The 57,318-nt window shown below is 68.0% G+C and carries 48 protein-coding genes (2 of these 48 only partly in view); 36 read left to right on the top strand and 12 right to left on the bottom strand.

What is annotated here, in order from left to right; all coding sequences use genetic code 11:
• The 3 genes in view from aroE to J7U46_RS06110 are tightly spaced (at most 19 nt apart) and all read right to left on the bottom strand, a layout consistent with a single transcriptional unit that may run on beyond the window.
• Positions 1-212, bottom strand: partial view of a shikimate dehydrogenase gene (gene aroE, locus J7U46_RS06120; RefSeq protein ID WP_282823930.1) — the 5' end (the start) only. It extends 619 nt beyond the left edge of the window; 212 of the gene's 831 nt are visible here — the first part of the coding sequence; it begins with the start codon at positions 210-212; the stop codon falls past the left edge of the window.
• Positions 213-231: 19 nt separating this feature from the next.
• Entirely contained in the window at positions 232-1,089 is an 858-nt protein-coding gene (locus J7U46_RS06115; RefSeq protein WP_282823929.1) for a TonB family protein, read from the bottom strand.
• Between the two features lie 2 nt (positions 1,090-1,091).
• Positions 1,092-3,119 (bottom strand): RNB domain-containing ribonuclease, encoded by a 2,028-nt coding sequence (locus tag J7U46_RS06110; protein ID WP_282824999.1) that lies wholly within the window; start codon positions 3,117-3,119, stop codon positions 1,092-1,094.
• A gap of 186 nt (positions 3,120-3,305) precedes the next feature.
• Between J7U46_RS06110 and J7U46_RS06105 the strand changes: the two genes are divergently transcribed.
• A complete protein-coding gene (locus tag J7U46_RS06105) occupies positions 3,306-4,952 on the top strand; it encodes a phosphoethanolamine transferase (protein WP_282823928.1) in 1,647 nt (548 codons plus the stop codon).
• On the opposite strand, the gene fabG is transcribed toward J7U46_RS06105, so the two are convergent.
• The gene (fabG, locus tag J7U46_RS06100; RefSeq protein WP_282823927.1) at positions 4,909-5,649 is read right to left on the bottom strand and encodes a 3-oxoacyl-ACP reductase FabG; all 741 of its coding nucleotides are present in this window, start codon (positions 5,647-5,649) and stop codon (positions 4,909-4,911) included. The two genes, J7U46_RS06105 and fabG, sit on opposite strands and share 44 nt — an antisense overlap.
• Positions 5,646-6,227 (bottom strand): YqiA/YcfP family alpha/beta fold hydrolase, encoded by a 582-nt coding sequence (locus J7U46_RS06095; RefSeq protein WP_282823926.1) that lies wholly within the window; start codon positions 6,225-6,227, stop codon positions 5,646-5,648. Before J7U46_RS06095 ends, fabG begins: the two co-directional genes overlap by 4 nt.
• A 136-nt stretch (positions 6,228-6,363) precedes the next feature.
• On the opposite strand from J7U46_RS06095, the gene J7U46_RS06090 reads away from it, so the two are divergent.
• Complete coding sequence (locus tag J7U46_RS06090) at positions 6,364-9,084, top strand: zinc-dependent metalloprotease (RefSeq protein WP_282823925.1); 2,721 nt, start codon at positions 6,364-6,366, stop codon at positions 9,082-9,084.
• 186 nt (positions 9,085-9,270) lie between these two features.
• On the opposite strand, the gene J7U46_RS06085 is transcribed toward J7U46_RS06090, so the two are convergent.
• The 4 genes from J7U46_RS06085 to J7U46_RS06070 are packed head-to-tail and all read right to left on the bottom strand — an operon-like array spanning position 9,271 to position 13,511.
• The gene (locus J7U46_RS06085; protein WP_282823924.1) at positions 9,271-9,819 is read right to left on the bottom strand and encodes a GNAT family protein; all 549 of its coding nucleotides are present in this window, start codon (positions 9,817-9,819) and stop codon (positions 9,271-9,273) included.
• Between the two features lie 5 nt (positions 9,820-9,824).
• Positions 9,825-11,198, bottom strand: a complete 1,374-nt coding sequence (gene mpl, locus J7U46_RS06080; protein ID WP_282823923.1) for a UDP-N-acetylmuramate:L-alanyl-gamma-D-glutamyl-meso-diaminopimelate ligase — start codon at positions 11,196-11,198, stop codon at positions 9,825-9,827.
• A 15-nt stretch (positions 11,199-11,213) separates the two neighbouring features.
• Positions 11,214-12,497, bottom strand: coding sequence for a glutamate-1-semialdehyde 2,1-aminomutase (hemL, locus tag J7U46_RS06075; RefSeq protein WP_282823922.1), 1,284 nt, complete (start codon positions 12,495-12,497; stop codon positions 11,214-11,216).
• 30 nt (positions 12,498-12,527) lie between these two features.
• A complete protein-coding gene (locus J7U46_RS06070) occupies positions 12,528-13,511 on the bottom strand; it encodes a bifunctional hydroxymethylpyrimidine kinase/phosphomethylpyrimidine kinase (protein ID WP_349239483.1) in 984 nt (327 codons plus the stop codon).
• Between the two features lie 208 nt (positions 13,512-13,719).
• On the opposite strand from J7U46_RS06070, the gene J7U46_RS06065 reads away from it, so the two are divergent.
• From J7U46_RS06065 to J7U46_RS05995, 15 genes are all read left to right on the top strand, one after another.
• Positions 13,720-13,872, top strand: coding sequence for a rubredoxin (locus J7U46_RS06065; protein WP_133604594.1), 153 nt, complete (start codon positions 13,720-13,722; stop codon positions 13,870-13,872).
• A gap of 63 nt (positions 13,873-13,935) precedes the next feature.
• Positions 13,936-14,340: a response regulator gene (locus J7U46_RS06060; RefSeq protein ID WP_282823921.1), complete on the top strand. Its 405-nt coding sequence runs from the start codon at positions 13,936-13,938 to the stop codon at positions 14,338-14,340.
• Positions 14,341-14,365: 25 nt separating this feature from the next.
• Positions 14,366-14,731, top strand: coding sequence for a response regulator (locus J7U46_RS06055; protein WP_282823920.1), 366 nt, complete (start codon positions 14,366-14,368; stop codon positions 14,729-14,731).
• A gap of 4 nt (positions 14,732-14,735) precedes the next feature.
• Positions 14,736-15,257 (top strand): chemotaxis protein CheW, encoded by a 522-nt coding sequence (locus J7U46_RS06050; protein ID WP_282823919.1) that lies wholly within the window; start codon positions 14,736-14,738, stop codon positions 15,255-15,257.
• A gap of 36 nt (positions 15,258-15,293) precedes the next feature.
• On the top strand, positions 15,294-17,579 hold the full coding sequence (locus J7U46_RS06045; RefSeq protein WP_282823918.1) for a methyl-accepting chemotaxis protein: 2,286 nt from the start codon (positions 15,294-15,296) through the stop codon (positions 17,577-17,579).
• Between the two features lie 34 nt (positions 17,580-17,613).
• Complete coding sequence (locus J7U46_RS06040; protein WP_282823917.1) at positions 17,614-23,754, top strand: Hpt domain-containing protein; 6,141 nt, start codon at positions 17,614-17,616, stop codon at positions 23,752-23,754.
• 155 nt (positions 23,755-23,909) lie between these two features.
• Entirely contained in the window at positions 23,910-24,947 is a 1,038-nt protein-coding gene (locus J7U46_RS06035; protein WP_282823916.1) for a GGDEF domain-containing protein, read from the top strand.
• A 74-nt stretch (positions 24,948-25,021) separates the two neighbouring features.
• The gene (locus J7U46_RS06030; RefSeq protein ID WP_282823915.1) at positions 25,022-25,702 is read left to right on the top strand and encodes a CerR family C-terminal domain-containing protein; all 681 of its coding nucleotides are present in this window, start codon (positions 25,022-25,024) and stop codon (positions 25,700-25,702) included.
• Positions 25,699-27,096, top strand: a complete 1,398-nt coding sequence (locus J7U46_RS06025; protein WP_282823914.1) for an efflux transporter outer membrane subunit — start codon at positions 25,699-25,701, stop codon at positions 27,094-27,096. Before J7U46_RS06030 ends, J7U46_RS06025 begins: the two co-directional genes overlap by 4 nt.
• 38 nt (positions 27,097-27,134) lie before the next feature.
• The gene (locus J7U46_RS06020) at positions 27,135-28,268 is read left to right on the top strand and encodes an efflux RND transporter periplasmic adaptor subunit (protein ID WP_282823913.1); all 1,134 of its coding nucleotides are present in this window, start codon (positions 27,135-27,137) and stop codon (positions 28,266-28,268) included.
• A gap of 15 nt (positions 28,269-28,283) precedes the next feature.
• On the top strand, positions 28,284-31,373 hold the full coding sequence (locus J7U46_RS06015) for an efflux RND transporter permease subunit (RefSeq protein WP_282823912.1): 3,090 nt from the start codon (positions 28,284-28,286) through the stop codon (positions 31,371-31,373).
• A 4-nt stretch (positions 31,374-31,377) separates the two neighbouring features.
• Positions 31,378-32,376 (top strand): alpha/beta hydrolase, encoded by a 999-nt coding sequence (locus J7U46_RS06010; RefSeq protein ID WP_282823911.1) that lies wholly within the window; start codon positions 31,378-31,380, stop codon positions 32,374-32,376.
• 242 nt (positions 32,377-32,618) lie between these two features.
• Complete coding sequence (locus J7U46_RS06005; protein ID WP_282823910.1) at positions 32,619-33,986, top strand: CHASE3 domain-containing protein; 1,368 nt, start codon at positions 32,619-32,621, stop codon at positions 33,984-33,986.
• Entirely contained in the window at positions 33,983-34,618 is a 636-nt protein-coding gene (locus J7U46_RS06000) for a response regulator transcription factor (protein ID WP_282823909.1), read from the top strand. The genes J7U46_RS06005 and J7U46_RS06000 overlap by 4 nt, the downstream gene beginning before the upstream one ends.
• A gap of 109 nt (positions 34,619-34,727) precedes the next feature.
• Positions 34,728-35,591 carry a response regulator gene (locus J7U46_RS05995; RefSeq protein WP_282823908.1) on the top strand — a complete coding sequence of 288 codons (864 nt, stop codon included), beginning with the start codon at positions 34,728-34,730 and terminating at the stop codon, positions 35,589-35,591.
• A gap of 1 nt (position 35,592) precedes the next feature.
• Here J7U46_RS05995 and J7U46_RS05990 read toward each other — a convergent pair whose 3' ends face one another.
• Positions 35,593-37,062 (bottom strand): deoxyribodipyrimidine photo-lyase, encoded by a 1,470-nt coding sequence (locus J7U46_RS05990; RefSeq protein WP_282823907.1) that lies wholly within the window; start codon positions 37,060-37,062, stop codon positions 35,593-35,595.
• 28 nt (positions 37,063-37,090) lie between these two features.
• On the opposite strand from J7U46_RS05990, the gene J7U46_RS05985 reads away from it, so the two are divergent.
• The 9 genes from J7U46_RS05985 (at position 37,091) to J7U46_RS05945 (ending at position 47,373) form a co-directional block, all read left to right on the top strand.
• Entirely contained in the window at positions 37,091-37,678 is a 588-nt protein-coding gene (locus J7U46_RS05985) for a YqgE/AlgH family protein (RefSeq protein WP_282823906.1), read from the top strand.
• The gene (gene ruvX / locus J7U46_RS05980; protein ID WP_282823905.1) at positions 37,675-38,085 is read left to right on the top strand and encodes a Holliday junction resolvase RuvX; all 411 of its coding nucleotides are present in this window, start codon (positions 37,675-37,677) and stop codon (positions 38,083-38,085) included. The genes J7U46_RS05985 and ruvX overlap by 4 nt, the downstream gene beginning before the upstream one ends.
• Positions 38,082-38,594 (top strand): bifunctional pyr operon transcriptional regulator/uracil phosphoribosyltransferase PyrR, encoded by a 513-nt coding sequence (pyrR, locus tag J7U46_RS05975; protein ID WP_282823904.1) that lies wholly within the window; start codon positions 38,082-38,084, stop codon positions 38,592-38,594. The genes ruvX and pyrR overlap by 4 nt, the downstream gene beginning before the upstream one ends.
• Positions 38,584-39,546, top strand: a complete 963-nt coding sequence (locus tag J7U46_RS05970; RefSeq protein ID WP_282823903.1) for an aspartate carbamoyltransferase catalytic subunit — start codon at positions 38,584-38,586, stop codon at positions 39,544-39,546. The genes pyrR and J7U46_RS05970 overlap by 11 nt, the downstream gene beginning before the upstream one ends.
• Positions 39,543-40,856 carry a dihydroorotase gene (locus J7U46_RS05965; protein WP_282823902.1) on the top strand — a complete coding sequence of 438 codons (1,314 nt, stop codon included), beginning with the start codon at positions 39,543-39,545 and terminating at the stop codon, positions 40,854-40,856. The genes J7U46_RS05970 and J7U46_RS05965 overlap by 4 nt, the downstream gene beginning before the upstream one ends.
• Entirely contained in the window at positions 40,856-41,587 is a 732-nt protein-coding gene (locus tag J7U46_RS05960; RefSeq protein ID WP_282823901.1) for a lysophospholipid acyltransferase family protein, read from the top strand. The genes J7U46_RS05965 and J7U46_RS05960 overlap by 1 nt, the downstream gene beginning before the upstream one ends.
• Positions 41,584-43,146: a thymidine phosphorylase family protein gene (locus tag J7U46_RS05955; protein ID WP_282823900.1), complete on the top strand. Its 1,563-nt coding sequence runs from the start codon at positions 41,584-41,586 to the stop codon at positions 43,144-43,146. The genes J7U46_RS05960 and J7U46_RS05955 overlap by 4 nt, the downstream gene beginning before the upstream one ends.
• Positions 43,147-43,149: 3 nt before the next feature.
• Entirely contained in the window at positions 43,150-44,034 is an 885-nt protein-coding gene (locus tag J7U46_RS05950) for a ribose-phosphate diphosphokinase (protein ID WP_282823899.1), read from the top strand.
• 237 nt (positions 44,035-44,271) lie between these two features.
• Positions 44,272-47,373 (top strand): TonB-dependent receptor, encoded by a 3,102-nt coding sequence (locus tag J7U46_RS05945; RefSeq protein ID WP_282823898.1) that lies wholly within the window; start codon positions 44,272-44,274, stop codon positions 47,371-47,373.
• A gap of 50 nt (positions 47,374-47,423) precedes the next feature.
• On the opposite strand, the gene otnI is transcribed toward J7U46_RS05945, so the two are convergent.
• Positions 47,424-48,221: a 2-oxo-tetronate isomerase gene (otnI, locus tag J7U46_RS05940; protein ID WP_282823897.1), complete on the bottom strand. Its 798-nt coding sequence runs from the start codon at positions 48,219-48,221 to the stop codon at positions 47,424-47,426.
• A 169-nt stretch (positions 48,222-48,390) separates the two neighbouring features.
• Here otnI and J7U46_RS05935 point away from each other — a divergent pair, with 169 nt between their 5' ends.
• The 3 genes from J7U46_RS05935 (at position 48,391) to J7U46_RS05925 (ending at position 51,193) form a co-directional block, all read left to right on the top strand.
• Complete coding sequence (locus J7U46_RS05935; RefSeq protein WP_282823896.1) at positions 48,391-49,938, top strand: ATP-binding protein; 1,548 nt, start codon at positions 48,391-48,393, stop codon at positions 49,936-49,938.
• The gene (locus tag J7U46_RS05930; protein ID WP_282823895.1) at positions 49,919-50,602 is read left to right on the top strand and encodes a response regulator transcription factor; all 684 of its coding nucleotides are present in this window, start codon (positions 49,919-49,921) and stop codon (positions 50,600-50,602) included. Before J7U46_RS05935 ends, J7U46_RS05930 begins: the two co-directional genes overlap by 20 nt.
• Positions 50,603-50,740: 138 nt before the next feature.
• Entirely contained in the window at positions 50,741-51,193 is a 453-nt protein-coding gene (locus J7U46_RS05925; protein WP_282823894.1) for an SgcJ/EcaC family oxidoreductase, read from the top strand.
• A 126-nt stretch (positions 51,194-51,319) separates the two neighbouring features.
• On the opposite strand, the gene gpmA is transcribed toward J7U46_RS05925, so the two are convergent.
• On the bottom strand, positions 51,320-52,063 hold the full coding sequence (gene gpmA / locus J7U46_RS05920; RefSeq protein WP_282823893.1) for a 2,3-diphosphoglycerate-dependent phosphoglycerate mutase: 744 nt from the start codon (positions 52,061-52,063) through the stop codon (positions 51,320-51,322).
• A gap of 229 nt (positions 52,064-52,292) precedes the next feature.
• On the opposite strand from gpmA, the gene J7U46_RS05915 reads away from it, so the two are divergent.
• The 7 genes from J7U46_RS05915 to J7U46_RS05885 form a co-directional block, all read left to right on the top strand.
• Positions 52,293-53,507, top strand: coding sequence for a porin (locus J7U46_RS05915; RefSeq protein WP_282823892.1), 1,215 nt, complete (start codon positions 52,293-52,295; stop codon positions 53,505-53,507).
• A gap of 16 nt (positions 53,508-53,523) precedes the next feature.
• Positions 53,524-53,949 carry a hypothetical protein gene (locus J7U46_RS05910; protein ID WP_282823891.1) on the top strand — a complete coding sequence of 142 codons (426 nt, stop codon included), beginning with the start codon at positions 53,524-53,526 and terminating at the stop codon, positions 53,947-53,949.
• Between the two features lie 87 nt (positions 53,950-54,036).
• Positions 54,037-55,551: a methyl-accepting chemotaxis protein gene (locus J7U46_RS05905; protein ID WP_282823890.1), complete on the top strand. Its 1,515-nt coding sequence runs from the start codon at positions 54,037-54,039 to the stop codon at positions 55,549-55,551.
• A gap of 77 nt (positions 55,552-55,628) precedes the next feature.
• Positions 55,629-56,036, top strand: a complete 408-nt coding sequence (locus tag J7U46_RS05900) for a rhodanese-like domain-containing protein (protein WP_282823889.1) — start codon at positions 55,629-55,631, stop codon at positions 56,034-56,036.
• Positions 56,037-56,080: 44 nt separating this feature from the next.
• Positions 56,081-56,341, top strand: a complete 261-nt coding sequence (gene grxC / locus J7U46_RS05895) for a glutaredoxin 3 (protein ID WP_282823888.1) — start codon at positions 56,081-56,083, stop codon at positions 56,339-56,341.
• 143 nt (positions 56,342-56,484) lie between these two features.
• Positions 56,485-56,958, top strand: coding sequence for a protein-export chaperone SecB (gene secB / locus J7U46_RS05890; RefSeq protein WP_282823887.1), 474 nt, complete (start codon positions 56,485-56,487; stop codon positions 56,956-56,958).
• Positions 56,959-57,037: 79 nt separating this feature from the next.
• Positions 57,038-57,318: the start of an NAD(P)H-dependent glycerol-3-phosphate dehydrogenase gene (locus J7U46_RS05885; RefSeq protein WP_282823886.1), read on the top strand. It continues 730 nt past the right edge of the window; 281 of the gene's 1,011 nt are visible here — the first part of the coding sequence; the start codon lies at positions 57,038-57,040; its stop codon lies beyond the right edge, outside the window.

Genomic DNA, 57,318 nt, shown 5'->3' with positions numbered 1-57,318 from the left:
AGCTCGAAGGCTTCGAACTTGAAGGGCACGGTCACGCTGCAGCCCCGGCCGCCTTCGGCCGCGAACTGCTTCAGCGTTGGCGCAAAACCATCCAGCGGGCACAGCAACCGGCCGTAGTCCAGCTGCTGGCCGGTCTGCGCGGCGAAGGCCGCGTGGATCCAGGGCGACTGGCTGTGTTCGACCGGGTTGCCGGCCACGGCGTAGCGATCCATTGTTCTCTCTCTATTCCTGTCAGCGCCCGCTCAGCGTGGTCTCGAGACCCTCGTCGCGGGTGAACTTGAAGCGCGAGGTGATCACCAGCACCTCGGCGCCGCGCTTCATGGCATTCGTGAAATTGCCAAAGGGCGCGGCCGCGCTGACGATGGCCTCGGCCCGGCGGTCCAGGTTGGCATTGCCGGAGGACGCGACGATGTCGGTCTCGATCACGCGACCGCGCTGGTCCACATGGATGTTCATGGTCAGCTCGCCATACAGCTTCTGGCCTCGGAACTCGGGGAAGTTGCGCGTGCCGCGCTCCTCGATACGGCGGCGCAGCGCGTCGTAGTACTGGGCGTAGACCACCTCGCGGGTGGCCGGGCTGATGTAGCGCTTGCGCGGGCGGGCGTTCTCTTCGTTGACCCGCTTCTCGATGGTCGCCAGGATCTGCACCAGCTGGCGGCGCCGCTCGGCCTGCTCGCGCGCTTCCTGCGAGCCCTTTTCACGCTGCGGGTCGGGCGGGGGCAGCAAGGCGATGTCGCGGCGCAGTTGCGCGAGCAACTGCTGCTGCTGCTGGCGCAGATCGTCGATGCGCGCATGCTGGACCTCGCTGGCCTCGCCGATCTCCAGCACCTTGGACGGCGGCAGCGGCGAGGTGGCGCGGCCGACCTCGGTGTTGCCGCCGCCGGCCAGATTGGCCTGTGCCAGCACCTGCGGTTTTTCCGAGGCTTCGTTGGCCTTGGTGTTGACCAGCACCACCTCCAGCGGCGTGTCCTGGAAGATGCGGTTGAAGCTCTCGGGATCGACGATGCGAAGCGTCAAGAGGCCCGCGTGGGCCCCCAGGGACACCAGCAAGGCGAGATGCAGGGTCGAGAGCTTCGTCTTGGCCGTCATCGTCAGGCGGTGCTGCCCTCGGCGGGTGCCTCGTCGGCGTTGACGTCGATGGCCAAGGTCAGCGGGCCGCTGGCCTCGACCTCGTCATCCTCGGCTTCTTCCTCAGTGGCTGCCGCTGGTGCCTCATCCAGGCGTTCAATCAGCGTGGCATGCACGTCCAGCGTCATCTCGTCGAGGCCGGTGATGCGCACCTTGACATGGCTGCCGCGTGGCAATGGTTCGCAACCCAGGGCCTTGAACACGAGGGGCAGCTCGTCGGCGCGAACCAGGCCGTCCTTCATCACGGCGGCCGTCAGTTCGGTGATGCCGTTCTGCGCCAGGTGGCGCAGCGTCCAGTAACGCTCGATGCCGGACTGGAAGCCGTTGTAGGCGCTGTAGGCGGCGTCGAAACCCGAGATGATCGAGAACAGCGCCGCATCCTTGGGCTTGAACGGCGCCACCAGGGCGGCCGTGCGGCCATGGCGGGCGCAGGCAATGATCTGCCACTGGTTGACCAGGTCCACATAGCGGCGCAGCGGCGAGGTCGCCCAGGTGTATTGCGCCACGCCCATGCCGGCGTGGGGCAGGGCCTTGGTGCCCATGCGCACCTTGATGCCGGGCGCGAGGCTGGCCTGGCTGCGGTAGATGCCGGGCAGGCCCAGCTCGTTGAGCCAGCCGCCCCAGGTGGAATTGGCCAGGATCATGGCCTCGGCCACGATCAGGTCCAGCGCCGTGCCGCGGGCGCGGGTGCTGATGCTGACCTCTTCCGTGCCATCGGGCTCGCGCTCACCGCCCGAGCTCAGGCGGAAGTTGTAGTCCGGCCGGTTGAAGGTCTCGGGCTTGCCGCGCACCACCTCGCGCTGCGCTTTCAGATGCTTGGCCAGGCGGAAGGCAAAGGCCAGCTCCGGCGCGAATTCGTAAGTGGCCGGCTCGGCGCCGCTGAGCGTGGCCTCGGTGATCACGTTGTCCAGCTTGTCGTGGCGCAGATTGCTCTTGATCGGCACGCGCTCGAGCTTGGTCTCGCTGCCCTTCACGGCCAGCGTGGCCTCGTCCATGGTCACGTAGAGCGACACAGCCGGGCAGTCGCGGCCTTCGGTCAGCGTGTAGACCTGCACCACCTCGTCCGGCAGCATGGTCAGCTTCCAGCCGGGCATGTAGACGGTGGAATACCGGTCGCGCGCGACCTTGTCGACGGCCGAGTCGGGCTGGATCGCCAAGCCCGGCGCGGCAATGTGCACGCCGAAGATCACGGTGCCCGTGCCGAGGCCCTGCACCGACAGCGCATCGTCGATCTCGGTCGTGGCCGAGTCGTCGATCGAGAAGGCGGCTACGGGCGCGAGCGGCAGCTCGTCCTTGATTTCTGGCGCGGTGAGCGCGGGGAAGCCCGTGCCCTTGGGGAAGTTCTCGAACAGGAAGCGCTTCCAGTGGAACTGGTAGGCGCTGGTGATGGCGCCGGCGTCCTTCAAGAGGTCCAGCGGCGCCTTGTGCGCCAGCTTGGTCGCCTCGACCACGGCCTTGTACTCGGGGCCGTTCTTGTCGGGCTTGAACAGGATCTTGTAGATCTGGTCCTTGATGGCTGCCGGACAGGTGCCGGCGGCCAGCTCGGCGGCCCAGGCCTCGATCTGCAAGGCCTGCTGCTTCTTGCGCTCGATGCCGAGCAGGGCGGCCTTGACGATGTCTTCCGGTGCCTTCTTGAACTGGCCCTTGCCGGCGCGGCGGAAGTAATGCGGCGCCTCGAACAGGCGGAACAGCGCGGCGGCCTGGTGCGTGATGCCGGCCTTGGCGTCGAAATAGTCGCGTGCCAGTTCGGCAAAGCCGAACTCGGTGTCGGGGGCGAATTCCCAGGCCAGGTCCAGGTCGATCTCCTGGGCCAGGCGCTGGCCCTCGGCGATCAGCTCGGCGGGGGCGGGCTTGTCGAACTTGAGCAGCACATTGGCTGCCTTCACTTTGACGCGCTTGCCCGAGTCCAGCTCCACCTGCATGGAACTGTCGGCTTCGGACATCACGCGGCCGGCGAGGAATTTTCCGGCTTCATCGAACAGGGCGAACATATGGCCGGCATTGTCGCCGAACATGGCGCGCGCTCAGACGGGCGCCGGTTGCCAACAGGGTTGGCTTTTCAGCTTGCCGCCGCCCTCCATCAAAGCGCTTGCAACGGCAGGCGCTGAGTATCATGCGGCCCCCACCACTGCGGGCCCTCGGGTGCACGGCGTTGCGCTGCTGTGCCGGCCGTTCCAATGCGCGCTGTCGATCGTCTCAAGTTCGTGCTGCTGGGTCTGCTGCTCTGGTTGCCGGGCCTGGCGACGCCGGCCCTGGTGCAGGGGCTGGAGTCTGGTGAGTTGCTGGCCGTCGTGCTGCTCACGTTGTTTGTGCTTGCGCTGCCGCTTTGCGTGATCCGCAGCCTGCGCTGCTATTTCCTGCTGTGGGCGCCCGTGGTGCCGCTGATTCCGGTCTATGTCTTCCTGTGCGCCTACTACCGCAGCGTGCCGGGCGACGTGCTGATCTCGGCGGCGCTGCATACCGATTGGCGCGATTCGCTCACCATGGTCGCGGCCTTTGGCTGGAAGCTGTTGTGGGTCCCCGTCGTGACACTGGCCTATCTTGGCCTGAGCTGGAGTCTGGGGGCCTCTGCACGCTGGCCCTGGCGCAAGCCCACGCTGGCCCTGGTGCTGCTGTACGCCATGGTGGGCCTGCTGGGCCGGCAGGACCTGGCCCAGCACGTCAAGCTGCCGCCGCTGTTTGATGCGCAAACGGCCAACCTCGTGTTTCCGGTCAATGTGCTGCTGTCACTGCAGCGCAGCCTGGCGCGTGACGGCCAGCAGAGGCTGACCGCCAGCGTGCAGGGCCGCAGCCAGGACCAGCAGGCCTTGCTGGTGGTTCTCGTGATCGGCGAAAGCGTGCGGCGCGATCACCTCAGCCTCAACGGCTATGCGCGCCCGACCACGCCCTGGATGGACCGGCATCGAGACGAGCTGATCTCCTTCCGCGACGTGGCCTCGACGGCGCAGTGGACCGCGGCTGCCGTGCCGCGCATCGTGACCCGCCAGGTCGCGGGCGGCCACGCCTCCCTGATCCAGACCTTCAAGGAAGCGGGGTTCAAGACCGCCTGGCTGTCGAACCAGGAAGTCACCGATCTGAGCCGCGCGGCGGACGTGTTGGATCATTCGACCGACAGCCAGGACTTCCACTTCCGCAAGGACACCAGCCTGCTGCTGCCGTTCCAGTCGTTCGTCCGGCAGGGCGGTCCCCGGCAGTTGGCGGTGCTGCACATGATGGGCAGCCATTTCCCCTACGAGGAGCGCTACACGAACGAGGCTCGCGTGTTTCGCCCGACGCTGAGTGACAGCGGCGTGCCCGGACACCCTGAGGCGAGGCACAAGCGGGAGGCAATCAACTCCTATGACAACACGGTGGTGGCGCTGGACCAGTTCATGGCGCGCCTGACCGGTACGCTGCGGGCCGAGCAACGGCCGGTGCTGATGCTCTACACCTCGGACCATGGCGAAAGCCTGTTCGACGACCAGGACCAGCTCTTCATGCATGCGCGGCCCACGCCCAGCTGCCAGGACCTGGAGGTGCCCCTGCTGGTCTGGGCCAACGAGGCCTATCGCCGCGACCGTGGCCGGCAGATGGCTGCCTTGCAGGCCAACCTGGACCGCAAGATCAGCCATCGCGATGTCTTCCCCACGGTGCTGGACCTGGCGGGCATTGCCTGGCTCGGCCAGACGGAGGCCGACAGCTTTGCTTCGCCGGTCTTTGTGGAAAAGCCGAGACCGCTGACCGACCTTTACGGCCGCCCCTCCAAGACCTACGACGAGCTGTGCCGCGCCGAAGCGCCGCTCAGACCGTCATCCCGCCCGACACCTCCAGCACCGCGCCATTGACATAGCTGGCCTCGTCGCTGGCCAGGAAGGCGTAGACATTGGCGATCTCCTCGGGCTTGCCGAGGCGACGCAGCGGCACATGGGCCTGCATCTCGTCGATGACCTTCTGCGGGATGGTGCCGAGGATGGGGGTCTCGATGAAGCCCGGCGCCACGGCATTGACGCGCACGCCCTTGGGGCCCAGTTCGCGGCTCCAGGTCTTGGTAAAGCCGATCACGCCGAACTTGGTGGCCGCGTAGTTGGTCTGGCCGAAGTTGCCGTAGATGCCCACCACCGAGCTGGCGTTCAGGATCACGCCGCCGCCTTGGGCCACCATGGTGTCGGCCACGGCTTGGGCGCAGTGGAAGACGCCGCGCAGGTTGACGTCGATCACCGCATCGAACTGCGCCAGCGTCATCTTCTGCAGCCGTGCGTCCTTGGTGATGCCGGCGTTGTTGACCAGCACGTCGATGCGGCCATGCCGGGCCAGCACGGCGGCCACCATCAGGTCCACCGAGACGCGGTCGGTCACGTCCACCGTGTGGCCCTCCGCCGCGGCGCCCAGCTTCTGGCAGGCCTCGACCGCGGCTTCCACGCCCTCGGGCTTGAGGTCGCAGACGACCACGGTTGCGCCCTCGCGGGCGAACTTCAAAGCGGTGGCGAGGCCGATGCCCTGGGCGGCGCCGGTGATGATGCAGATCTTGTTGGCGAGTCTCATAGCAGCAGGAAGTCCGTCAGTTCTTGGAGGTAGTCGTCGAAGTCGGCGAGGCCATGGTCGCTGCCTTCCAGCAGCTTGATGCGGCAGGGCGCGTAGCGGGCGTGCATCTCGCGCCAGTCCAGCACCTCGTCGCCTTTGGCGATGACGGCCAGCAGGCGCTCAGGATGCGCCAGCTCGCCAACGGCCAGCTGACGCAGCTCGTCGACGAATTCGGCGCGGAAGAAGAAATGCTCGTCCGGGTTCTGCCAGCAGCTCTGCTCGCCGATGTAGGCGGCCAGGTCGCGGGCCGGGTCGACGGCGGGGTTCAGGAGCACGGCGCGGCAGCCGCGCTGCTGGGCCACATGGGTGGCATAGAAACCGCCGAGCGAGCTGCCCATCACGGCCATGCTCTCGGCCGGCCAGTCACCGGTCAGCTGCTGCACCAGGGCCATGGCCTCGCGCGGCGAGGGCGGCAGTTGCGGGCAGGCGAACTGCAGGTCGGGGCGCTGCTTGGCCACCCATTGCGCCATGCGCCGCGCCTTGGCCGAGGCCGGCGACGAACGGAAGCCATGCAGGTAGAGCAGGTGGGTGGCGCGCATGGCGGGCAAGTCTATGCGACGAAGCGTGGATTTCCGGGGCCGGGCCACGTTGGCCTCGATTGACGCCGGCGCTCGTCGCAGCGAGAGTTGCGCCTTCGCCCTGGCGACCTGTCCTGAACAAAGAAGGAATGACCGAATGAAGCTTTCGTCTGCCTCGCCCCTGAGCCTGTCGGCCATCGCCGCCGCCGTGGCCCTCTTGAGCGCCTGTGCCACCACGGCACCGACCACCGCGCCCACTGCCGCCGCCACGCCGGCTGCCGCTCCGGTTGCTGCTGCCGCTGCCGCATCGGCCGCCTCGGGCGCCGCCCCCACCGCCGCCGCTGCACCGCGCCCGCCGGCCGACCCGACCGCGCCCAAGCCTTTTGCCGACGTGATCAAGGACGCCAAGCAGCAGGACGGCCTCATCCCGATCTGGCGCAAGGACGAGAAGGTCTGGCTCGAAGTGCCCAAGGCCCTGCTCGGCAAGCCGCTGCTGTTCACCGTCAATGTGGCCAATGCCGTCGGTGAGCGCGGCCTCTACGCCAGCCAGATGTCGGGCGACTGGATGATCGAGTTCCGCCGCGTCGGCAACCAGATCCAGCTGATCGCGCCCAACACCAAGTTCCGTGCCGTGTCCGACCAGGGCTCGGCCCGCGCCATCGAGCAGGCCTTCTCGCCGAGCCTGATCGCCTCGGCAGCGGTCGCGAGCGCCGAGCATCCGACCCGCAAGTCGGTGCTGATCGATGCTGGCTTCCTGTTCAGCGACATTGCCGGCTATTCCACCAACCTGGAAATGGCCTACCGCCTGCCGTTCGCGCTGGACCGCGCCAACTCCTCGTTCGAAAGCACCCGCGCCGAGAAGGAGCTCTCGACGCTGACCACGCGCATGCACTTCGCCACGGCGCGCATCCCGGCACCGCCGCTGATGCCGTCGCCGATCCCGACGCCCACGCCGCCGCGCGCCACGCCGGATCCGCGCAGCCTGTTCGTCAGCTTCGTCTACAGCTTCGCGGCCCTGCCCGAGCAGCTGATGGCCACGCGCGCGGCCGACCCGCGCCTCGGCCATTTCGCCGAGAGCTTCACCGACCTGGGCGGCGACATGAAGGCCGCCAACCGCGTGCACTACATCCACCGCTGGCGTCTGGAGAAGAAGGATCCGGCGGCGGCGCTGTCCGAGCCGGTCAAGCCCATCGTCTACTGGATGGACAAGAACATCCCGGTTCGCTATCGCGCCTCGGTCGAGGCTGGCATCACCGAGTGGAACAAGGCCTTCGAGAAGATCGGCTTCAAGAATGCCGTCGTGGCCAAGCAGCAGCCCGACGACGCCGACTGGGACAACATGGACGCCGGCCATGCCTCGATCCGCTGGTTCGTCGGCGCTGACGTGGGCTTCGCCATCGGCCCGAGCAACACCGACCCGCGCACCGGTGAAATCCTCGATGCCGACATTGGCATGAGCGACGTGTTCTCGCGCGGCTCGCGCCGCCTGATCGTCGAAGACATCGGCAAGAGCGCCGACCTGCCACTGGGCCGCCTGGGCCACAGCCACGACGAGGCCGCGTTCTGCAACTACGCCCATGAGGCCGCCGCCGACATGAGCTTTGCGCTCGACGTGCTGGAAGCCCGTGGCGAGATCGCGCCCGACAGCCCCGAGGCCGAGGCCTATGTGCAGTCGGTGATCAAGGACACGATCATGCATGAGGTGGGCCATACGCTGGGCCTGAAGCACAACTTCAAGGCCTCGACCACGGTCACGCAGGCGCAGCTGAAGGACAAGGCCTGGACCGACAAGAACCCGATCTCGGGTTCGGTGATGGACTACAACGCCGTCAACCTGGCACTCAAGGGCGAGGCACAGGCGGCCTACAACCCGCACACCCTCGGCCCCTACGACTACTGGGCCATCGAGTACGCCTACAAGCCGATTGCCAAGGATCAGGAAGCGGCCGAGCTGGCCAAGATCGCCGGCCGCAGCACCGAGCCGCAGCTGGCCTATGCAGACGACCAGGACGCCGGCGGCTTCGGCGCCTACGACGGCATGGACCCGCTGGCCAACCGCTTCGACCTCGGCGACGACCCGCTGGCCTATTACAAGAAGCGCTTCAAGCTCTCGCAAGAGCTGTGGGCGCGTGTGCAGGACCGCAAGCCGCAGGTTGGCGACGACCCGCTGCGCCAGCGCCGTTCGCTGATGGCGGGCTTCTCGCAGCTGGCCCGTGCAGCCGAGCTGGTGGGCAAGTACGTGGGCGGCATGCACGCCGTGCGCGACCTGCCGGGCAGCACCGGCCGCGCCAGCTTCACGCCGGTCGATCCGGCCAAGCAGCGCGAGGCTCTGCAGTTCCTGTCGACCGGCCTGTTCAGTGTGGACTCGTTCAAGTTCCGCCCCGAGTTCCTGGCCTCGCTGACGCTGGACTACAACGAGGGTGATCGCGGCGTGCCGCTGAACATCCCGGCCGCTGTGGCCCGCATCCAGACCGGTGCCATGGACCGCCTGCTCGCGACGAACACGGCCACGCGCCTGCTGGACATGCCGAGCTACGTGCCCGAAGCCAAGCGCCGTGGCCTGATCTCGCTCAGCGAGGTCTACCTGACGCTGCAGAACTCGGTGTGGTCCGAGCTGAAGAGCGGCGCCGAGATCGACCGCCTGCGCCGCAACCTGCAGCGCGAGCACCTGAAGCGCGTGCAAGCCCTGCTGACGCGCGGCTCGGCCACGCTGCCGCCGGATGCGCTCAGCCTGATGCGCCTGCATGCCACGCAGCTGCAGAGCGAGTTGCGTGCGGCTTCGGCCAAGGGTGGCTTGTCGGTGGAAAGCCGCGCCCACCTGGCGGAGAGCCTGAACAGCCTGAGCGAGGCGCTGCGGGCGACGATGAGCCGCAGCTGATTGGTTTGGTAGTGCTCAGGAAGGCCCGCTTCGGCGGGCCTTTTTGTTTGCGACGATTGCTCGGGGACTGGCCTCAACCACCAAGGTGGCGTGCGCCTGCTACTTCCGCTGTGCATTTCGGATCGCTCAGCCTTGCCACAGCTGAAGCCGGCACGGCCTTCGCAGACTACCTCCAGCGCCCAGCGTTCAGCGCGCCCTGGCTTCCCACTCCGGCCTGATCAGCCCGAAGGTATTCGCATCCACCGGCTGCCCGCCCACATAGAGCAGGCCGCGCGCCAGTGCTTCATGCTGGAAGCCGATCTTCTCGGCCACGCCGCGTGAGGCGCCGTTGTGGACCGAGACCGTGCACTCCAGCCGGTAGACCTGCTGGAAGTTCTCGAACAGGTAGTCGACCAGCAGGCGCGCGGCCTCGCCGGCATAGCCCTGGCCGCGCAGCGTGGGGTCGAAGATGGTCCAGCCGATTTCGCGGGCCGTGGTGTAGCGGCTGCGGGCGCGGAAGTGGACGACGTTGCCGATCACGCGCTGCTGCGGGTCGCGGCGGTCGCAGATCAGCAGCATCTCGTACTCGTCCGACGAGAACCCGTTCTCGCCGAACTGCTTGGCGAGTTCGCCCGGAGCGCGCATGCGCTTGGGCAGGAAGTCGCCGCGCGCACCGGGGTCGGCAGCCATCTTGATCAGCAGCGGCAGATCGGCTTCGGTGGCATGGCGCAGGCCGATTCGTTCGCTGAGGATCATTGCGGTCAGGCCTTCTTTGAGAGCGCGTCCAGCAGCTTCTGGTGGATGCCACCAAAGCCGCCATTGCTCATGCACAGGATGTGGTCGCCGGGCTTGGCAGCCTTCACGACCAGGGCCACCAGCGCGTCCGCATTGGCACCGACCAGGCCTTGCGCGCCCAGCGGCAGCAGGGCCTCGGCGGCGTCCCAGGACAGGCCGTCCTGGTTGCAGAAGCTCAGGTCGGCCTCTTCCAGCGCCCAGGGCAGTTGGGCCTTCATCGTGCCCAGCTTCATGGTGTTGGAGCGGGGTTCGAACACGGCCAGGATGCGCTCGGCCGGGGCGATGCGGCGGCGCAGGCCGTTGACCGTGGTGCGGATGGCGGTGGGGTGGTGGGCGAAATCGTCATAGACCTTCACGCCCCCAGCCTCGCCGCGCAGCTCCATGCGGCGCTTGACGTTCTTGAACTCGCGCAGCGCGGCGGCCGACTGCTCGGGCGTGACGCCCAGGTGCTCGGCGGCGGCGATGGCGGCGAGCGCGTTCAGCTGGTTGTGTTCGCCGGAGAGTTCCCACTCGACACGGGCCACCTTGAGGCTGCCGCGCAGCACGTCGAAGGCCTGCGGCTCGCCGCGTGCACGCAAGAGGCCCGGCTCTTCCTTGCGGCCGCCAAAGCGTTGGACCTCGCTCCAGCAGCCTCGGGTCAGCACACGTTGCAGCGCTTCCTCGCGGGCATTGACAACGAGGCGGCCCGATGCCGGCACGGTGCGCACCAGGTGGTGAAACTGGGTCTCGATGGCGGCCAGGTCGGCAAAGATGTCGGCGTGGTCGAACTCGAGGTTGTTCAGGATGGCGGTGCGCGGGTGGTAGTGGACGAACTTGCTGCGCTTGTCGAAGAAGGCGGTGTCGTACTCGTCGGCTTCAATCACGAAGGGCGCGCCGCTGCCCAATCGGGCGGAGACGCCAAAGTTCTCCGGCACGCCGCCCACCAGGAAGCCCGGCTTGAGGCCGGCATGCTCGAGGATCCAGGCCAGCATCGAGGTGGTCGTGGTCTTGCCATGCGTGCCGGCCACGGCCAGCACATGGCGGCCTTGCAGCACATGCTCGGCCAGCCATTGCGGCCCGCTCGTGTAGGGCAGGCCGGCGTCGAGGATGGCTTCCATCAAGGGGAAGCGGCCTTCGCTGGAGCGCGTCACCACATTGCCGATCACGAACAGGTCGGGCTCGAGTTCGAGCTGTTCGGCACCGAAGCCGCTGATCAGCTCGATGCCCAGTTGCTCCAGCTGGGTGGACATCGGCGGATAGACGTTGGCATCGCAGCCGGTGACCTTGTGGCCGGCTTCACGCGCGAGTGCCGCCAGGCCGCCCATGAAGGTGCCGCAGATGCCGAGGATGTGGATGTGCATGGCCTGGCCCCGCGATCAGCGCAGCGCGGCGCGCGCGGCCGCCAGCGTGGCGTCCAGGTCGGCCTGGCTGTGCGCGGCGGACACGAAGCCGGCCTCGTACAGCGCCGGCGCGAGATAGACGCCGGCCTCCAGCATGCCGTGGAAGAAGCGGTTGAAGCGCTCCTTGTCCGTGGTCATCACGGTCTGGTAGTTCTGCGGCAGTTCGTTCATCAGAAAGAAGCCGAACATGCCACCTTGCGAGTCGACGCTGAAGGGCACGCCGTTCTCGTCCGCCACCTTCTTGAGGCCATTGACCAGATACTGGGTCTTGGTCGACAAGGCCTCGAAGAAGCCCGGTTTCTGGATCTCGCGCAGCGTGGCCAGGCCGCAGGCGGTGGCCACCGGGTTGCCGGAAAGCGTGCCGGCCTGGTAGACGCCGCCCAGCGGCGCCAGGTGGGCCATGATCTCGCGACTCGCGCCGAAAGCGGCCAGCGGCATGCCGCCGCCGATGACCTTGCCGAACACCGACACGTCGGGCTTGAAGCCCGGCAGCAGCGAGGCGTAATGGCCTTGCGCCGAGTGCAGGCCGACGCGGAAGCCGGTCATCACCTCGTCGAACACCAGCAGGGCGCCGTACTCGGTGCACAGCTCGCGCAGGCGCTTCACGAAAGGCAGGGCGGCACGCACGAAGTTCATGTTGCCGGCGATCGGCTCGATGATCACGCAGGCCAGTTCCTTGCCGTGGAGCTGGAAGGCTTCTTCCAGCTGCTCGACGTTGTTGTACTCGAGCACCAGCGTGTGCTGGGCCACCTCGGCCGGCACGCCGGCGCTGGTCGGGTGGCCGAAGGTCGCCAGGCCCGAGCCGGCCTTGACCAGCAGGGAGTCGGTGTGACCGTGGTAGCAGCCCTCGAACTTGATGAACTTGCTGCGGCCGGTGGCGCCGCGCGCCAGGCGGATGGCGCTCATCGTGGCCTCGGTGCCCGAGGACACCAGGCGCACCTGCTCGATGGACGGCACCAGCTTGATGATCTCCTCGGCCAGCTCGATCTCGCGCTCGGTTGGCGCACCATAGCTGAAGCCCTCACGGGCGGCCGACAGCACGGCCTCCAGCACGGCCGGGTGGCCATGTCCGAGGATCATCGGGCCCCAGGAGCCGATGTAGTCGATGTAGCGCTGGCCTTCGGCGTCGAAGATGTAGGCGCCATCGCCCTTGGTGATGAAGCGCGGCGTGCCGCCGACGGCGCGGAAGGCGCGGACCGGCGAATTCACGCCGCCAGGGATCACGCGCTGGGCGCGCTCAAACAGCGATTGATTGCTCATGGGGAACGGTACTCGGAACGGGTTCTGGGTTCAGTGCATGCGGCGCGGCGCGCGGCTCGCGGGTTCGGCCGGGGCTTCTTCCTCGGCTTCCTCGTCTTCGATAGGCATGGTGATGGCCAGCGGGTTTTCGCCCTCGAGCTCGCCTTCCTCGCCTTCGGGCGGCAGGGCCCAGAAGAAGCGGTCGGGGATCACATTGCCCATGCCGGGGCGGAAACCCGCGTCCAGCGACTGGTCCAGGAAGGCCAGGGCCTCCCCCACGGCCTCGTGCGGCTCGGCGCCCACGGCCATCAGGGCGGCCAGCGAGCTGGACAGCGTGTCGCCGGCGCCAACGAAGTTGACCTCGAAGCGCTCGAACTTCTCGCCGGTGATCGGGCCTTGCGGATTGGCCAGCACGTTGTCAACGAACTGGTTGGGCAGGCTGATGCCGGTCACCAGCACCTGCGTGGCGCCATGCTGGCCGGCCGCCACGGCCAGCTCGCGGGCCGAGGCCGGGCGCTCGCTGTCCCAGTCGGGCAGCAGGAAGTCGGTCAGGGTCTTGTGGTTGCCCACCAGCACCGAGGTCTGGGGCAGCACCAGTTCGCGGAAGGCGTCCAGGTAGCTTTGCTGCTGCTCTTCATCCAGCCAGGAGATGGCCGGCAGGTAGGCCACCAGGGGCACGTCGGGGTAGTCGCTGAGCACCTCGGCCACGGCGCTGACACCCTCGGCGCTGCCGAGGAAGCCGACCTTCCAGGCGGAGATGGTGATGTCTTCGAGGATGCTGCGGGCCTGCTCGACGATGGTGTCGCTGTCCAGGACCTGCTGGTCGAAGACCTCGGCCGTGTCGCGCAGCAGCACGGCGGTGACCACGGGCAGGCAGTGGGCGCCCATGGCGGCAATGGTGGCAATGTCGCAGGCCAGGCCGCTGGCGCCGCTGGGTTCGCTGGCGTTGAAGGACATCACGCAGGCCGGCGATTGCGCCTCCTGCTCCTCTGGCAGCGCGGACTCGGCGCCGGCGGGGATTTCGGTTTTGCTCATGGTGCGGCGCGGGTTGTAGGCGGGTTGAGCGGCGGGCCGCAGGCGGCTTTTTCGCCACGTTGGCGGCCAGTTTGCCGGTAAAAATGCACGGCCTCCTGAGCCGCCACATGCGGGCTTTCTCTCTCTATAAGAGGCCCGACAGGCGTGGCTACAATCTTTGGCATTGTAGTGATCTGACAAACCCATCGTGAGCGAACCTAGTACCTGGATGTGCCTGATCTGCGGCTGGATTTATGACGAAGCCGCCGGTGACCCCGAACACGGCATTGCCCCCGGTACCGCCTGGGCCGACGTGGACATGAACTGGACCTGTCCCGAATGCGGCGCCCGCAAGGAAGACTTCGAGATGGTGCGCATCTGATCGTCTGATCGATCAGCGCCTCATTCCCGGGCTGCGGCCCTAGCATGTCGAGGAGAACCCAGCTTGGATGTTTCTGCTCCCCAAGGCGCGCCCGCCAGCGTCAAGGTGCTGGTCATCGATGACAGCAACACCATACGCCGCAGCGCCGAGATCTTCCTCAAGCAGGGCGGTCATGAGGTGGTGCTGGCCGAGGACGGCTTCGATGCGCTGTCCAAGCTCAGCGACTACCACCCCGACCTCGTGTTCTGCGACATCCTGATGCCGCGGCTCGACGGCTACCAGACCTGCGCCATCATCAAGCGCAACCCCCATTTCGCTGCCGTGCCGGTGATCATGCTGTCCAGCAAGGACGGCCTGTTCGACAAGGCGCGCGGCCGCATGGTCGGTTCGCAGGACTACCTGACCAAGCCCTTCACCAAAGACCAGCTGCTGCAGGCCGTGCAGTTGCACCGCCCCACCGCTGCCTGAGGCGGCCGGCACCGAGGAGAACCCCATGTCTATCCAGAAGATCCTGCTTGTCGACGACTCCAAGACCGAGTTGCACTACCTCAGCGAGATGCTGGTCAAGCGCGGCTTTGCGGTGCGCACGGCCGAGAACGGCGAGGAGGCCATGGTGCGCCTGGCCGAGGAAAAGCCCGACCTGATCCTGATGGACGTGGTGATGCCCGGCCAGAACGGCTTCCAGCTGACCCGTGCGATCACCCGCGACGAGCGCTTCACCGACGTGCCGGTGATCATGTGCACCAGCAAGAACCAGGAGACCGACAAGGTCTGGGCCACCCGCCAGGGCGCGCGCGACTACGTGGTCAAGCCGGTCAAGGCTGAAGAGCTGCTGGCCAAGATCAAGGCCCTGGGCTGACACCGTGGCCAACAAGGAAGCCCTGAAGGAACTCCAGCACCGGCTCGCCGAGCGCATGCAGGCGGCGCGCGAGCAGCCTGTCACTGCCAGCTGGCTGGCGGTCGAGGCGGCTGGCGTGGGCCTGCTGTTCTCGCTCGGCCAGGCGGCCGAAATCTTCACGCCCGTGCCCATGAAGGCCGTGCCCTATGCCGAGCCTTGGCTCGCCGGGGTGGCCAATCTGCGCGGCGGGCTCTACACGGTGGTCGACCTGGCCGCCTTCCTGGGCCTGCGCGAAGCGGGCTTGGCGGGCAGTGGCACCCGCCTGGTGACGCTCAATCCCGAGCTGCACATGAACTGCGCCCTGCAGGTCGACAAGTTGCTCGGCCTGCGTGGCAACGAGCAGCTGCAGCCGGATGCCGGCGAGCTGCCGGCCGGCCGGCCGCGTTATGCCGGCGCCCTGATGCGCGATGCCGAAGGGCGGCGATGGCAGGTGCTGGATCTGGAAGCGCTGGTACGCAACGAGCGCTTCGTACGAATCGTGGTCTGAACGGCGCAGCGTCGCCAAGCTGAACAAGAGGGTGTAATGAGCTTCCTGGACAAGATCAAGAACCTCGGCAAGGCCGACCAGCAGGCGGATCAGGACGACGAGCAGCACACGCTCAGTCCCTCCGGCCACATGCCGCTGGACAGCGGCAGCCGCCCGGAGTCGTCCATCATCTCGGAGGCCGTGCCGTCCGAGCAGCAACTGCCGCCCGAGTTCAACGAGACCGGCAGCTTTGCCTCCACTTCGGCCGTGAGCGACACCGTGATCGGTGCCGAGCGGGCCGAGGCCGTCAAGAAGAGCAGTGCCCGCAACCAGCGGGCGCTGACGGCGGCCGTGGCCCTGGGCCTGATCGGCACGGCCGCCGGCGTGACCTTCATCGTGGTCGGGGCCAACCAGACAGCCGCCCAGGTGCGTGCCACCGGCCAGGCCATGATGCAGTCGCAGCGCATGGCCAAGGCCGTGTCCTCGGCCATCATCGGCAGCCCCGGCGCCTTCACCGAGCTGCGCGAATCGGTGCAGACCATCACCAGCGTGACGAGTGCCCTGCGCACTGGCCAGGGTGATATCTCCATCGCGCCCACCTCGATGCAGCCCGACCTGGAAAAGCTGCAGCCCCTGGTCACTCGGGCCGAGAAGAGCGGCCGCCTGGTGATCGACCAGGAAAAGGTGCTGACCCAGGTGGGCACGGCGCTGCGCGCGATCAACCGCCAGTCGTCCGACCTGCTGGAGAGCGCCGAGGCTGCGGCCTCGCAAGGCCTGCAGGCCAATGCCTCGCCGGCCGAGATCTCGGCCGTGGGCCAGCTCGTGATGCTGACCCAGCGTATCGGCAAGAGCGCCAACGAATTCCTGACGCCTGAAGGCGTGAGCCCCGAGGCGGTGTTCCTGCTCGGCAAGGACTTGAACGCCTTCCGCGAAATCACCCAGGGCCTGATCGCCGGCAGCCCCTCGCTGCGCCTGCCCGGTGCCCGCGATCCGCAGTTCAAGGAACGCCTCAACACGCTCCTGAAGCAGTACGAGGACACCCGCATCCAGGCCGCTGCCATCCTGTCCAACCTGCAGGGCCTGGTGACGGCGCGTGATGCGCAGACGGCCATCCTGACCGACAGCGAACCGCTGCGCAAAGGCCTGGACGGCATCGCCCAGCAGTTGGAGGCCAGCGGTGGTGTGAAGCTCTGGCAACTGGTGCTGCTGCTGGGCTCGCTGACGGCCCTGGGCGTCGGCGCCGTGGGCTTCCTGCGCCTCTACGTGGCCGACCAGAAGCTGCGTGCCACGATGGCAGAAGAGCAGAAGGCCCAGGCCGAGGCCGAGCAGGCCGAGGCCAAGCGCGTCAACGACGCCAACCAGGCCGCCATTCTTCGACTGATGAACGAACTGCAAGCGGTCGCTGAAGGCGACTTGACGCAGCAAGCGACGGTGACCGAAGACATCACCGGCGCCATTGCCGACTCGGTGAACTACACGGTGGAAGAGCTGCGCAATCTGGTGACCCAGGTGCAGGGCACGGCCGCCCGTGTGACCGAGACCACCGGCCAGGTCGACCAGACCTCGACCGAGCTGCTCGCCGCCTCGACCGAACAGCTGCACGAGATCCGCGCCACCGGCGAGGCCGTGCTGCAGATGGCGGGCCGGATCAACCAGGTGTCGGGCCAGGCCCAGCAGACCGCCGAGGTGGCACGTGCTTCCCGGCAGGCCGCCGAGCAAGGCCTGCAGGCGATGCAGAACAACATCGCCGGTATGAACCAGATCCGCGACCACATCCAGGAAACCTCCAAGCGCATCAAGCGCCTGGGTGAGTCCTCGCAGGAAATTGGCGAGATCACCGAGCTGATCTCCGACATTACCGAGCAGACCAATGTGCTGGCCCTGAACGCCGCCATTCAAGCGGCGTCCGCCGGTGAAGCCGGCCGCGGCTTCTCGGTGGTGGCGGAAGAAGTGCAGCGACTGGCCGAACGCTCCGGGGACGCCACGCGGCGAATCTCGGTGCTGGTCAAGACCATTCAGACCGACACCCACGACGCCGTGGCCGCCATGGAGCGCTCCACGGTCGGGGTGGTCCAAGGTACCAAGCTGTCTGACGCGGCCGGTAACGCACTGGAAGAGATCGACAAAGTGTCGCGTCGCCTGGACGAGCTGATCGCGCAGATTTCGCAGCAAGCGCTGAGCGAAGCGCAGTCCGCCAACGAGGTGGCTTCGAACATCCAGCACATTTTTGCGGTGACCGAGCAGACCGGCGAGGGCACGCGCTCGACGGCCTCCATGGTGCATGAGCTCTCGCGTTCTGCGGAAGCGCTGCGTCAATCGGTGTCCCGCTTCAAGGTCGGCTGAAGCCCGGCCGCCCCCAAGCGAATAAAGGCAAGGCATGGACCTCGCGCGAGATTCTGAATTCCCGGCAGACCTGAGTCCGCTGGCCTGGGTGCAGGAGGAGTTGCGCCGCTCGCTGGAGCAGGTGCACAAAAGCCTGCGCCGCCTGCTGCGTGACGGTGATGCCCGCATCTCCACGGTGGGCTTCGATGCCAAGGGCACGCCGAGCCAGTCGCTGACCCACGCAGCGGCCCAGCTGCACCAGGTCGCGGGCGTGCTCACGCTCGTGGGCCTGCCGGCCGGTGCGGCCGTGCTGCGGGCGGCCGAGAAGGCCGTGTCCACGCTGGCGGCCCAGCCGATCGCGGTGGACATCGTGGCCGTCGAGACCATCGAGAGGGCCGACTTCGCCCTGCTGTCGCTGATCGCCAAGATGCTGGCCGGCGCCAAGCCGACCACGCTGGCGCTGTTCCCCAGCTACCGGGCGCTGCAGGACTTCAACAATGCCGAGCGCATCCATCCGGCCGACCTCTGGCAGTACGAATGGGAATGGCGCGACCTGCCGACCGACGCGCGTCCGCAGACCATTGACGCCGCCCGCGCCGCCTTCGAATCCGCGCTCCTGAAGCAGATGCGCCAGCCGAGCAGCGCCAACGCGAGCCAGCTGAGCGACCTTTGCGCCGGCCTGGCCGCCGGTGCCGGCGGCCGCGAGCTGCGCTGCCTGTGGCAACTGGCTGCGGGCGTGTTCCAGGCCGAGGCCCAGGACCTGCTGGTGCAGGACGCCTACCTGAAGCGCCTGGGTTCGCGCCTCCTGGCCCAGCTGCGCCAGCCGCGTGTGGACGAGCATTTGCAGCAGCTCGCCCGCGACCTGCTGTTCTTCTGCGCCCACGCCAAGGCGCCGGCCGCCGCGCAAGCGCCGCGCCTGGAGCAGATCCGCAAGAGCTTCTCATTGGCTGAGGAACTGGTGGGCGACTACGAGGACGACAGCCTCGGCCGCATCGACCCGGCCTGGGTGGCGCAGGCGCGCCGCCGTGTGGCCGTGGCCAAGGAAAGCTGGTCCACCACGGCCGAGGGCGAGAGCCACCGCCTGGCGGGCCTCGATGAGCAGTTCGCCGCCGTTGCCGAATCGCTGGCGCGCCTGTTCCCCAGCGGTGAGGTGCTGGGTCAGACCATGCAGCGCGCCGTCGTGTCCACGCTGCGTTCCGGCAAGCCGCCGGCACCGGCCCTCGCGATGGAAATCGCAACGTCCATTCTCTATGTGGAGGCGGCGCTGGATGACGCCGCCTTTGACCACCCCGACCAGGCGGCGCGCGTCAAGCGCCTGGCCAGCCGCATTGAGGCCGTCGCCCATGGCGACTCGCCGCAGCCGCTGGAAGCCTGGATGGAGGAGCTGTACCGCCGTGTCTCCGATCGACAGACCCTGGGCAGCGTCGTGCATGAGTTGCGCCACACGCTGTCGGACGTGGAGAAACGCGTCGACGACTACTTCCGCGCCCCGACACAGCGCGAGCTCCTGATCCCCGTGCCGGGCCTGCTCGGCTCGATGCGCGGTGTGCTCAAGGTGCTGGGCCTGGATCAGGCAGCGCTTTGCTGCCTGCGCATGCGCGACGTGGTTGATGAACTGGCCAACACCGAGGTCGATGCCAATCTGCCGGCCGCGCGTGCCGGCTTCGAGCGCCTGGCCAACAACCTGGGCGCGCTCGGTTTCCTGATCGACATGCTGAGCGTGCAACCGGCCCTCGCCAAGCGCATGTTCGCCTTCGATGAAGAAAGCGGCACGCTGGCCCCGGTGATGGGCCGCGCCAGCGATGTGTCGAGCAGCCTGATCCTGCCGGAGATCACCGTGCACGGCGATCTGGGTGAGCCCGAGATCACCTTGAATTTCCCGCCCGCCGCCAATGCGCCGGCGCCGGCGCCGCAAGCCGTTGCGCCTGCGCCGGTGGTCGTGCCGCCGGCCCTGCCCACGGTTTTCGTCGACGAGCCCATGGACGAGGAGATGCTGGGCATCTTCCTTGAAGAAGCGGGCGAGGTTGTGGCCACGGCCCGCAAGGCCTTGGCCGGCCTGGAGAACGACCCGCAGAACCGTGAGTTGCTGACCACGGTGCGGCGCGCTTTCCACACGCTCAAGGGCAGCTCCCGCATGGTGGGCCTGGCCAACTTCGGCGAAGCCGGCTGGGCCTGCGAGCAGCTCTACAACCAGCGGCTGACCGAGGACAAGCCGGCCGACATGGCCTTGCTCGGATTCAGCGACGAAGCCCTGGACTACTTTGCCGAATGGACCGAGGCCATCCAGGCCGGCGAGTCGCGCGGCCACGGCCATGCGGCCGTGCGTGCCAGTGCCGACGCGCTGCGCCTCGAGGGTCGGGTCTTGCCCCTGGCCTGGCCGGGCGAAGAGCCGGCGGCGGCCGTGGTCGAAGCGGCCAGCGAGGCTGCGCCGGCGCAGGAAGCTGTCGAACCGGTGCTCGCGGTAGAAACCGCGCCCGAAGCCGAGCCCGAAGCCGAGGCCGCGCTGCAATCGCTGCTGGAAGAAATCCCCGAGGCCGAGCTGATCGAAGCCGTGCCGGCGCCCGAGATCCTCGAGATGCCGGAGCTGACCGAACTGGCCGAGCCGCCCACCGTGGCCCAGGTCCGCGAGGTGGCGCAGGACTTCGCGCCGGTGACCGACAGCCAGTGGGGCGCCACCCTGCCCATGGATGCCCTGCCCGAGCTGGCCCAGGGCAAGCTGGAACCCGACCTGGTGCTGGAGCCGGCGCCCGAGCTGTCGCTGGACATGGTGGTGCTGGACCTGGCGCCCGAACCCGTTGCCGAGGCGCCGCTGCCGGTGGCCGAGGTCGAGGAAGGCCTGCTGAGCCTGGACCTGCTGGGCGAGGCCGAGCCGGTCGTGGCCCAGCCGCCCAAGCCAGAAGCCGAGGCCGAGATCGAGGCCTTGCCCGATTTCGCGCTCGACCTGCAACTGGGCGAGCTGGTGCTGCCCGCCGAGCCTGCCGCCGAAGCGGCGCCGCTGCTGACCGAGGCCCTGGCGCCTGCCGAAGCCGCCGTGGGCGAGTTGCTGGACTTGTCCTCGCTGGTCGATGCCGAGCCGGTGGCCGAGCCTGTGGTCGAAGCCAATGAAGCCGTCGAGCCCTTGCCGGTGGCCGAGGTGCTCACCGAAGACCTGAGCGAGGTGCAGGCCGAGCCGCTGCATGAGCGCACCCTGGTCCTGGTGCCGCCGCCGGCCGAACCCGAGGCGGCGCTTGCCGAACCCGAGCCCGCTGACGACGAGGAAGACAGCGTCAAGGTCATAGGCCCGCTGCGCATCAGCATCAGCCTGTTCAACATCTTCCTGAACGAAGCCGACGAGCTGTCGCGCCGCCTGTCCACCGAGCTGGCCGAATGGGCCGCCACGCTGGAAGGCGTGCCGCCCGCCGTGGCCGAGGCGCTGGCCCATTCGCTGGCCGGCAATGCCGCGACCGTGGGCTATGAAGACCTGTCGCAGCTGGCACGTGCGCTGGAGCATGCGCTGGGCCGTGCCTCGCATGCGGCCCAGGTTGAGCTGCCGGTGGCCAGCGTGTTTGTGCGCAGCAGCGAAGAAATCCGCCGCCTGCTGCACCAGTTCGCCGCCGGCTTCCTGAAGCCGGCCGATGCCGAGCTGCTGCAGGGCCTGCACGACTACCAGCCCGAGGATGCGCGCGAAAGCGTCGCCACCGAGGACATGCTGGATGACGAGGACCTCGATCTGCCCTTGCAGCAGGTCGAGACGAATCCGGCCCCTGTCGTGCATGCCGCGGCGGTGGCCACCGTGCCGGCGGTCGAGGCCTTCCCGCTGGGCGAGTCCGATCAGATCGACGCCGAACTGTTCCCGATCTTCGAGGAAGAGGCGGCCGACCTCCTGAGCCAGCTGCATGCCGGCATGCGCGATTGGTTCAACCATCCGAGCGACACGGCCCGGGCCGGCGCCACGATGCGGGCCTTGCACACCTTCAAGGGCGGCGCACGCCTGTGCGGCGCGATGCAGCTGGGCGAGCAGGCCCATTTGATGGAGTCGGCGGTCGAGAGCTTGCTGTCGCGCGGTGATGTCAAGGCCGCTGACGTCCAGGAATTGCAGCATCGTGGCGACGCGCTGGAGCATGGCTTCGAGCAATTACTGGCGCGCCTGGCGGCGCCGGCGCCCGTTGCTGCCGCAGCACCGGTCCATGCGCCGGAGCCGGTGCCCGAGCCCCTGGTTGCGGCCGTTGCAGAGCCGGTGGCGCCGCCGCCGGACGATGGTGCAGAAGCCGATGCAGTTGCCGATGCAGAAGCCGAGCCCGAAACAGCCCCCACAGCGCCGGTCGAAGCCGCCCAGATCGACTGGGCCAGCCTGCCTGGCGGGGAAGCCGAGAACACCCTGGATGGCGTGGTCCAGGCACAAGCCCTGGTGCGCGTGCGCGGCAACCTGCTGGAGCGCATGGCGGCGCAGGCCGGCGAGGTGAGCATTCGGCGTGCGCGGCTGGAGTCCGAGCTGTCGCAGATGAAGGGCGGCCTGCTCGACCTGGAAGACAACCTGGAGCGCCTGCGCGGCCGCCTGCGCGAGCTGGAGGTGCAGGCCGAGGCGCAGATCGATTCGCGCCAGGATGCGGCCCGCACGGCCGGCCGCGATTTCGACCCGCTGGAGTTCGACCGCTACACCCGCTTCCAGGAACTGACCCGCATGATGGCCGAGGCCGTCAACGACGTGGCCACGGTCCAGCGCAGCCTGCAGAAGAACGTGCAGCTCGGCGAAGACGAGCTGGCCGGCCAGTCGCGCCTGACCCGCGAGCTGCAGGACGACTTGCTGCGCACCCGCCTCGTGGAATTCGACAGCCTGGCTGAGCGTATGCACCGCGTGGTGCGCCAGGCCGCGCGCGATGCCAACAAGCAGGCGCGGCTGGAGATCGTCGGCGGCCACATCGAGCTGGACCGCTCGGTGCTGGAACGCATGATCGGCCCCTTCGAGCATCTGCTGCGCAACAGCGTCAGCCATGGCATCGAATCGCCCGAGGTGCGCGCCGCGGCGGGCAAGGACGCCACCGGCACCTTGCGTGTGGCACTGCGCCAGGAAGGCAACGAGATCCTGATCGACTTCGGCGACGACGGCGCCGGCCTCAACCTGGCGCGCATCCGCGAACGCGGCACGCAGCTGGGCCTGATTCAGGCTGGCCAGAGCCTGAGCGACCAGGAGCTGATGGAGCTGATCTTCGCGCCAGGCTTCTCCACGGCCGCCACGGTCACCGAGCTGTCGGGCCGGGGCATCGGCATGGACGTGGTGCGCTCCGAGGTCAACACCCTGGGCGGCTATGTGGACATCCAGTCCACGCCAGGGCAGGGCGCGCATTTCGACGTGCGGCTGCCGCTGACCACGGCGGTCAGCCAGATCGTGCTCTTGCGCCACGGCGAAGACACGGTGGCCGTGCCGGCCGTGCTGATGGAAGGCCTGCGCCGCGTCGAGCTCGACAAGGTCGAGCAGGCCTATGCCAGCGGCCAGATCGAGATCGGCAACGAGAGCCTGCCCATGTACTGGCTGGGGGGCCTGATGGGGCAGGGGGCCCGTGGCCATCTGCATGGCAAGCATGCGTCCGTCGTTGTGGTCCACAGCGCCCACCAACGCCTGGCCCTGCATGTGGACGAAGTGCTGGGCAAGCAGGAAGTGGTGATCAAGAACCTCGGCCCGCAGCTGCGTACGGTGCCAGGTCTTGCTGGCATCAGCCTGCTGGCTTCCGGCGAGGTGGCGCTGATCTACAACCCGGTGGCCCTGGCCAACCGCTTCGGCGTGGCTGCCATGGCGCAGGCCCGCGCGCTGCCGGAGCTGGAGGCGCCGGCCGCCGTGGTCGAGGAGAAGCTGGCGCCGCTGGTGCTGGTGGTCGACGACTCGTTGACCGTGCGTCGCGTCACCCAGCGCCTGCTGGAGCGCGAGGGCTACCGCGTGGACCTGGCCAAGGACGGCCTGGAGGCGCTGGAGAAGCTGGCTGCGGACGAACTGCCCGATGTGGTGCTCTCGGACATCGAGATGCCCCGCATGGACGGCTTCGACCTGGTCCGCAATCTGCGTGGCGACGAGCGCCTCAGCAAGCTGCCGGTGATCATGATCACCTCGCGGATTGCCCAGAAGCACCGCGACTATGCGCATGAGCTCGGCGTGAACCACTACCTGGGCAAGCCCTATGACGAAGAGCAACTGCTGGAGCTGATCGGCCAGTACACTGCCTGATTCGCCGGAGACAGACCGGCCTCTGACTGACCATCAGACCATGCGGCGGCCCTGGCGGGCTGCTTCACCCCCGGCACCCTCGGTGCCGACAAGAGCAGATTCAGCCCAGGGAGGAAGGCCCGGGCTCCCCTGACGGGAGCCAGCGCCCTTTAGCCATGTCCGAAGTTGTTGACCATCTGGCCGAGATGACTCGGTTCCGTGACCGTGACGTGATGGACGTCACCCTGGTCTCGGCCCTGCGCGACCTGCTGGAGCCGCTGTCGGCGGCCATCTATCGCTGCGTCGGCGAGCCTGGCGAAGAACGCTGGCTGACCCGCGCCCGGTTGCGGGCCGGCGACATCGTCGCCAGTGCCGATTCACTCTGGGCCGCGCCCGAGAGCCTGCCGCTCGCCGCCGAGCATCCGCTGCGCCTGGAATGCATGAGCCATCGCGGCATCCTGCAGACCCGCTGTGGCGACCACTGGATGACGCTGTTCCCGCTCGCCACCGAGCGCGAGGTGCTGGGCGTGATGGAGCTCGAGACGCAGGCGCCGCTGAAGAGCAGCGAGCAGCGCACCGTGGCCAGCATCCTGCGGATCTATCACAACTTCCAGGGCCTGCTCGACTACAGCGAGCGCGACACGCTGACCGGCCTGCTCAACCGCAAAACCTTCGACGACGCCTTCCTGAAGGCCGTCAGCGAGCTGCCGGGCGGCACCGAAAAACTGCATGCCGAAGACGACCGCCGCCATGCGGGCGCCATGCCCAGCTACTGGCTCGGGGTGATCGACATCGACCACTTCAAGAAGGTCAACGATGGCTATGGCCACTTGATCGGCGACGAGGTGCTGCTGCTGCTGTCGCGCCTGATGCGCAACAGCTTCCGCTTCCACGACCAGCTCTACCGCTTCGGCGGTGAGGAGTTCGTCGTGCTGATGCGCTGCGACAGCGAGGCGGATGCCGAGCAAGCCTTTGAGCGGCTGCGCCACAACGCCGAGCAGTTCGCCTTCCCGCAGGTCGGGCGGATCACCGTCAGCATCGGCTTCACCGAGGTGCGGGCTGGCGATTCACCGGCCGGAGCCTTCGAGCGCGCGGACCGGGCGGTCTACAACGCCAAGGGCAACGGCCGCAACCAGGTGCGCAGCTATGCCCGCCTGGTGGCCGATGGCCAGTTCAAGGAAGTGGCGGCCGTCAGCGCCGTCGAGCTGTTCTGAGGGCTGGGCAGCGGTGCCAGCACCCGTGTCGAAAGTTTAATCAAACGATTGATTAATCTGGCTATGATGGCGCCATGCCATCTCCAGCCCCCCATCCCGTCCCGGCCCCCGGGTCGGCGCCCGACACCCGCCAGCGCCTGCTGACCGAGGCGCGCCGCGCCTTTGCGGCCAAGGGTTTCGCCAAGGCCAGCACCCGCGAAATCTGCCGGGCGGCCGAAGCCAATATCGGCCTGATTTCCTACTACTTCGGCGACAAGGCCGGTCTTTATCGCGAGGTGCTGGTCCAGCCGCTGGCGGAATTGATGGCCAGCCTGCCCCAGCCCGACGACGACGTGCCGCTGGAGCAGTGGCTGCGCCGCTATTACGAGGCCTTTCTGGCGCCCTTGATCAGCGATGACGCCGGCCTCGCGGAGCTGATGCGCATCTACGGCCGCGAGATGAGCGGCGAGGCCACGGCGGCTTTTGACGACGCCTGCGAGCAATACATCGTGCCCCAGCACCAGGCCCTGGCCGAGATGCTGGCGCGGCGCGTGGGTGCAAGCCAGGTCGATGAGCAGATCCACCAGCTGGTGTTTGCCGTCGTGGCCCTGGTCTACGACTACTGGATGTCGGCTGAACACATGGAGGCCCTGGCGCCCGCGCTCTTGAAGGGCAAGGGCGCCTATGAGCGCGTGCTGGGCCGCCTGGTTGGCTACGGCATGGCCCTGATCGATTGCGAGAGCAAGCTGAGAACTCAAGAGGGAGGAAAGCAGTGACGACGAAGTGGAAGACGAGAAGGGCAGGCGCCCTGGTCGCCGCCGCGAGCCTGGGTCTGGCCGGCTGTGCCAGCCCGGTGGCGCCGCAGGCGGCCCAGATGGCACCGGCGCAATGGCAGGCCAGCGCAGGGCGCGCCGAGGGCGTGCCGCTGGCATCCGACTGGTGGCGTCAGTTCAACGACCCGCTGCTGGCCGAGCTGATCGCCGAGGCGGAGAAGGCCAATCCCGGGCTGCAACTGGCGGTGGCTCGCATGGCCCAGGCCCGTGCTCTGGCCGGTGCCAGCGCAGCGGCCCCTCAGCTGAGCAGCAGCGCGAGCCTGCAACGCACGCTGCCGCTGGGCGAGCGCGCCCAGACGCAGGGCGGCCTGAGCCTGGATGCGCGCTGGGAGATCGACCTGTTTGCCCGTGCCCGTTTGTCTGACGCGGCCGACCAGGCGCGTGCCGAGGCCAGCGAGTTCGATGCGGCCGGCGCTCGCCAGAGCCTGGCTGCCGAGGTGGCGAGCACCTACCTGGGTCTGCGCAGCTGCGAGCAGCAAGCCCGCATTGCCGCCGACGATGCACGTTCCAGCGAACTGCAGGCGCGCTTCTCGGCCGAGCGACTGCGGGTGGGTTTCGAGGCGCCGGGCAACCATGCGCTCCTGGCTGCTGCCGCGGCCGACGGCCAGAGCCGCAGCCTTGCGCAGCAGGCCGAGTGCCAGGTGCTGGTGAAGCAGTTGGTGGCTCTCGGCCTCGGTGAAGAAGCGGCCTTGCGCCAGCGCCTGCAGGCCCGCCAGGGCCAACTGCCCGAGCCCAAGCGCTTTGCGCTGACGGCCGTGCCGGCCCAGACGCTGGCCCAGCGGCCCGACGTCGCCTCGGCCGCCGCCCAGTTGCGGGCCGCCTGGGCTGACGCCGGCTCCGCGCAGGCGGCGCGTTATCCGCAGCTAGCCCTGACCGGCAATATCACCGTGGCCGGTGTGCGCATGGGCGGGAACACGCAAGATGCCAAGAGCTGGTCCTTCGGCCCGGTGCTCAGCCTGCCTTTGTTTGACGGCAATGCACGCCGGGCCCAGGCCGAGGCGGCGCAAGCTCGCTTCGACGCGGCCTCGGCCGGCTACCGCGCTGCGGTGCTGGGCGCCGTGCGCGAGGTTGAGGAGGGCCTGGTGCGCCTTGATGCCGCCCTGGCCCGCGAAGGCTTTACACGCAGCAGTGCAGCGCAATACCTGGCAGCCTTCACCGCGACCGAGCAGCGCTGGCGCAGTGGCCTGGCCAGTGCGGCTGAGCTGGAGCAGGCGCGCCGCCTGGCCCTGGCCGCGCAATCGGCCGAGGTGCAGCTGCAGCGCGAGCGCATTGGCGCCTGGATCGCCCTCTACAAGGCCGCCGGTGGCGGCTGGAGCGCTGCTGACCAAGCGCGCTGAACCGAACGTACGCCGACTCTACGAATACCCCGAACACCATGATCAAGAACCTCTCCCTGTCTCCGCTGCTGCTGGCCAGCCTCGGTCTGCTTGCCGTCCCGGCCCAGGCCGCCGATGCCCCGGCCAGTGCGGCGCCCGCCGCTTCGTCCTCCGCCAAGGCGCGCCCGGCGCTCAGCGTCAGCCTGATTGCGCCCGAGCGCAGCGACTGGTCCCAGATGCTGGTGGCCAATGGCAGCGTGGCCGCCTGGCAGGAAGCCCAGATCGGTGCCGAACTGGCCGGCCTGCGGCTCGCCGAAGTGCTGGTCAATGTGGGCGATGCAGTCAAGCGCGGCCAGTTGCTGGCCCGTTTGAACAGCGACACCGTCAATGCCGAGCTGGCTGCCAGCCGCGCCGCCCTGGCCGAGGCCAAGGCCGCCGCCAGCGTGGCCACGGCCGATGCCGAACGCGCCCGCCAGCTGAAGGACAGCGGCAGCGGCGCCCTGAGCGCCCAGCAGCATGAGCAGTACGCCAGCGCCGCGTTGTCGGCCGAGGCGCGTGTGCAAGCCGCACAAGCCCGCGTGCAGGCCGATGAGCTGCGCCTCGCCCAGACCCGCATCACGGCGCCGGACGACGGCCTGATCTCTGCCCGCAGCGCCACCCTGGGCGCCGTGGCCCAGCCCGGCCAGGAGCTGTTCCGCCTGATCCGCAAGGGCCGGCTGGAATGGCGCGCCGAGGTGCCTGCCGCCGATCTGGCGCGTCTGCAACCCGGCATGGCCGTGCAGCTGCAGACGCCTGGCGGCAACCTGACCGGCAAGCTGCGCATGCTGGCGCCGGCCGTCGACCCGCAGACCCGCATGGGCCTGGCCTATGTGGACCTGCCGGCCGACAAGTCCTTGCGTGCCGGCAGCTTTGCCCGTGGCGAATTCCAGCTCGGCAAGAGCGGCGCGCTGAGCCTGCCGGCCTCGGCCGTGCAGCTGCGCGACGGCTTTGCCTATGTCTACCGGGTGGGCAGCGACATGAAGGCTCAGCAGACCAAGGTGCAGCTGGGCCGCCGCAGCGGCGTGCGCGTGGAGATCGCCAGCGGCCTCACAGCCGAGGCCAAGGTCGTGGCCAGCGGCGTCGGCTTCCTGAGTGACGGCGACCTGCTGAAGGTCGTGGCCGCGCCGGCTGCACCAGCACCAGCCAAGCGCTGATTCCAGGAGCTGCCCATGATCAATGTCTCCTCCTGGTCGATCAAGAACCCGATACCGGCGATCCTGCTCTTCATCATGCTCAGCCTGGCCGGCATCGTCGGCTTCAAGGCGATGAAGATCCAGAACTTCCCGGACATCGACCTGCCGACCATCACCGTCACCGCCAGCCTGCCCGGCGCCTCGCCGGCCCAGCTGGAATCGCAGGTGGCCCGCAAGATCGAGAACCAGGTCGCCACGCTGCAGGACGTCAAGCACATCTACACCGTGGTGCAGGACGGCGCCGCCATCGTGACGGTCGAGTTCCGCCTCGAGAAGCGCACGCAGGAGGCGCTGGACGATGTGCGCGACGCCGTCGCCCGCATCCGCTCCGACCTGCCGGGCGACCTGAAGGACCCCATCATCTCCAAGATGAACCTGAGCGGTGCGCCCATCCTGACCTACACGGTGGCGTCCGACCGGCTCGACGACGAGGCCCTGTCCTGGCTGGTGGACAACCAGGTCGCCAAGCGCATGCTGGCCGTGCGCGGCGTGGGTGCGGTGAGCCGCGTGGGCGGCGTGTCGCGCGAGGTGCGCATCGAACTCGACCCGGCCAAGCTGCTCTCGCTGAATGCCAGCGCGGCCGATGTGTCGCGCCAGCTGCGCCAGATCCAGCAGGAAGCCTCGGGGGGCCGCGCCGATGTGGGCGGCGCCGAGCAATCGGTGCGCACCCTCGGTACGGTGCAGAACGCGGCCGAGCTGGCGGCCATGGACATCTCGCTGTCCGACGGCCGCCGCGTGCGCCTGGACCAGCTGGCCACGGTCAGCGACACCGTGGCCGAGCAGCGTGCCGCCGCCTGGCTGAATGGCAAGGCTGTGGTCGGCTTCGAGATCACGCGCACCAAGGGTGCGGGCGAGATCGAGGTGGCGAATGGTGTGAAGGCCGCCATCGACGAGCTGCGTGCCGCACATCCGGAGATCCGCTTCGACGAGGCCTTCAACTTCGTCGACCCGGTGCAGGAGAACTACGACGGCTCGATGACCCTGCTGTACGAGGGCGCTTTCCTGGCCGTGGTCGTGGTCTTCATCTTCCTGCGCGACTGGCGCGCCACCATCGTGGCGGCCACGGCGCTGCCGCTGTCCATCCTGCCGACCTTCGGCCTGATGTACCTGATGGGCTTCACGGTCAACATCGTGACCCTGCTGTCGCTGTCCCTGGTGGTGGGCGTGCTGGTGGACGATGCCATCGTCGAGATCGAGAACATCATGCGCCACCTGGCCATGGGCAAGACGCCCTACCAGGCGGCCATGGAGGCGGCCGACGAAATCGGCCTCGCGGTGATTGCCACCACCTTCACGCTGATTGCCGTCTTCCTGCCCACCGCCTTCATGGGCGGCGTGCCGGGCAAGTTCTTCGTGCAGTTCGGCTGGACGGCCGCGATCTCGGTGTTCTTCTCGCTGGTCGTGGCGCGCATGTTGACGCCGATGATGGCCGCCTACATCTTGAAAGCGCCCAAGAAGCTGCATGACGAGCCGCGCTGGCTGGTCATCTACACCGGCTGGGCGCGCTGGTGCCTGCAGCACCGCATCAAGACCCTGATAGCCACCGTGGTCTTCACCGTCGGCTCGATGATGCTGGCCGGCTACCTGCCGACCGGCTTCATCCCGCCGGATGATCTCTCGCAGACGCAGGTCACGGTCACGCTGCCGCCGGGTGCGACCTTCAAGCAGACCGAGGCGCTGACGCGCCAGGCCCACGAGATCGTCAAGGCCAACAAGCATGTGACCCTGATCTACACCGCCATCGGCGGCGGCAATGCCGGCAGCGACCCCTTCATGGTCACCGGCGGGCCCGAGGTGCGCAAGTCCACGCTGACCCTGAACCTCACGCCGCGCAAGGAGCGCCGGGGCCTCTCCAAGCAGGCCATCGAAACCCAGCTGCGCGAGGCGCTGGAGGTGATACCAGGTGCCCGCGTCAAGGTCGGCTTCGGCGCTTCGAGCGAGAAGTACGTGCTGGTGCTGGCCGGTGAAGATGGCCGCGTGCTGGCCGAGCATGCCCAGATCGTGGAGCGCCAGCTGCGTGGCATCCCGGGCATTGGCGCCGTCACGTCCACCTCGAGCCTGACCCGGCCCGAGCTGGTCGTGCGGCCCGACTTCGCGCGCGCCGCCGACCTCGGTGTCAGTGCCGCTGCGATTGCCGACACGCTGCGCGTGGCCACGGCCGGCGACTACGACCAGCTGCTGCCCAAGCTCAACCTCGCGCAGCGCCAGGTGCCCATCGTCGTGCGCCTGCCCGCCGAGGCGCGTGCCGACCTGGACCTGCTCGCGCGTCTGCCGGTGCCCGGCAGCAAGGGCCCGGTGCCGCTGTCGCAAGTCGCCACGCTGAGCATGGAAAGCGGCCCGGCCCAGATCGACCGCTACGACCGCTTGCGCAACATCAACTTCGAGATCGAGTTGAACGGCGTGCCGCTCGGTGAGGTGGAACAGAAGGCGCTGAACCTGCCCAGCATCAAGAACCTGCCGCCCGGCGTGATGCAGACCACCGTCGGCGACGCCGAGGCCATGGGCGAGCTGTTCGCCAGCTTCGGCCTCGCGATGCTGACCGGCGTGCTGTGCATCTACATCGTGCTGGTGCTGCTGTTCCACGACTTCGTGCAGCCGGTGACGATTCTGGCGGCCCTGGTGCTGTCGATCCCGGGCGCCTTCCTCGCGCTGTTCGTGACGCAGACGGCGCTCTCCATGCCTTCGATGATCGGCCTGATCATGCTGATGGGCATTGCGACCAAGAACTCCATCCTGCTGGTGGACTACGTGATCCTGGCGCGCCGCGACCACGGCCTGCCGCGCTTCGAGGCCATCGTCGATGCCTGCCGCAAGCGCGCGCGCCCCATCGTGATGACCACCATCGCCATGGGCGCCGGCATGCTGCCGATCGCGCTGGGTCTCGGGGTGGATCCGAGCTTCCGTGCACCCATGGCCATCGTCGTGATCGGCGGCCTGATCACCTCGACCTTTCTGAGCCTCCTGGTGATCCCGCTGGTCTTCACTTACGTAGATGACTTGATCCAGCTGCTGCGGCCGCGTCGTCGTGCCAAGGCGGCTGCCGTTGTTGCCCCTGCCGGAGATTGATGTGATGCGCGCCTGGCCCTGCCTGTCCCTGCTGTTGTTGACGTTGGCTGGGCCGCTCCGGGCCCAGGCGCCGCTGGACCTGCCGCAGGACGCGGCCTCGGCTGTGGCCAATGCACAGGTCGAAGCCCAGACATTCACGGCCATCGACATGGACTGGCAGGACGCCACCCGCCAGCGCGCCGTGCCGGTGCGCCTGTACTGGCCGGCCCGTGCGGCGGCCGGGCAGGGCAGGGTGCCGCTGGTTGTGTTCTCGCATGGCCTCGGCGGCTCTCGCCAGGGCTACAGCTACCTGGGTCGCTACTGGGCCTCGCAGGGCTATGCCAGCCTGCATGTGCAGCATGTGGGCAGTGATCGCCAGCTCTGGAGCGGCAGCATCTTCGGCCTCATAGGCCGGCTGCAGGACGCAGCCAAGGAAAGCGAGGCGGTGAACCGCGTGCGCGATGTGCGTTTCGCGCTGGACCAGTTGCTCGCCAGCCCGCGCGGCGCGCAGATCGACGCGGAGCGCATCGTCGTGGCAGGGCATTCCTATGGCGCCACGACCTCGCTGCTGCTGGCCGGCGCACGGCCGCCAAGCGCGCCGGCGGCGCTCAGCGATCCGCGCATTAAGGCCGCCATCATCATCTCGGCGCCGCCGTTCTACGGCCAGGGTGAGCCGGCACCCATCCTTTCAGGCATCAGCATCCCGACGCTGCACATCACCGCGACCGAGGACGTGATCACCGTGCCGGGCTACCACTCCGAGGCCAGCGACCGGCTGGCGGTGTTCGAGGCCACCGGTGGCCCGCGCAAGCTGCTGGCCGTGTTTGCCGGCGGCTCGCACAGCATCTTCACGGACCGCAGTGGCACCGGCGGCGTGGCGCTGAATCCCAAGGTCAAGACCGCCACCCGCGAGCTGACGGCAGCCTTCCTCGGTAGCGTGTTCGAGGGACGGCAGGACGGCCTGCGCCAATGGCCGGCCCGCTGGCAGGAGATCCTGGCCCGCTGGGCGGGGCCGGATCATTGAATTGCTCCGCTATTCGCACGAATGTCGCGCATCTGACCAGCCAAGGGCCGCCCAGGCTTGCAATTTGGCCGGGGCGCTCATAGCCTCGGATCGCTGAGCCACGGCGGCCAAGGATTGCCGGGCCAGCGCCCTTCACGGGCAGGCGCGGGCGCGGCGCCTGGTGTCATCCCACAGCACGGTTGCTAGCACCGTCGCGACTCGCCCGCATGGACAAGCTTCGGCCCTGGCGCCGAACGGGTGGCATGCGGTACTCCTGGTTTGTTCAACTGTTGCTGCTGCTGGCTTCGCTGGCCTTCGTCGGCGCGGCCCTCGTGACGCATCGCAGTGTCGATGAACTGGTGGTGCGGGCCGAGCAGCGCAGCCATGCGCAGCAGACGCAGGGCCAGCTGCAGCGCCTGCTGACCCTGCTGGTCGACCTGGAGACCGGCCAGCGCGGCTACATCATCACCGGCCGCTACGAGTTCCTGCAGCCCTACGAGGCCGCCGGCCGCGAGCTGCGCAGCATGTACGCCGGCCTGCGCCGGCAGCTGGCCGAGGCCGGCAGCACGGCCGAACAGCTGCAGAAGCTCGACGATCTGCTGGAGCGGCGCAGGCAGCAGATCGCCCGCAACGTGGCCGAGCGCGAGAGCCGCGGCGAGGCCGTGCTGCGCGACATGGCCACCTACCAGAACGGCAAGCAGCTGATGGACGAGATCCGCAGTCATGTGCAGCGCCTCAGCCAGGAGCAGCAGCAACGCATTGAAGCGGCCGAGCGCGAATCGCAGGCGGTGCAGCAGCGCAGCCGCGAGCTGGTGCGGGCCCTGCCCATGGCCGGCGCGGCTCTGCTGGGCCTGGCCCTTTTGATGCTGTGGTGGGAGCGCCGCCGCCGCGACCGGGCCGAGCGCGCGCTGCGCGAGGTCAATGCCACGCTGGAGCAGCAGGTGGAGCAGCGCACGGCCGCGCTGAGCCAGGCGCTCAAGCGCATCCAGGGCTTTGCCTCCGAGCTGGACCGGGGGGTTGAGGCCGAGCGTCGGCGCCTCGCACGCGAGGTGCACGACCAGATCGGCCAGGTCGGCACGGCCATCAAGATGCTGACCATCGCGCTTCGCAAGAAGCTGCATCCGCAGCCCGAGCCGCTGTTGGACGAGCTGCAGGGGCAGGCCGACGAGGCCATACGCTCGGCCCGCCAGATCACCGCCAGCCTGCGGCCGCCGCTGCTGGACGACCTGGGCCTCGAGGCCGCCGTGCGCCACCACCTGCAGACGCTGGAGCGCCAGGGCGGCTTGAGCACCCGCATGGACCTGCCCGGTGCCGCCACGCTGTCGGCTGAGCAGGCCAGCCATCTGTTCCGCATCCTGCAGGAGGCTTGCACCAATGTCTTGCGCCATGCCGGCGCCAGCATCCTGAGCCTGCGCGGCCGGCCCGGCGAGGACGGCTACGAGATCGAGCTGGTCGACAACGGCTGCGGCCCCGGCGACGTGCGGCCCGATGCCTCGGGCCTGCGCAATATGCGCGAGCGCGCGGCCCTGGCCGGCGGGCGTTTCGAGTTCGGCCCGGCCACCGGCGGCGGTACGCGGGTTTTCGTCTGGTTGCCGTTGAGCCGCGAGCCGGCTGGGGAGGTACCGGCGTGAAGCTGCTGGTCGTCGACGACCATCCCATCATGCGGCTGGGCGTGCGCCAGCTGATCCTGCTGGAATGGCCGGACGCCGAGATCGCCGAGGCCTCGACCATCGCCGCCGCGTTGGCCAGCATCGCCGCTTCCAAGCCGCAGCTGGTGGTGCTGGACCTCTCGCTGCCCGACGCCAATGGCCTGGAAGGCGCGACCCGCATGCTGCGTGCCCTGCCTGGCGTGCCGGTCTTGATACTGAGCCTGAATGCCGAGGCCGCCTATGCGGCGCGCCTGATGCAGATGGGGGCCGCTGGCTACCTGCCCAAGGACCGCGCGGCCGACGAGCTGGGCCTGGCCCTGCGCCGTCTGCACCAGGGCGGGCGCTATGTCACGGCCTCGATGACCGAGCACTTGCTGGGCCTCCTGAGTGGCGCTTCACCAGAAGCCCTGCCGCACGAGCAGCTCTCTGCACAGGAGCACCGCGTGATGCTCCTGATCGCCGCCGGCCAGACGCCGGCCCAGATCGCCGACGCCATGCACCTCTCGGTCAAGACCGTGGGCAGCTACCGCGCCCGCATCTTCGAGAAGGCCGGCTGGAAGAACAACACCGAGCTGACCAAGTACTGCGTCCAGCATGGCTTGACCACGCTGTAGGCAATTTGCCTACGCGCGGTCGCGGCATTGCCGCGCCGCAGCTGCCGGCATCGCCCGCTGCCGGCCAAACGCCCGGCGCGGGACGATAGCGACCAGTGAGGTCAAGCAAATGAACATCTTTCTGGTTGAAGACTCGCCCTCGATCCGCCGCCTGCTGGTGCGCCGCCTGGACAGCATGAACGGCATGCGCGTGGTCGGTGAAGCCACCGGCGAGGCCCAAGCCCTGGCGCTCATCGAATGGACCCACCCCGACATGGTGCTGCTGGACCTGTCGCTGGCCAGCGGCTCGGGCCTGCAGGTGTTGGGCCAGTTGCGCAAGTCCGGCTTCAAGGGCCGCGTGGCCGTGCTGACCAGCCAGGCCCTCGACGCCTACCGCGATGCCTGCATGCAGGCCGGCGCCGATGCCTTCTACGACAAGGCCAGCGGCCTGGAGACCCTGTTCAGCGACCTGGCCGAGATGGTCGACACCCTGGTCCAGTCCGACACCGCCACCCAGCCCAGCCTGCTGCTGCGCGACGGCCTGACCGGCCTGTTCAACGAGGCCGCGCTGTTCGAGCGCCTGGATCAGGCCGTGCGCCTGGCCCAGCGTGCAGGCGATGACCTGGCCGTCTACGTGCTGCGCCTGGAAGGCATGAACCAGCTGGTGAGCCATTACGGCGAAGCGCTGGCGGACGAGCTGGTCAACCAGGCTGCGCTGCGGCTGCGCCATGTCAGCGACCAGACCGACATCGTGGCGCGCCGCGCCGAAGACTGCTTCACCCTGGTGCTGACCCGGCTCGATGGCCCGGGCCATGCCGCCAGCTTTGCCCTGCAACTGGGCGATCTGATGGCCGCCCCGTATGAGCTGGCGGGCCAGCGCTACCAGCTGCCCGTGGGGCTCGGCCTCGCCCTGTTCCCGGCCGATGCGGTGTCGCCGCGCGGCCTGCTGACCCTCGCCGAGGCCACCGCCTTCGGTGCCCTGCAGGACGCCTGACCTACGGCTGATCAGGCTCCGGCAAAGCGCGGCTCTTGACGACGGCATAGCGCGCCAGCGTGCGCTCCCGCGCGATCGCGTGGTCAACGATGGGGCGCGGGTAGTTGCCGCCGAGCTCCACGCCGGCCGCCTGCAGCTCCAGCGGCGCCGCGAGCCAGGGCGCGTGGATGGCCTTGTTCGAGAGCCCGGCCAGCTGCGGCAGGTAGCGGCGGATGAACTTGCCATCGGCGTCGAACTTCTCGCTCTGGCTCACCGGGTTGAAGATGCGGAAATAGGGCTGGGCATCGCAGCCGCTGCTCGATGCCCACTGCCAGCCGCCGTTGTTGGCGGCGAGGTCGAAGTCCAGCAACTGCTCGGCGAAATAGCGCTCGCCCCAGCGCCAGTCCAGCCCCAGGTCCTTGGTCAGAAAGCTCGCGGTGACCATGCGCAGGCGGTTGTGCTGGTAGCCGGTTTCGTTCAGCTGCTTCATCGCGGCATCCACGAGCGGATAGCCGGTTTCGCCATCGCACCAGGCCTTGAAGAGCTGCTCAGCATGCGGGCCTTGCTCCCAGCTGATGCCGTCGTACTCGCGGCGGAATGCGCCGGTCATCGCATGGGGATGGTGGTGCATCACCTGGTGATAGAAATCGCGCCAGATCAGCTCGGACAGCCAGACCTCGGCGCCATGGTCGCCGCCCTGCATGCGCTGGTGGGCGAGGCTCGCCAGGCGGCGTATCGAGACGGTGCCGAAGCGCAGGTGGGTGCTCAGGTAGCTCGGCCCCTTGACGGCCGGGAAGTCGCGGGCCCGGTCGTAGCGGTCCATGCGGTCCAGGAAGTCCTCCAGCAGGGCCTGCGCGCCGCTGGCGCCCTGGCCCAGCGAGGCCGGCAGTGCGGCGGGTTCGAAGCCAATCGCCTCCAGGCTGGGCACGCCCTGCGCGAGCTCGCTGTGGGCCAGCGCATCGGTGTAGCGCTCCACCGGATAGGACGAGAGGTAGAAGGGCTGGATCTTCCTGAGCCAGGCGTTCTTGTAGGGCGTGAACACGCCATAGGGGCCGCCGGTGGCCGTCATCACCTCACGGCGCTCGAAGATCACATGGTCTTTGAAACTCCGCAGCTGGGCGCCGAAGCGCTGCAGCCGCTCGGTGACCAGGGCATCCCGGGCCAGGGCGGCGGGCTCGTCGTCGTGGTTGCAGAACACGGCCTGCACCTGCAACTCGGCGGCGAGGCGCGGGATCTCGTCAGCAGCCGGGCCGTGACGCACGATCAGCGCACCGCCCCGGGCGCGCAGGGCCTGATCCAGCTCCTGCAGCGCGCCGAGGATGAAGACCACGCGGCGGTCGGCGCGGGGCAGGGCGACGAGGATGTCGGTGTCCAGGATGAAGCAGCAGAACACGACCTGCGCCGACTTCAGGGCGTGGTAGAGGGCGGCCTGGTCGTCCATCCGCAGATCGCGGCGGAACCAGACCAGGGCACGGGCGAGGGATTGGCTCATGCCGGGAGTGTCGCCGAGGCGCCTTAAAATGCCGGCCATGGCCCAAGAACGCATAGACCTCACGAACCAGTTTTTGATCGCCATGCCCGGCATGGCCGACGATGCGTTCGCCGGCAGCGTGGTCTATATGTGCGAGCACAACGAGAAGGGGGCCCTCGGCCTCGTGATCAACAAGCCGATCTCGCTGACGCTCGGCCATCTGTTTGCCAAGGTCGATCTCAGCCTGGATCGGGAAGAACTCGCCGCCTCGCCGGTGTTCTACGGCGGCCCGGTGCAGACCGAGCGCGGCTTTGTGCTGCATGAGCCGCTGGACGAAGAGGGCAACCACTACAACGCCACGCTGGCCGTGCCCGGCGGCCTCGAGATGACCACCAGCCGCGACGTGCTGGAAGCGCTGTCCAACGGCGCCGGCCCCAAGAAGCTCCTGATCACCCTCGGCTACAGCGGCTGGGCCGCCGGCCAGCTGGAAGAGGAAATCGGCCGCAATGGCTGGCTCACCGTCGACGCGGCGCCCGAGATCATCTTCGAGACGCCGGTGGAAGAGCGCTACGAACGCGCCCTGGGCCTGCTCGGCATCGACCCCCGCATGCTGAGCCTGGAGGCGGGCCACGCATGACTGCGGTGCCCTCTCCCGCTGCCGCTCCCCAATCCCTGCTGGCTTTTGATTTCGGCACCAAGCGTGTCGGCGTGGCCACGGGCAGCCGTTTCACCGGCCGGGCGGAGCCGCTCAAAAGCATCCATGTGGAAGGCGACGCCCGTTTCACCGCCATCGAGAAGCTGGTGAAGGAATGGCAGCCCGATGCGCTGGTGATCGGCGTGCCCTTCCACCCCGATGGCGCCGAGCATGAGATCACCCTGCGCGCGCGCCGCTTCGGCCGCCAGCTGAAGGGCCGCTTCCGCCTGCCGGTCTACGAGGTGGACGAGCGCTACACCAGCGTTGAAGCCGAATCCCAGGGCGCGCGCGACCTCGATTCCGCTGCCGCCGCGCTGATACTCGAACAATTCTTCCGAGAGCATCCATGACCACCCTGCTTCTTGATGCCGAAGCGCTCTACGCCGACCTCAAAAAGGGCGTGCAGAAGCTGCTTCAACCCGACACCGCCCTCGTGGGCATCTGGTCCGGCGGCGCCTGGCTGGCCGAGCGCCTGACCGCCGACCTGGGCCTCGCCGACCATGGCGTGATCTCCAGCTCGCTGCACCGCGACGACTTCGGCACCAAGGGCATGAGCGCGAGCGCCGACCACACGCGCCTGCCCTTCGAGGTGGAAGGCCGCCACATCCTCCTGATCGACGACGTGCTCTACACCGGCCGCACGACCCGGGCCGTGATCAACGAGCTGTTCGACTTCGGCCGCCCCGCCAGCGTGACGCTGGCCGTGCTGGTGGACCGGGGCGGCCGCCAGCTGCCGATCGAACCGGTGTTCTCGGCCGCGCGCGTCGCGCTGGCACCAGCCCAGCGCCTGCGCCTTGCGAAGACCGAGACGGGGGCTTTCACATTCGACGTGACCGAGGGAGGCGCCGGTGCTCAGTAAACGCAATCCCCAGCTGAACAAGCATGGCGAGCTGATCCACCTGCTCTCCACCGAAGGCCTGCCTGCGGCCATCATTCACCAGATCCTCGACACGGCCGGCACCTTCCTCTCGGTCAACGACCGCGACGTGAAGAAGGTGCCGCTGCTGCGCGGCAAGTCGGTGTTCAACCTGTTCTTCGAGAACAGCACGCGCACCCGCACCACCTTCGAGATCGCGGCCAAGCGGCTCTCGGCCGACGTGATCAACCTGGACATCGCGCGCAGTTCCACCGCCAAGGGCGAGACCCTGCTCGACACCGTGGCCAACCTCAGCGCCATGCATGCCGACATGTTCGTGGTGCGCCACAGCGAGAGCGGTGCGCCCTACCTGATCGCCCAGCACTGCGCGCCGCATGTGCATGTGGTGAATGCCGGCGACGGGCGCCATGCGCATCCGACGCAGGGCCTCCTGGACATGTACACGATCCGCCACTACAAGAAGGACTTCACCAAGCTCACGGTGGCCATCGTCGGCGACATCGTGCACTCGCGCGTGGCCCGCTCCGACATCCATGCGCTCAGCATCCTCGGCGTGCCCGAGATCCGCGCCGTGGGTCCCAAGACCCTGGTGCCGGGCGACCTGAAGGACATGGGCGTGCGCGTCTGCAACGACATGGCCGAAGGCGTGAAGGACGCCGACGTGATCATCATGCTGCGCCTGCAGAACGAGCGCATGAACGGCGCGATGCTGCCGAGCGCCGGCGAGTTTTTCAAGAACTTCGGCCTGACGCCCGAGAAGCTGGCGCTCGCGAAGCCCGATGCCATCGTGATGCACCCGGGCCCGATCAACCGCGGCGTGGAGATCGACTCCACCGTGGCCGACGGCACGCAAAGCGTGATCCTGCCGCAGGTGACCTTCGGTATCGCGGTCCGCATGGCCGTCATGAGCATCCTGGCAGGGAACGAAGCATGAAGATCCTCATCAAGAATGGTCGATTGATCGACCCCGCCTCGGGCCTGGACCAGGTCGGTGACCTGGCGATTGCCGCCGGCCGCATCGTCGGCATCGGCGAGGTGAAGGACTTCGAAGCGGACCGCGTGATCGACGCTGCGGGCCTGGTCGTCGCACCGGGCCTCGTGGACCTGGCCGCACGCCTGCGCGAACCCGGGCACGAGCACGAAGGCATGCTGGAGAGCGAGCTGAACGCGGCCGCAGCCGGTGGCGTGACCAGCCTCGTCTGTCCGCCCGACACCGACCCGGCGCTGGACGAGCCGGGCCTCGTCGAGATGCTCAAACTGCGCGCCCGCAAGCTGAGCCGCTGCCGCCTGTTCCCGCTCGGCGCGCTGACGCGCGGCCTGGCCGGCGAGCAGCTGACCGAGATGGCCGAGCTGACCGAGGCCGGCTGCGTCGGCTTCTCGCAGGCCGAATCGCCGATCAAGAACACGCAGTTCCTGCAGCGCGCGCTGCAGTACGCCGCCACCTTCGGCTACACGGTCTGGCTGCATCCGCTGGACCCCTGGCTCGGCGGCGGTGTGGCGGCCAGTGGCGCGGTGGCCACGCGCCTCGGCCTCTCGGGCGTGCCGGTCACGGCCGAGACCGTGGCCCTGCACACCATCTTCGAGCTGATGCGGGCCACGGGCGCGCGGGTCCACCTGTGCCGCATCTCGAGCGGTGCGGGCGTCGAGCTCGTGCGCGCCGCCAAGCGCGAAGGCTTGCCCGTGACGGCCGATGTGTCGGTCAACTCGCTGCACCTGAGCGACGTGGACATCGGTTACTTCGATTCGTCGCTGCGCCTGTCGCCGCCGCTGCGCCAGGGCCGTGACCGCGCCGCGCTGCGCGCCGGCCTGGCCGATGGCACGCTGGACGCGCTGGTGAGCGACCACAACCCGGTCACCGCCGACGAGAAGAACCTGCCGTTCGCCGAGGCCACGCCCGGCGCCACCGGTCTGGAGCTGCTCCTGAGCCTGGCCCTGCGCTGGGCCGAGGACGAGAAGCTGCCGCTGCCCAAGGCGCTGGCGGTGATCACCGCTGCGCCGGTGCGCGTGCTCGGCACGGCGCTGGGATCGCTCGCCGACAGCGCCGGCCGACTGGTCGAGGGCGGCGTGGCCGACGTCTGCGTGTTCGATGCCAAGGCCTCCTGGTCGGTCACGCCCGAGCGGCTGGTGAGCCAGGGCAAGCACACGCCGTTCGCCTATGCGATCACCGGCTTCGAGTTGCCGGCCCAGGTGCGCTACACCCTGGTGGCCGGCCATCTGGCCTACGAGACGGACGAGAGCCGCTGATGCTCGCGGTCTGGCGCCTGCTCCGCTTGATCGCCCACGTGGGCGGCGGGCTTTGGATGGTGCACGTCCGCTTCAAGGGCCTGGATCAGGCCGGTCGGCATGGTGCCATCCAGGCCTGGTCGGCCAAGACGTTGGCCATCCTTGGCATCGAGCTGAAGCGCAGCGGCACGCCGCGCCCCGGTGCCAAGCTGGTGCTGGCCAACCATGTGTCCTGGCTCGACATCGCCGCCGTGCATGCGGTGATGCCCGAGGCGCGCTTCGTTTCCAAGGCCGACATCAAGCACTGGCCGCTGGTCGGCGCCCTGGTGGAGGCGGCCGGCACGCTCTTCATCGAGCGCAGCAGCAAGCGTGATGCCTTGCGCGTGGTGCACCAGACCGCGGCGGCGCTGAAGGAGGGCGACACGGTCGCCGTGTTCCCCGAGGGCACGACCGGCCCCGGCCCCGAACTGCTGCCCTTCCATGCCAACCTGCTGCAGGCGGCCATCGCCACCGAGGTGCCGATACAGCCGCTGCTCTTGCGCTGGCACGGGCCGGGCGAGCGCTTCAGCACGCCGCTGCGCTTCATCGGCGACATGACGCTGGCGCAAAGCGTCTGGGCCATTGCCAGCGCGCGCGGCCAGGGCTGCGAGCTGAAGCTGCTGACGCCGCTGGAAACCGCCCATGCGGACCGCCGCGCGCTGTCGGAACATGTCAGGGAGCTGCTGGCCGACGAGCTTAAAGTGCAGTCATGAACGTCCCTTCGCTGCAGATCCGCCGTGTCGGCATCGACACCTGGCGCGAGAACGTGGCCTACCTGCACCGCGACTGCCCGGTGGCACGGGCGGCCGGCTTCCAGGCGCTGTCCAAGGTCGAGATCCATGCCAATGGGCAGACCATTCTGGCGGTGCTCAATGTGGTCGATGACGAGCGCATCGTGAGCAACTGCGAGCTGGGCCTCAGCGAGGACGCGTTCCAGCGCCTGGGCGTGCAGGAGGGCCACAGCGCCAGCATTGCGCATGCCGAGCCGCCAGCCTCGATCGCCGCGCTGCGCCGCAAGATCAATGGCGAGCGCCTGGGCCGCGAGGACCTGGCCGCCATCATCCGCGACGTGGCCTCGGCCCGCTATTCCAAGATCGAGCTGGCCGCCTTCGTGGTGGCGACCAACCAGGTGGAGCTCGACCGCGAGGAGGTGCTGCACCTCACCGAGGCGATGATCGCCGTGGGCCGTCGGCTCGACTGGCAGCACCAGGTCGGCGCCGGCCTGGTGGTCGACAAGCACTGCATCGGCGGCATCCCCGGCAACCGCACCTCGATGCTGGTGGTGCCCATCGTGGCGGCGCACGGCATGCTGTGCCCCAAGACCAGCTCGCGCGCCATCACCTCGCCGGCCGGCACCGCCGATACGATGGAGGTGCTCGCCAATGTGGAGCTGAACTTCGAGCGCATGGTCGAGATCGTGCGCCAGACCCGGGCCTGCCTGGCCTGGGGCGGCACGGCCGACCTCTCGCCCGCCGACGACATCCTGATCTCGGTCGAGCGCCCGTTGTCGATCGACTCGCCGGGCCAGATGGTGGCCTCGATCCTCAGCAAGAAGGTGGCCGCCGGCGCCACCCACCTGGTGCTCGACATTCCGGTCGGCCCCACGGCCAAGGTGCGCTCGATGGCAGAGGCGCAGCGGCTCAAGAAGCTGTTCGAGTACGTGGCCGGCCATCTGCGCCTGCAGCTTGACGTGGTGCTTAGCGACGGCCGCCAGCCGATCGGCGCCGGCATCGGCCCGGTGCTGGAGGCGCGCGACGTGATGGCCGTGCTGCAGGGCGAGGCCGGCGCGCCGCAGGACCTGCGCCAGAAGGCGCTGCGCCTGGCCGCCCGCATGATCGAGTTCGACCCCGACGTGCGCGGTGGTCAGGGCTACCAGATTGCCCGCGACATCCTCGACTCGGGCCGCGCGCTGGCCCAGTTCAACGCCATCATCGACGCCCAGGGCCGCCGAGCCGAACCGCCGCTGCTGGGCTCACTGACGCACGAGGTCAGGGCCGCCGCTGATGGCGTGATCGTGGGCCTGGACAACCTGCGCATCGCCCGCATCGCCCGCCTGGCCGGCGCGCCGCAGGTGGCCGGCGCGGGCCTTGACCTCCTGAAGAAGCTTGGCGATCCGGTGCGTGCCGGTGAGCCGCTGTACCGCATCCATGCCCAGTTCGATGCCGACCTCGAGTTCGCCCGCACCCATGCGGCCAAGGACTCCGGTTGCAGCATCGGCGCGGCCGATCAACTGCCGCACGAATTTGCGAGCGGCTCTCAGTTCTCGCTCTGAACCATGACCTCATCGACCCTGCTGCTGGCCTTCGAAGACGAACGTGCGTTGGCTGAGGAGCTGGCTGCTGCCTTGGCCGTGCCGCTGGCCTTCGTCCGCGTGCACCGCTTCCCGGACGGCGAGCTGCGCCTGGTGCTGCCCAAGCCCTTGCCGGCGCGGGTGATCCTGTTGCGTGGCCTGCAGCAGCCCAATGACAAGCTGGTTGAGCTCCTGGTCGCGGCGCCTGCGGCACGGGAATTCGGCGCACGCGAGCTGCTGCTGGTGTCGCCCTACCTGGCCTATATGCGCCAGGACATGGAGTTCACGCCAGGCGAGGTGGTGAGCCAGCGGCATATCGCGCGCCTGCTGGCCGCCCATTTCGACCGCGTGCTCACCATCGATCCGCATCTGCACCGCATCGCCAGCCTGGACGAAGTGATGCCGCCGGGCGTTGGCGTCGCGCTGTCGGCCGCGCCGGTGCTTGGGGCCTGGATTGCCAAGCACGTGCCCGATGCCTTGTTGATCGGGCCGGACGAGGAATCCAGCCAATGGGTGAGCGAGGCGGCGCTGGCCGGCGCCCTGGACCATGCCGTTGGCCGCAAGGTGCGCCATGGCGATCATCAGGTGACGCTGGCCCTGCCCGATTGCGAGGTGCGCGGCCGGGCCGTCGTGCTGCTCGACGACATGGCCTCGACCGGCCGCACCCTGATCGGCTCGGCCGAGCAGTTGCTGGCGCGCGGCGCGAGCTCGGTGGACGTGGCGGTCACGCACGCGCTCTTCAATGGCGATGCGCTGCCGCTGCTGAAGGCCGCCGGTGTGCGCCAGGTCTGGAGCAGCAACTCGGTGCCGCACGAAAGCAATGCGGTGTCGGTCGTGCCACTGCTGACGCAGGCTCTGGTTGATGCCTGATCGAAAGCAGTCCTGCTGCGCACTTTCGTTGTCATGACGCTGATTTCATAACTTTCATGATCAGCGTCACGGTCAAGTAGGGACTGCCCCTGAGTTGCTGAATCGCTCACCACCCCTTTTGGAGGGGCGGGGCGTCACAGTGCTGCGTACTCAAATCGCCCTCCCGGTCTGCATACCGTGCCTTTGAGCATGGGCTGGAAGTCAGCCGCAGGCCTCGTGACTAACGGAGGAAGAGCAATGAGCAAGAGCAGTGGCATGTCTGCCGGTGCGGTGCTGCGGCACAGTGCCTTGGCGCTGGCCGTGAGCCTGGCCTGTGCCGGTGGCGTGATGGCCCAGAGCGCCGAAGGCAGCCTGACCGGCCAGAGCAAGGCCGGCGCGACGGTGATCGTCGTGAACCTGGAAAGTGGTCAGCAGCGCACCGTGTCAGCCGGTCGCGACGGGCAGTTCTATTTCTCGAAGCTGCAGCCTGGCAAGTACCGGGTCACCGCCGACGGCATCAGCCGTGAGGTGCAGATCATCATCGGCAGCGGCAGCAGCGTGTCGCTGCTGAATGCCGAGCTGGAGCGGGTCGACGTGGTGGGCAACCGCCAACGCAGCATCGACGTCAACAGCGTGGAAAGCAGCACCGTGTTCACGGCCGAGCAACTGCGCTCGCTGCCGGTGGCTCGTTCCATCGAGGCTGTGGCGCAGCTGGCGCCGGGCGTCAACAAGGGCGATGGTGGCCTGGGCAGTGGCAACCTGCCGGTGTTCTCGGGCGCCTCGGTGGCCGAGAACGGCTACTACATCAACGGTTTCGATGTCACCAACATCCGCAACTTCCTGTCCTACGCCAGCCTGCCTTTCGACGCGATTGCGCAGCAGCAGATCAAGAGTGGCGGCTATGGCGCCGAGTACGGCCGCTCGCTGGGCGGCGTGCTCTCGCTGGTGACCAAGCGCGGCACCAATGAATGGAAGGGGGGCGCCTCGGTCTACTGGAACCCGGACTTCCTGCGCGCGACCGGCACCGATGTGCTGGACTACAACACGGACAACGCCAGCCCGCTGACCAAGAAGCTGGCCTATACGCGCTTCACCTCGGCCAACAAGACCGACCAGCTCAGCTACAACCTGTACCTGGGCGGCCCCATCATCAAGGACAAGCTGTTCGTGTTCGGCCTGATCGAGGGCCGCGACAACAAGCTGGACCGCTACAGCTCGACCAGCAGCTATCACGAGACCTCGAATGTGCCCAACGGCATGATCAAGCTGGACTTCGCGCCGGACGAGCGCAACCAGTTCGAGCTGACCGCGATCTCGGCCAAGTCCCGCTCGACCCGCGACACCTACCTGCACAACAAGCTGGCCGACGCGCCGGCCGGCACCTCGGTCGACGTCCTGAACGACAGCCGCTGGTACATGACCAGCCATCTCACCAACAACTACGGCCCGCTGGACCGTGGCGTGACCGAGGGCGGCTCGACCGTGCTGATCGGCAAGTACACGGTCTTTGCCAGCGACAACCTCACGCTGTCGCTGCTCGGTGGCAAGGTCGACAACAAGCAGGACCGAACCTTCTACAGCCAGGACATCGTGCCGGGCTGCCCGCGTGTCTATGACCCGTTCCCCACCATCGTGGGTTGCTGGAACCCGGCCCTGGCGGTGACGGAGCGCGATACCAAGGCGCCGCGCTTCGATACCGATGAGCGCCGCGCGTTCCGCCTCGATGCCGAATACGTGCTGGGCAACCATACGCTGCGGGCCGGCTACGACGCGGTCAAGTTCACGTCCAGTGCGGCGGGCTCGACCTACATCGGCGGTACCGGCCAGTACTGGCGCTACTTCGACAGCGGCACCGGCGCCAAGCCCAACCTGGTGCCCAAGGGTCAGCAGTACGTGCGCGAATGGTTCAGCGCCTCAACCTCGGGCACCTACGAGGTCCGCAACACGGCCGCCTACCTGGAAGACAGCTGGAAGGTCGACAAGAACTGGCTGCTCTATGGCGGCCTGCGCAACGAGACCTTCGACAACCGGACCGGCGATGGCACCAGCTTCGTCAAGGCGACCAAGCTGCTGGCACCCCGCTTCGGCGCGTCATGGGACGTCAATGGCGATGCCTCGCTCAAGGTCTACGGCAATGCCGGCCGGTACTACATCCCGGTGGCCTCCAACACCAACATCCGCATCTCGCGGGCCGAGGCGTTTGCAGAGGCCTTCTACACCTTCACCGGCAAGGACCCCAAGACCGGCGCGCCGCTCGGACTGAAGAAGGACAGCGAGACCGGCACCCGCGAGCTGCATGCGGCCGATCCGGCCACGCTGTCCGATACCAAGCTCAAGCCCATGTACCAGGACGAGATGATCCTCGGCCTGCAGAAGGCGCTGAACAAGGACTGGACCGTTGGTGTCAAGGGCGTGCTGCGCAAGGTCAAGAACGGCATGGACGACTTCTGCGGCGGCCTGCCGCAGAAGCAATGGGCCCAGGACAACGGCTACAAGAAGTACGTGGGCAAGGTCGAGCCGACCTGCATCATCATCAACCCCGGGCGCGACGTCTCGCTGAAGCTGGACCTGGAGAACGACGGCAATCTCAAGCAGGTCACCATCCCGGCCAAGTACTTCGACATGCTGGCCTATAAGCGCAACTACAAGGCGCTGGAGTTCTCGCTCGACAAGCGCTTTGACGGGCAGTGGAGCCTCGGCGGCTCCTACGTCTGGTCCAAGCAGACGGGCACGGCCGAGGGCTATGTGCAGTCCGACCTGAACCAGGTCGACGCCGGCGCGACGCAGGACTTCGACTTCGCCTCCTTCACCCACGGCAGCGATGGCCCCGGGCCCAACGACCGCCGCCACGTGCTGAAGGCCTACGGCGTCTACCAGCTGAGCGACAGCTGGCGTGTCGGTGGCAACGTGATCGCCAGTGCGGGGCGCCCGACCAGCTGCAATGGCTTCGTCCCCAACACGGTGGCCGACTACGCCAAGACCGACCAGCACCAAGGGTCCAAGGACTACGGCAGCGCTTCGTCCTACTACTGCCTGGGCGACGACAAGAAGACGCACCTGACGCAGCGCGGCACCATGGGCAACACGCCCTGGACCTACTCGGCCAACCTCAACATTGCCTTCATGCCCGCACTGGCCGATGGCAAGCTGACCTTCCAGCTGGATGTGTTCAACCTGTTCAATGCGCAGCGCTACACCGAGGTCAACCAGGGCAAGGACTTCAGCCGCGCCAACACCGACCTGCAGTACAGCGCCAAGCCCGCCGACCAGGCCAGCGTGAAGTTCAATCCGAACTACCGCCAGCCCACGGACTTCCAGGCCCCGCGCTCCGCGCGCATCACGGCCCGCTACGAGTTCTGAGCGTCCCGCTCGTCTTGAGCAACCAGCCCGCCGCTTTGCCGGCGGGCTTTTTATTTCTGGAGGGGCATCCAGCGCCTGAGCCAGCCGAGGCCTGCCGAGGTGCCGGCGCGCGGCCGGTACTCGCAGCCGACGAAGCCCTGGTAGCCGAGCTCGTCGAGCAACTCCAGCAAGTACTCCACACGCAGCTCGCCCTGGTCCGGCTCCTGGCGCAGCGGCACGCCAGCCACTTGCACATGAGCGAGCACGCCCAGCGCCATCGCGCGGCGCAGCTTGGTGGCCACATCGCCCTCGACGATCTGGCAGTGGTAGCAGTCCATCTGCAGCTTGAGGTTGGACGCGGCCACGGCTTCGATCAGCTCCAGCGCGTGGTCCTGGCGGTTCAGGAAATAGCCCGGCATGTCGCGGCCGTTGATGGGCTCCAGCAGCAGCGTGACGCCGGCGGCGGCCGCTTGCTCGCAGGCCCAGCGCAGACGCTCCACGACCAGCGGCTTCAACTGCTCGCGGCTGTGGCCGGGGGGCAGCAGGCCCGACATCAGGTGCACCTGCCTGCAGGCCAGCGCCTGGGCATGGCTGAGCGCCGGGGCAAGGCTGCGCTCGAAGTCCTGCTCGCGCTCCGGTCGACACAGCAGGCCGCGCTCGCCGGCCTGCCAGTCGCCGGGCGGCGCGTTGAACAGCACCTGCTGCAGTTGCAGCCGGGCCAGAAGTTCGGCCAGCTGCGAGGCTGGGTGATCGTAGGGGAACAGGTATTCGACGGCGTCGAAGCCGTCCGCCGCTGCGGCGGCGAAACGATCCAGGAACTGCGGATGCTCCACATACTGGAAGCTGAGATTGGCGGCGAATCTGGGCATGCTGGCTGCCGATGATAGACAGGGCATGAGGCGCAGTTTCGTTTGCCAAACTATTGTTCGCGCTGGCGCTGCGGGGGGCGACTTAGAGTGCGCGCATGTTCCGCGTCCGCCTGTTGCTTGCCATCGCCGTGCTGGGCTTGCTCGCCCTGGTGGAGGGCGGCGCCGCGCTGTGGGCGCCCATCAGCAGGTGCAGCGTGGCCGCCTGACCAGCGACATCCTGCGCGACCTGGTCGAGATCTCGGCGAACAAGCAGCGGCTGCGCAGCTGGACCGCGCAACTGCTGCTGGCTGCCGATGCCCCGCCCGAAGGTCGCGACCAGCTGCTGGCCGAGATGCGCACCGGGCTGCAACGCCTGCATGCGCTGTCCAGCGAGCTCGATGGCCTGGAAACCGAGCTGGGTGAGCCGGGCCGCCGCGAGGCCCGTCAGCGCTCGCTGGATGTGCTGGAGCGCCACCTGGCCGAGCTGGCCCGCGTGCTGGCCACCGTGCGCCCGCTGGCGCCCGATGCCGATGCCATCGTGGCCTGGCGCCAGCTGGCGGCCTTGTTCAATGAGTCGCAGGGGCAGGACCTGCGGCGCCTGCTCAATGCCGAGATCGAGGCCGAGCGCGCAGCCACCCAGGCCTCGCGCCGCGCTGCCGACCAGGCCCTGGCCACGGTGCGCAGCGTGGTCACCGTGCTCAGCGTCACGGCCTTGCTGCTGGCGGCCGTGCTGGCGGGCTACTTCATGCGCCGGCTCAAGACGCCCATCGACGACCTGACGCTCGGCGCGCTGGCGCTGCGCAGCGGTGATCTCGACCATCGCATCCCGGAGCGCCAGCTCGACGAATTCGGCGACGTGGCGCGCAGCTTCAATGCCATGGCCGCCGAGCTGCAGCTGCGCCGCATGCAGGAGCAGGCGGCGCGCATGCGGCTGGAGGAAGAGGTGCAGTCGCGCACGGCCGAGCTGCGGGCCGCGCATGAAACGCTGCAGGCGCTGGATCTGCGCCGGCGCCGCTTCTTTGCCGAGGTCAGCCATGAGCTGCGCACGCCGGCCACGGCCATACGCGGCGAGGCCGAGGTGGCGCTGCGCGGCGGCGAAAAGCCCTCGGCCACCTACCAGGACGCCCTGCGCCGCATCGTGGCCATCGTCGGCCAGTTCAGCCATGTGGTGGAGGACCTGACCCTGCTGGCCCGCAGCGAGTTTGAGCAACTGGTGATGCGGCGCGAGCCGCTCGACTGGCGCGCGCTGCTGCAGCAATGCTGCGAGCAGGCCGGGTCCCGCGCTGGCGCTGCGGGGCGGCATTTCGCCTGGCGCCTGGAGCCTGGCAGCCCCGCGCTGATTGACGGCGACCCGCAGCGCCTGCTGCAGGCCATCAACATCGTGCTGGACAACGCCCAGCGTTATTCCTACCGGGGCGGCCGGTTCGAGCTGCTGGCACGGCCCGGCGAGGCCGGCCTGCACATCACGGTGCGCGACCAGGGCATAGGCATTGCGCGCGAGGAGCTGGGCCAGGTATTCGAGCGGCATTTCCGAGGCGAGACGGCGCGCGCCCACCGGCCGGACGGCCTGGGCCTCGGCCTGCCCATTGCGCAGGCCATCGTCCAGGCTCACGGCGGCTGCATAGACATCGACAGCCAGGCCGGCCAAGGCACCCGCGTGAGCCTGCTGCTGCCCTGGGCCGAGCCTGGCATCACAACTACAACAAGGAGCGATAAGGATGCGACTCTTGATCGTTGAGGACGACAGCCGCGTGGCGGATTTCCTGGAGCGCGGCCTGGGGGCCGAGGGCTATGCGGTCACGGTGGCGCGCAACGGGCCCGACGGGCTCGCGCTGGCGCGCGGCCAGGACTGGACCCTGATCGTGATGGACGTGATGCTGCCCGGCCTGCCGGGCCTCGACCTGCTGCAGACGCTGCGCAGCGAGGGCTCGCAGATCCCGGTGCTGATGCTGACGGCGATGGGATCGCTGGAAGACAAGGTGGCCGGCCTGCGCCTCGGGGCCGACGACTACATGACCAAGCCCTTTGCGTTCGACGCGTTGATCGTGCGCCTGGAGGCGCTGCGGCGCCGTTCGCGCGAGACCCAGGCCGTGGTCGCGGCCCTGCGCGTGGCCGACCTCAGCCTGGACCGCCAGCGCATGAAGGTCACGCGCGCCGAGCAGCCCATCGTGCTGACCGCCATCGAGCTGGCCTTCCTCGAGCTCTTGATGAGCTCGCCGGGCCGCGTGTTCAGCCGCGAGCGCATCCTCTCCAACGTCTGGGGCGCGAACGAGGACCCGCTGACCAATGTGGTCGACGTCTATGTCCGCCGCTTGCGCCAGAAGGTCGATGAAGGCCATGCCCTCGCCCTGATCAAGACGGTGCGCGGCGTGGGCTACAAGATCGACGACGAGGCCACCTGAGGTCGGGCCGCTCGTTCAGCCTTTGTTCATCTGAGCGTCAGCCCGGCTTCATCGAGGCCAACGGCCGCTGTTCATCACGCGAGCCCAGCATGGAAGGCATGCCGCATCGGCATGTCCAATCCATGAGGAGTGAGAGAGATGAGCATCAAGAAGCCCCTGCTGATCCTGGGTGCCGCCCTGCTGAGTGCCTCGGCGCAGGCTCGCACGGCATCGTGCGCCAGCGCCGACGAGGCCCAGGTCGCCGCGCTGTTCGACCGCTGGAACGCCTCGCTGGCCACGCTGGACCCGGACCGCGTGGTGGCCAACTACGCCACCGACGGCGTGCTGCTGCCCACGGTGTCCAACCAGCCGCGCGGCAACCCTGCGGAGATCCGCGACTACTTCGTCAGCTTCCTGCAGAAGAAGCCCCAGGGCAAGATCGACCGCCGCTTCGTCAAGATCGGCTGCAACCTCGCCACCGACGTCGGCACCTACACCTTCAGCTTCAAGGACGGCAGCAAGGTCAGCGCACGCTACAGCTTCGTCTACGAGTTCAAGGACGGCGGCTGGCTGATTGCTCATCACCATTCCTCGGCGATGCCCGAGAAGTGATGGCTGAACAGCGCATGAATGGCGTTGAAAGCTGACGTCCACTCAACGCCCTCGGAGTGAGCGCTTCGAGGGCAGCAAAGGGCCGGCGTCTGCCGGCCCTTTGCCATTGCAGTGCGCCGTCCAGCCTCAAGCCTTGCCCTGGTTGGCCACCGCCGCTGCGGCCTTGGCGGCGGCCTCGGCGTCGCCCAGGTAGTAGCTCTTGATCGGCTTCAGGTTCTCGTCCAGCTCATAGACCAGCGGGATGCCGTTCGGGATGTTGACGCCGACGATGGCGTCGTCGGCAATCCCGTCCAGGTACTTGACCAGGGCGCGGATGCTGTTGCCGTGGGCGGCGATCAGCACGCGCTGACCCGCCTTGATGGCCGGCGCGAAGACCTCGTTCCAGGCCGGCAGCACGCGGGCCACGGTGTCCTTCAGGCATTCGGTCAGCGGGATCTGCTCGGGCTTGAGGCCGGCGTAGCGCAGGTCGCCGCGCTCGCTGCGCGGGTCGCTGGCTTCGAGGGCCGGCGGCGGCGTGTCGTAGCTGCGGCGCCAGATCAGCACCTGCTCGTCGCCGTACTGCTTGGCCATGTCGGCCTTGTTGAGACCTTGCAGGCCGCCATAGTGGCGCTCGTTGAGGCGCCATTCGTGGATCACCGGCAGCCAGGTGCGGTCCATCTGGTCCAGGCAGTGCCACAGCGTCCAGACGGCGCGCTTGAGCACCGAGGTGTAGGTCACGTCGAAATCCATGCCCGCTTCCTTCAGCAGGCGGCCGGCCTGCTGGGCCTGGGCAACGCCCGTGGGGGTCAGGTCTACATCGGTCCAGCCGGTGAAGCGGTTTTCGAGGTTCCAGGTCGATTCGCCGTGGCGAATGAGCACGAGCTTGTACATGTCGGTCACGAGGGGGATGCCGCCCGATTTCTGGGCTGGGGCGGATTCTATCGAGGCCCCAAGTGTGGACTTGTGCCTTGGCCCGTTGCCCGTCACCCACAAACGCTCAGCGAGATGACGATTCGCAAGCCGCAAGGTGTTGATCGTTCTAGTATCGATTCGGGCGACACCCGCGCGCTTGTGCGCGGGGCGTCAATTTGTTCTGGTTTTTTTAAGCAGGAGACAGAGCATGCAGAAGAAGAGCAAGTGGCGCCTGGCGCCGTTGGGAATGGCCGTTCTGGCCTGTGCGGGTGCCCAGGCACAGGGCGGCGATAGCCCCTTCACCTTTTCAGGTTTTGCCACCCTCGGCGCTACCGGTACCAATTCGAGCATTGGCGAATACGCCATGACCGGCCAGAACCGCGGGGCCAGCAAGAGCTGGAGCGGCGAGGTCGACAGCAAGCTCGGCGTGCAACTCACGGCCAAGGCCAACCAGATGTTCTCGGGCACCGTGCAGGTGCTGTCCAAGCAGAACGGCGACGGCAACTTCAACCCGGAGGTCGAATGGGCCTTCGCCAAGGCGCAGGTGATGCCTTCGCTGTCCTTCCGCCTCGGCCGCATGGGCGCGCCGTTCTTCGCGGTGTCGGACTTCCGTGACGTGGGCTATGCCAACACCTGGCTGCGTCCGCCGCTGGATGTCTACGGCCAGGTGCCGATCAGCCGCTTCGACGGCGGCGACATGATCTTCCAGACCAACACGGGCCTGGGTTCGTTGTCGGCCCAGCTGTTCGTTGGCAAGTCCAACGCCGTGGTGCAGCGCACCGACGTGGATTTCACCAGCATGAAGGGCTTCAACGGCACGCTGGAAATGGAAGGGGGCCTGACGCTGCGCGTGGGCTATGTGCGAGGCAAGCTGACCGTGAAATCGGCCAGCCTGAATGGCTTGACCGCCACGCTGCGCTCGGTGCCCATCGCGGCCGTGAGCTCGGTGGGCGACCAGCTCGACCCGAACAAGAAGGATGCCAGCTTCGCCGGCGTGGGCCTGGCCTGGGACCAGGGCGAATGGCTGGCCAACTTCGAGTACACGCAGCGCCGCACGGCCACCTACGTGCCCGACACCAATGCCTGGTACCTGACCGTGGGCCACCGCTTCGGCAAGTTCACGCCCTATGCCACCGTCTCGCAGATTAAGCAGCAGGACAGCAATGTCAACAACACCATTCCGGTCGGCGCCAGCCCGACGCTGAATGCGCTGAAGGCCGGCGTGGACGGCGTGGTGGCAGGCCAGTACAAGGAGCAGAAGACCCAGGCCGCCGGTGTGCGCTGGGATGCCTACCGCAATGTGGCTGTCAAGGCGCAGCTGGAACGGATCACGCCCAAGGGGCCGGGCTTCTTCATCAATGTGCCGAGCACTTTCAACAACCGCGTCACTGTCTACAGCCTGGCTGTGGACATGGTGTTCTGATCCAGGGAGGCACAGCATGACCAAGTTCAAGCGTTTGGCCGCCCTTGCCGGACTGGCCCTGGCCAGCCTCGGCGCCCAGGCCCAGGTGGCCGTGATCGTCAACAGCAAGAGTGCCACGGCCAGCATGACGGCCGACCAGGTGGCCAGCATCTTCCTGGGCAAGAGCAACACCCTGCCCAGCGGGGCCACAGCAGCCGCCGTGGACCAGGCCGAAAGCGCGGCGGTGCGCGAGCACTTCTACACCAAGGTCACGGGCAAGCAGGCGGCCCAGGTGAAGGCGGCCTGGTCGCGCATCGTGTTCAGCGGCAAGGGCACGCCGCCCAAGGAAATGGCCAGCTCGGCCGAGGTGAAAAAGTTTGTCGCAGCCAATCCGGACGCGATAGGCTATATCGAGAAGTCCGCCGTGGATGGCACGGTCAAGGTGGTACTGAGCGTCGATTGAGCGCCGTCGCGCTCAATCAATAAGGTCGCTGGGAAACGGGAGCGCAGGGCAGGGGCCTTGCGCTTCCTTGTTGGATGGAGACAAGAGATGAATGTGAAGACCCGGATCTGGCTGCTGCCCTTCCTGGCTGCCGGCATATTCGCCATCGGCATCATCGTGGTGTTGCTGTATTCCTCGCGCACATCGGATGCGATCACGTCGGTCGGTACGGTGGACTATCCCTACCTCGATTCGACCACCCAGTTCGGGTCGCAGCTGGAGGCCCTGGGCTCGACGATACAGAGCGCCGTGGCCGAGGGCGAGAAGAAGCGCCTGGACGAGGCCAATGAGCGCGCAACAGGCCTGCGCAAGATCCTGGACACGATTGCCAAGATCGACGGCAAGCAGGAACCAGCTGCCGCGCTCAAGAAGGACTTCGAAGCCTATTTCGCAGCCTCGGTCGACACGGCCCAGATGTTCATGGGCATGAAGCAGGGCGACCAGGGCGGCGCGATTGCCAAGATGCAGGGCTCGCTCAAGCAGCTCGAAGGCACGCTGGCCAAGGTCCGCAAGGGCGCCAGCGAGGGCTTCGACGAGGGCCTGAACAAGGCGCAGGCCGGCGTGTCGTCCAGCCTCTGGGCGATCGTGATCAGCGGCGTCGTCGTGGTGCTGTGCCTGGGCCTCGGGTCCTTCCTGGTGATCGGCGGCGTGTGGCGCCAGCTCGGCGGCGAACCCGAATATGCGCGCGACGTGATGCGCCACATGGCGGACGGTGACCTCTCGCAAGACATCGTCGTCGCCCCGGGCGCCGACCAGAGCCTGCTGGCGGCGGTGCGCGACATGTCGCGCGGGCTTGCTGGCATCGTGGCCAATGTGCGCACCGGTACCGATTCAATGACGGTGGCCTCGCGCGAGATTGCCGTCGGCAACCAGGACCTCTCGGTGCGCACCGAGAAGCAGGCCAGCTCGCTGGAGCAGACCTCCAGCAACATGCAGACCCTGACCGACACCGTGCGCCAGAGCGCCGATGCGGCGGCCCAGGCCAACCAGTTGGCCGGCTCGGCGGCGGCGGTGGCGCAGAAGGGCGGCGAGGTGGTGTCCCAGGTGGTCTCGACGATGAACGAGATCAACACCAGCTCCAAGAAGATCAACGACATCATTGGCGTGATCGACGGCATCGCCTTCCAGACCAACATCCTGGCGCTGAACGCGGCCGTCGAGGCGGCGCGTGCGGGTGAGCAGGGGCGTGGCTTCGCGGTCGTGGCCGGTGAGGTGCGCTCGCTGGCCCAGCGCAGTGCCGAGGCCGCCAAGGAGATCAAGGGCCTGATCGGCGCCAGCGTCGAGAAGGTCGAGTCGGGCAGCCGCCTGGTGGAGGATGCCGGCTCGACGATGACCGAGATCGTGGCCAGCGTGCAGCGGGTCTCGGACATCATCGGCGAGATCACGGCGGCGTCGTCCGAGCAGAGCCAGGGCATTGGCCAGGTCAACCAGTCCATCACTCAGTTGGACCAGATGACGCAGCAGAATGCGGCCCTGGTGGAACAGGCCGCTGCTGCCGCCTCCAGCCTGGAGCAGCAGGCGCGCAGCCTGCAAACGGCGGTGTCGACCTTCAAATTGGCTTGAGGCCAAAAATCCCGCGTCGTGCGGGTACTGGAGCGGGATTCCTATAATCCCGCTCCTTTTGCTTTGGGGCATCGCTCTTGAACTTCCTGCTCGAACACTGGTACCTCCTGCTGACCGCCGTCCTCTCTGGCGGCCTGCTGCTGTGGCCCTCGCTGAGCAAGGCGGGCGGCGGCGTCGCCCCGGCCGAGGCGGTGCGCCTGATCAACCGCGAGAAGGCGGTGCTGATTGATGTCTGCGAGGTCGAGGAGTTCGCGGCCGGCCATGCCAGCGGCGCCCGCAACATCCCCCTGAGCACACTCGAAGGTCACAAGCAACTGCCTTCCAACAAGGCCTTGCCCATCGTGGTGATGTGCCAGACCGGCGCACGCGCGGCGCGTGCTGCTGGCATGCTGCGCAAGCTGGGTCATGAAAAGGCCCAGCCGGTGGCCGGTGGCCTGAAGGCCTGGCGCGAAGCCAACCTGCCGACCGAGCGCAGCGCCGGCTGAAGCCGGGTTGCCCTTCCTGTTTTGTCCTTGAGGATGGATTCGCGATGAGTCGCGTGAAGATGTACACCACCCTGGTCTGCCCCTACTGCGTGCGGGCCAAGAGCCTCCTGAAGCAGCGCGGCGTCGAGCAGATCGAGGAGATTCGCGTCGATCTGGACCCGGCCCAGCGTGACAGCATGGTCGCCCTGACCGGCCGCCGCACGGTGCCGCAGATCTTCATCGGTGACACCCATGTGGGCGGCTGTGATGAGCTGATTGCCCTGGACCATCGCGGCGAGCTGCAGCCGCTGCTGCAGGCCGCCTGACCCTCTGACGCCGCCCTTGTGGGCGGCTCACGCGTTTGCAAGAGGGGGCAAGCCCCGTGACGAAGCGTTTGGCGCCTGCGCCATAATTGCGCCCACTGCCCGCCAACCCTTCCGGCGGGCTTTACTTTTGCTTGAGAGACATCATGGCCGACGAGAACAACACCCCCGTGTTCCAGATCCAGCGCATCTACCTGAAGGATCTGTCGCTGGAGCAGCCGAATTCGCCGGCGATCCTGCTGGAGCAGACCCAGCCCAACATCGACATCAACCTGACCCTGTCGGCCGAGCCGGCCGCAGAGGGCTTCTTTGAAGTCTGCGTGACCGCCACGGTCAACACCAAGGTCGGCGATCGCACGCTGTTCCTGGTCGAGGCCAAGCAGGCCGGCATCTTCGAGATCCGCAACGTGCCGGCCGAGCAGATGGAAGGCATCATCGGCATCGTCTGCCCGCAGATGCTGTACCCCTATCTGCGTGCCATCGTTTCCGACGTCTGCACCCGCGCTGGCTTCCCGCCGGTGCTGCTGACCGAAGTGAACTTCCAGGCCATGTTCGAAGCCCAGCAGCAAGCCCGTCTGCAGCAAGAGCAGGCCGCCCCGGCCGACGCTACGCTGAACTGATAGCAGTCTGGCCCTGCGCCTGGGAGCGCGCCACGCTGACGCGCGGCGCGCTTTGTCGTTCTAGGAGGGAGCGAGTGCCATGAAGATCACGGTTTTCGGTGCCGGTGCCTGGGGCACGGCCCTGGCCATCCAGGCGGCCACCCGCCATCAGGTGATGCTGTGGGCCCGCGAGGAAGCGGCCGTGGCCGCCATGCAGGCCAGCCGCTGCAACAGCCGCTACCTGCCGGAGGCGCAACTGCCCGAGGGCTTGCAGCTCACGAGTGATTTCGAGGCGGCCCTGGCCTTTGGGGAACTGCTGATCGTGGCCACGCCGATGGCGGCGCTGCGCAGCATGCTGGCCCGCCTGCCCGACGGCGCGGC

Source organism: Pelomonas sp. V22, from assembly GCF_030014915.1.
Taxonomy (GTDB): Bacteria; Pseudomonadota; Gammaproteobacteria; order Burkholderiales; family Burkholderiaceae_C; genus JAUASW01.
Note: the sequence above shows the minus strand (reverse complement) of the source record. Positions and strands in the feature narration are given on the sequence as shown.

Excerpts from the sequence above, each read along its gene's own strand:
- J7U46_RS05985 (WP_282823906.1), top strand. The coding sequence starts at position 37,091 with ATGCCGGCCATGGCCCAAGAACGCATAGACCTCACGAACCAGTTTTTG.
- J7U46_RS05955 (WP_282823900.1), top strand. The coding sequence starts at position 41,584 with ATGAACGTCCCTTCGCTGCAGATCCGCCGTGTCGGCATCGACACCTGG.
- J7U46_RS06095 (WP_282823926.1), bottom strand. The coding sequence starts at position 6,227 with ATGCGCGCCACCCACCTGCTCTACCTGCATGGCTTCCGTTCGTCGCCG.
- J7U46_RS05930 (WP_282823895.1), top strand. The coding sequence starts at position 49,919 with ATGCGACTCTTGATCGTTGAGGACGACAGCCGCGTGGCGGATTTCCTG.
- J7U46_RS05915 (WP_282823892.1), top strand. The coding sequence starts at position 52,293 with ATGCAGAAGAAGAGCAAGTGGCGCCTGGCGCCGTTGGGAATGGCCGTT.
- secB (WP_282823887.1), top strand. The coding sequence starts at position 56,485 with ATGGCCGACGAGAACAACACCCCCGTGTTCCAGATCCAGCGCATCTAC.
- J7U46_RS06065 (WP_133604594.1), top strand. The coding sequence starts at position 13,720 with ATGTGCCTGATCTGCGGCTGGATTTATGACGAAGCCGCCGGTGACCCC.
- J7U46_RS05950 (WP_282823899.1), top strand. The coding sequence starts at position 43,150 with ATGACCTCATCGACCCTGCTGCTGGCCTTCGAAGACGAACGTGCGTTG.
- J7U46_RS06040 (WP_282823917.1), top strand. The coding sequence starts at position 17,614 with ATGGACCTCGCGCGAGATTCTGAATTCCCGGCAGACCTGAGTCCGCTG.
- J7U46_RS06030 (WP_282823915.1), top strand. The coding sequence starts at position 25,022 with ATGCCATCTCCAGCCCCCCATCCCGTCCCGGCCCCCGGGTCGGCGCCC.
- J7U46_RS06035 (WP_282823916.1), top strand. The coding sequence starts at position 23,910 with ATGTCCGAAGTTGTTGACCATCTGGCCGAGATGACTCGGTTCCGTGAC.
- hemL (WP_282823922.1), bottom strand. The coding sequence starts at position 12,497 with ATGAGCAATCAATCGCTGTTTGAGCGCGCCCAGCGCGTGATCCCTGGC.
- mpl (WP_282823923.1), bottom strand. The coding sequence starts at position 11,198 with ATGCACATCCACATCCTCGGCATCTGCGGCACCTTCATGGGCGGCCTG.
- pyrR (WP_282823904.1), top strand. The coding sequence starts at position 38,082 with ATGACCACCCTGCTTCTTGATGCCGAAGCGCTCTACGCCGACCTCAAA.
- J7U46_RS05910 (WP_282823891.1), top strand. The coding sequence starts at position 53,524 with ATGACCAAGTTCAAGCGTTTGGCCGCCCTTGCCGGACTGGCCCTGGCC.
- J7U46_RS06005 (WP_282823910.1), top strand. The coding sequence starts at position 32,619 with ATGCGGTACTCCTGGTTTGTTCAACTGTTGCTGCTGCTGGCTTCGCTG.
- J7U46_RS06090 (WP_282823925.1), top strand. The coding sequence starts at position 6,364 with ATGAAGCTTTCGTCTGCCTCGCCCCTGAGCCTGTCGGCCATCGCCGCC.
- J7U46_RS05965 (WP_282823902.1), top strand. The coding sequence starts at position 39,543 with ATGAAGATCCTCATCAAGAATGGTCGATTGATCGACCCCGCCTCGGGC.
- J7U46_RS06085 (WP_282823924.1), bottom strand. The coding sequence starts at position 9,819 with ATGATCCTCAGCGAACGAATCGGCCTGCGCCATGCCACCGAAGCCGAT.
- J7U46_RS06010 (WP_282823911.1), top strand. The coding sequence starts at position 31,378 with ATGCGCGCCTGGCCCTGCCTGTCCCTGCTGTTGTTGACGTTGGCTGGG.
- otnI (WP_282823897.1), bottom strand. The coding sequence starts at position 48,221 with ATGCCCAGATTCGCCGCCAATCTCAGCTTCCAGTATGTGGAGCATCCG.
- J7U46_RS05925 (WP_282823894.1), top strand. The coding sequence starts at position 50,741 with ATGAGCATCAAGAAGCCCCTGCTGATCCTGGGTGCCGCCCTGCTGAGT.
- J7U46_RS06070 (WP_349239483.1), bottom strand. The coding sequence starts at position 13,511 with ATGAGCAAAACCGAAATCCCCGCCGGCGCCGAGTCCGCGCTGCCAGAG.
- ruvX (WP_282823905.1), top strand. The coding sequence starts at position 37,675 with ATGACTGCGGTGCCCTCTCCCGCTGCCGCTCCCCAATCCCTGCTGGCT.
- J7U46_RS06115 (WP_282823929.1), bottom strand. The coding sequence starts at position 1,089 with ATGACGGCCAAGACGAAGCTCTCGACCCTGCATCTCGCCTTGCTGGTG.
- J7U46_RS06020 (WP_282823913.1), top strand. The coding sequence starts at position 27,135 with ATGATCAAGAACCTCTCCCTGTCTCCGCTGCTGCTGGCCAGCCTCGGT.
- J7U46_RS05995 (WP_282823908.1), top strand. The coding sequence starts at position 34,728 with ATGAACATCTTTCTGGTTGAAGACTCGCCCTCGATCCGCCGCCTGCTG.
- J7U46_RS06055 (WP_282823920.1), top strand. The coding sequence starts at position 14,366 with ATGTCTATCCAGAAGATCCTGCTTGTCGACGACTCCAAGACCGAGTTG.
- grxC (WP_282823888.1), top strand. The coding sequence starts at position 56,081 with ATGAGTCGCGTGAAGATGTACACCACCCTGGTCTGCCCCTACTGCGTG.
- J7U46_RS05960 (WP_282823901.1), top strand. The coding sequence starts at position 40,856 with ATGCTCGCGGTCTGGCGCCTGCTCCGCTTGATCGCCCACGTGGGCGGC.
- J7U46_RS06015 (WP_282823912.1), top strand. The coding sequence starts at position 28,284 with ATGATCAATGTCTCCTCCTGGTCGATCAAGAACCCGATACCGGCGATC.
- J7U46_RS06045 (WP_282823918.1), top strand. The coding sequence starts at position 15,294 with ATGAGCTTCCTGGACAAGATCAAGAACCTCGGCAAGGCCGACCAGCAG.
- gpmA (WP_282823893.1), bottom strand. The coding sequence starts at position 52,063 with ATGTACAAGCTCGTGCTCATTCGCCACGGCGAATCGACCTGGAACCTC.
- J7U46_RS05905 (WP_282823890.1), top strand. The coding sequence starts at position 54,037 with ATGAATGTGAAGACCCGGATCTGGCTGCTGCCCTTCCTGGCTGCCGGC.
- J7U46_RS05945 (WP_282823898.1), top strand. The coding sequence starts at position 44,272 with ATGAGCAAGAGCAGTGGCATGTCTGCCGGTGCGGTGCTGCGGCACAGT.
- J7U46_RS06105 (WP_282823928.1), top strand. The coding sequence starts at position 3,306 with ATGCGCGCTGTCGATCGTCTCAAGTTCGTGCTGCTGGGTCTGCTGCTC.
- J7U46_RS05990 (WP_282823907.1), bottom strand. The coding sequence starts at position 37,062 with ATGAGCCAATCCCTCGCCCGTGCCCTGGTCTGGTTCCGCCGCGATCTG.
- J7U46_RS06110 (WP_282824999.1), bottom strand. The coding sequence starts at position 3,119 with ATGTTCGCCCTGTTCGATGAAGCCGGAAAATTCCTCGCCGGCCGCGTG.
- fabG (WP_282823927.1), bottom strand. The coding sequence starts at position 5,649 with ATGAGACTCGCCAACAAGATCTGCATCATCACCGGCGCCGCCCAGGGC.